This is a genomic window from Lentzea sp. NPDC051213, from assembly GCF_044455585.1.
GTDB lineage: Bacteria > Actinomycetota > Actinomycetes > Mycobacteriales > Pseudonocardiaceae > Lentzea.
The window spans coordinates 734,209-788,393 of sequence record NZ_JBITEX010000001.1 but is presented as its reverse complement, the minus strand read 5'-3'; the positions used below and the strand labels follow the sequence as shown (position 1 = coordinate 788,393).

At 69.6% G+C, this 54,185-nt stretch carries 61 protein-coding genes and 1 riboswitch (2 of these 62 only partly in view); of the genes, 22 read left to right on the top strand and 39 right to left on the bottom strand.

Features of this window, described 5'->3' with window-relative positions; genetic code table 11:
* Positions 1–826 carry the 3' portion of a LysR family transcriptional regulator gene (locus tag ACIA8G_RS03575; protein WP_396416667.1) on the top strand. Its footprint begins 23 nt before the window's first position, so only the last 826 of its 849 coding nucleotides appear in the window; its start codon lies beyond the left edge, outside the window; its stop codon occupies positions 824–826.
* Here ACIA8G_RS03575 and ACIA8G_RS03570 read toward each other — a convergent pair.
* On the bottom strand, positions 795–1,703 hold the full coding sequence (locus ACIA8G_RS03570) for a LysR family transcriptional regulator (protein ID WP_396416666.1): 909 nt from the start codon (positions 1,701–1,703) through the stop codon (positions 795–797). The two genes, ACIA8G_RS03575 and ACIA8G_RS03570, sit on opposite strands and share 32 nt — an antisense overlap.
* An 83-nt stretch (positions 1,704–1,786) precedes the next feature.
* On the opposite strand from ACIA8G_RS03570, the gene ACIA8G_RS03565 reads away from it, so the two are divergent.
* On the top strand, positions 1,787–3,013 hold the full coding sequence (locus ACIA8G_RS03565; protein ID WP_396416665.1) for an MFS transporter: 1,227 nt from the start codon (positions 1,787–1,789) through the stop codon (positions 3,011–3,013).
* On the opposite strand, the gene ACIA8G_RS03560 is transcribed toward ACIA8G_RS03565, so the two are convergent.
* From ACIA8G_RS03560 to ACIA8G_RS03540, 5 genes are all read right to left on the bottom strand, one after another.
* Positions 2,964–3,803, bottom strand: a complete 840-nt coding sequence (locus ACIA8G_RS03560) for a phosphotransferase (RefSeq protein ID WP_396416664.1) — start codon at positions 3,801–3,803, stop codon at positions 2,964–2,966. The two genes, ACIA8G_RS03565 and ACIA8G_RS03560, sit on opposite strands and share 50 nt — an antisense overlap.
* Positions 3,803–4,528 (bottom strand): hypothetical protein, encoded by a 726-nt coding sequence (locus ACIA8G_RS03555; protein ID WP_396416663.1) that lies wholly within the window; start codon positions 4,526–4,528, stop codon positions 3,803–3,805. Before ACIA8G_RS03555 ends, ACIA8G_RS03560 begins: the two co-directional genes overlap by 1 nt.
* Complete coding sequence (locus tag ACIA8G_RS03550) at positions 4,528–5,277, bottom strand: hypothetical protein (RefSeq protein ID WP_396417308.1); 750 nt, start codon at positions 5,275–5,277, stop codon at positions 4,528–4,530. The genes ACIA8G_RS03555 and ACIA8G_RS03550 overlap by 1 nt, the downstream gene beginning before the upstream one ends.
* 60 nt (positions 5,278–5,337) lie before the next feature.
* On the bottom strand, positions 5,338–6,783 hold the full coding sequence (gene argG / locus ACIA8G_RS03545) for an argininosuccinate synthase (RefSeq protein ID WP_396416662.1): 1,446 nt from the start codon (positions 6,781–6,783) through the stop codon (positions 5,338–5,340).
* Between the two features lie 121 nt (positions 6,784–6,904).
* Positions 6,905–7,384 carry a hypothetical protein gene (locus ACIA8G_RS03540; protein WP_396416661.1) on the bottom strand — a complete coding sequence of 160 codons (480 nt, stop codon included), beginning with the start codon at positions 7,382–7,384 and terminating at the stop codon, positions 6,905–6,907.
* A gap of 78 nt (positions 7,385–7,462) precedes the next feature.
* Here ACIA8G_RS03540 and ACIA8G_RS03535 point away from each other — a divergent pair, with 78 nt between their 5' ends.
* Positions 7,463–8,284: a siderophore-interacting protein gene (locus tag ACIA8G_RS03535; RefSeq protein ID WP_396416660.1), complete on the top strand. Its 822-nt coding sequence runs from the start codon at positions 7,463–7,465 to the stop codon at positions 8,282–8,284.
* A 68-nt stretch (positions 8,285–8,352) separates the two neighbouring features.
* Complete coding sequence (locus ACIA8G_RS03530; RefSeq protein ID WP_396416659.1) at positions 8,353–9,315, top strand: trypsin-like serine peptidase; 963 nt, start codon at positions 8,353–8,355, stop codon at positions 9,313–9,315.
* On the opposite strand, the gene ACIA8G_RS03525 is transcribed toward ACIA8G_RS03530, so the two are convergent.
* From ACIA8G_RS03525 to ACIA8G_RS03505, 5 genes are read right to left on the bottom strand one after another with little or no spacing between them, the layout of a single operon-like run.
* Complete coding sequence (locus ACIA8G_RS03525; protein WP_396416658.1) at positions 9,312–9,905, bottom strand: hypothetical protein; 594 nt, start codon at positions 9,903–9,905, stop codon at positions 9,312–9,314. The two genes, ACIA8G_RS03530 and ACIA8G_RS03525, sit on opposite strands and share 4 nt — an antisense overlap.
* On the bottom strand, positions 9,902–11,464 hold the full coding sequence (locus ACIA8G_RS03520; RefSeq protein WP_396416657.1) for an amidohydrolase: 1,563 nt from the start codon (positions 11,462–11,464) through the stop codon (positions 9,902–9,904). Before ACIA8G_RS03520 ends, ACIA8G_RS03525 begins: the two co-directional genes overlap by 4 nt.
* On the bottom strand, positions 11,461–11,850 hold the full coding sequence (locus tag ACIA8G_RS03515; protein ID WP_396416656.1) for an acyl-CoA thioesterase: 390 nt from the start codon (positions 11,848–11,850) through the stop codon (positions 11,461–11,463). The genes ACIA8G_RS03520 and ACIA8G_RS03515 overlap by 4 nt, the downstream gene beginning before the upstream one ends.
* Positions 11,847–13,223 carry an AMP-binding protein gene (locus ACIA8G_RS03510; protein ID WP_396416655.1) on the bottom strand — a complete coding sequence of 459 codons (1,377 nt, stop codon included), beginning with the start codon at positions 13,221–13,223 and terminating at the stop codon, positions 11,847–11,849. Before ACIA8G_RS03510 ends, ACIA8G_RS03515 begins: the two co-directional genes overlap by 4 nt.
* Positions 13,216–13,956: an enoyl-CoA hydratase/isomerase family protein gene (locus ACIA8G_RS03505; protein WP_396416654.1), complete on the bottom strand. Its 741-nt coding sequence runs from the start codon at positions 13,954–13,956 to the stop codon at positions 13,216–13,218. The genes ACIA8G_RS03510 and ACIA8G_RS03505 overlap by 8 nt, the downstream gene beginning before the upstream one ends.
* 79 nt (positions 13,957–14,035) lie before the next feature.
* On the opposite strand from ACIA8G_RS03505, the gene ACIA8G_RS03500 reads away from it, so the two are divergent.
* From ACIA8G_RS03500 to ACIA8G_RS03490, 3 genes are all read left to right on the top strand, one after another.
* Complete coding sequence (locus ACIA8G_RS03500; protein WP_396416653.1) at positions 14,036–14,596, top strand: TetR/AcrR family transcriptional regulator; 561 nt, start codon at positions 14,036–14,038, stop codon at positions 14,594–14,596.
* Positions 14,595–14,796, top strand: a riboswitch (cobalamin riboswitch). Its footprint overlaps the gene before it by 2 nt.
* Before the next feature lie 107 nt (positions 14,797–14,903).
* Positions 14,904–17,129, top strand: coding sequence for a 5-methyltetrahydropteroyltriglutamate--homocysteine S-methyltransferase (gene metE / locus ACIA8G_RS03495; RefSeq protein WP_396416652.1), 2,226 nt, complete (start codon positions 14,904–14,906; stop codon positions 17,127–17,129).
* A 159-nt stretch (positions 17,130–17,288) separates the two neighbouring features.
* On the top strand, positions 17,289–18,035 hold the full coding sequence (locus ACIA8G_RS03490) for an NPP1 family protein (RefSeq protein WP_396416651.1): 747 nt from the start codon (positions 17,289–17,291) through the stop codon (positions 18,033–18,035).
* On the opposite strand, the gene ACIA8G_RS03485 is transcribed toward ACIA8G_RS03490, so the two are convergent.
* Positions 18,036–18,707: a TetR/AcrR family transcriptional regulator gene (locus ACIA8G_RS03485; protein ID WP_396416650.1), complete on the bottom strand. Its 672-nt coding sequence runs from the start codon at positions 18,705–18,707 to the stop codon at positions 18,036–18,038. It abuts the gene before it with no gap.
* A 94-nt stretch (positions 18,708–18,801) separates the two neighbouring features.
* On the opposite strand from ACIA8G_RS03485, the gene ACIA8G_RS03480 reads away from it, so the two are divergent.
* Both ACIA8G_RS03480 and ACIA8G_RS03475 read left to right on the top strand, forming a co-directional pair.
* On the top strand, positions 18,802–19,527 hold the full coding sequence (locus tag ACIA8G_RS03480; RefSeq protein ID WP_396416649.1) for an SDR family oxidoreductase: 726 nt from the start codon (positions 18,802–18,804) through the stop codon (positions 19,525–19,527).
* Positions 19,527–20,399 carry an SDR family oxidoreductase gene (locus ACIA8G_RS03475; RefSeq protein ID WP_396416648.1) on the top strand — a complete coding sequence of 291 codons (873 nt, stop codon included), beginning with the start codon at positions 19,527–19,529 and terminating at the stop codon, positions 20,397–20,399. The genes ACIA8G_RS03480 and ACIA8G_RS03475 overlap by 1 nt, the downstream gene beginning before the upstream one ends.
* A gap of 1 nt (position 20,400) precedes the next feature.
* On the opposite strand, the gene ACIA8G_RS03470 is transcribed toward ACIA8G_RS03475, so the two are convergent.
* From ACIA8G_RS03470 to ACIA8G_RS03450, 5 genes are read right to left on the bottom strand one after another with little or no spacing between them, the layout of a single operon-like run.
* Positions 20,401–21,120 carry a polysaccharide deacetylase family protein gene (locus ACIA8G_RS03470; protein ID WP_396416647.1) on the bottom strand — a complete coding sequence of 240 codons (720 nt, stop codon included), beginning with the start codon at positions 21,118–21,120 and terminating at the stop codon, positions 20,401–20,403.
* A 51-nt stretch (positions 21,121–21,171) separates the two neighbouring features.
* On the bottom strand, positions 21,172–21,669 hold the full coding sequence (msrA, locus tag ACIA8G_RS03465) for a peptide-methionine (S)-S-oxide reductase MsrA (RefSeq protein ID WP_396416646.1): 498 nt from the start codon (positions 21,667–21,669) through the stop codon (positions 21,172–21,174).
* 23 nt (positions 21,670–21,692) lie between these two features.
* The gene (locus ACIA8G_RS03460) at positions 21,693–22,844 is read right to left on the bottom strand and encodes an AI-2E family transporter (protein ID WP_396416645.1); all 1,152 of its coding nucleotides are present in this window, start codon (positions 22,842–22,844) and stop codon (positions 21,693–21,695) included.
* 51 nt (positions 22,845–22,895) lie between these two features.
* Positions 22,896–25,826, bottom strand: coding sequence for a DUF4062 domain-containing protein (locus ACIA8G_RS03455; protein ID WP_396416644.1), 2,931 nt, complete (start codon positions 25,824–25,826; stop codon positions 22,896–22,898).
* Positions 25,827–25,854: 28 nt separating this feature from the next.
* Positions 25,855–26,250, bottom strand: coding sequence for a nuclear transport factor 2 family protein (locus tag ACIA8G_RS03450; protein ID WP_396416643.1), 396 nt, complete (start codon positions 26,248–26,250; stop codon positions 25,855–25,857).
* A gap of 83 nt (positions 26,251–26,333) precedes the next feature.
* On the opposite strand from ACIA8G_RS03450, the gene ACIA8G_RS03445 reads away from it, so the two are divergent.
* Positions 26,334–26,705, top strand: coding sequence for a winged helix-turn-helix transcriptional regulator (locus ACIA8G_RS03445; RefSeq protein ID WP_396416642.1), 372 nt, complete (start codon positions 26,334–26,336; stop codon positions 26,703–26,705).
* On the opposite strand, the gene ACIA8G_RS03440 is transcribed toward ACIA8G_RS03445, so the two are convergent.
* The gene (locus tag ACIA8G_RS03440) at positions 26,702–27,637 is read right to left on the bottom strand and encodes an NAD-dependent epimerase/dehydratase family protein (RefSeq protein WP_396416641.1); all 936 of its coding nucleotides are present in this window, start codon (positions 27,635–27,637) and stop codon (positions 26,702–26,704) included. The two genes, ACIA8G_RS03445 and ACIA8G_RS03440, sit on opposite strands and share 4 nt — an antisense overlap.
* Before the next feature lie 59 nt (positions 27,638–27,696).
* Here ACIA8G_RS03440 and ACIA8G_RS03435 point away from each other — a divergent pair, with 59 nt between their 5' ends.
* Positions 27,697–28,242, top strand: a complete 546-nt coding sequence (locus ACIA8G_RS03435; RefSeq protein WP_396416640.1) for a TetR/AcrR family transcriptional regulator — start codon at positions 27,697–27,699, stop codon at positions 28,240–28,242.
* On the opposite strand, the gene ACIA8G_RS03430 is transcribed toward ACIA8G_RS03435, so the two are convergent.
* Positions 28,208–29,386: an FAD-dependent oxidoreductase gene (locus ACIA8G_RS03430; protein ID WP_396416639.1), complete on the bottom strand. Its 1,179-nt coding sequence runs from the start codon at positions 29,384–29,386 to the stop codon at positions 28,208–28,210. The two genes, ACIA8G_RS03435 and ACIA8G_RS03430, sit on opposite strands and share 35 nt — an antisense overlap.
* A 12-nt stretch (positions 29,387–29,398) precedes the next feature.
* Positions 29,399–30,154 (bottom strand): DUF4142 domain-containing protein, encoded by a 756-nt coding sequence (locus tag ACIA8G_RS03425; protein ID WP_396416638.1) that lies wholly within the window; start codon positions 30,152–30,154, stop codon positions 29,399–29,401.
* Positions 30,155–30,270: 116 nt separating this feature from the next.
* Here ACIA8G_RS03425 and ACIA8G_RS03420 point away from each other — a divergent pair, with 116 nt between their 5' ends.
* Positions 30,271–30,759, top strand: coding sequence for a MarR family winged helix-turn-helix transcriptional regulator (locus ACIA8G_RS03420; RefSeq protein ID WP_396416637.1), 489 nt, complete (start codon positions 30,271–30,273; stop codon positions 30,757–30,759).
* On the opposite strand, the gene ACIA8G_RS03415 is transcribed toward ACIA8G_RS03420, so the two are convergent.
* The 6 genes from ACIA8G_RS03415 to ACIA8G_RS03390 form a co-directional block, all read right to left on the bottom strand.
* Positions 30,706–31,263 carry a TetR/AcrR family transcriptional regulator gene (locus tag ACIA8G_RS03415; RefSeq protein WP_396416636.1) on the bottom strand — a complete coding sequence of 186 codons (558 nt, stop codon included), beginning with the start codon at positions 31,261–31,263 and terminating at the stop codon, positions 30,706–30,708. The genes ACIA8G_RS03420 and ACIA8G_RS03415 overlap by 54 nt on opposite strands.
* Before the next feature lie 9 nt (positions 31,264–31,272).
* Positions 31,273–31,701: an SRPBCC domain-containing protein gene (locus ACIA8G_RS03410; protein WP_396416635.1), complete on the bottom strand. Its 429-nt coding sequence runs from the start codon at positions 31,699–31,701 to the stop codon at positions 31,273–31,275.
* A 78-nt stretch (positions 31,702–31,779) separates the two neighbouring features.
* On the bottom strand, positions 31,780–32,802 hold the full coding sequence (locus ACIA8G_RS03405) for a CU044_5270 family protein (protein WP_396416634.1): 1,023 nt from the start codon (positions 32,800–32,802) through the stop codon (positions 31,780–31,782).
* Positions 32,795–32,998 carry a hypothetical protein gene (locus tag ACIA8G_RS03400; protein WP_396416633.1) on the bottom strand — a complete coding sequence of 68 codons (204 nt, stop codon included), beginning with the start codon at positions 32,996–32,998 and terminating at the stop codon, positions 32,795–32,797. Before ACIA8G_RS03400 ends, ACIA8G_RS03405 begins: the two co-directional genes overlap by 8 nt.
* Positions 32,991–33,590, bottom strand: coding sequence for an RNA polymerase sigma factor (locus ACIA8G_RS03395; RefSeq protein ID WP_396416632.1), 600 nt, complete (start codon positions 33,588–33,590; stop codon positions 32,991–32,993). Before ACIA8G_RS03395 ends, ACIA8G_RS03400 begins: the two co-directional genes overlap by 8 nt.
* 70 nt (positions 33,591–33,660) lie before the next feature.
* The gene (locus ACIA8G_RS03390) at positions 33,661–34,227 is read right to left on the bottom strand and encodes a GNAT family N-acetyltransferase (protein WP_396416631.1); all 567 of its coding nucleotides are present in this window, start codon (positions 34,225–34,227) and stop codon (positions 33,661–33,663) included.
* Positions 34,228–34,285: 58 nt separating this feature from the next.
* On the opposite strand from ACIA8G_RS03390, the gene lexA reads away from it, so the two are divergent.
* Positions 34,286–34,945: a transcriptional repressor LexA gene (gene lexA / locus ACIA8G_RS03385; protein WP_396416630.1), complete on the top strand. Its 660-nt coding sequence runs from the start codon at positions 34,286–34,288 to the stop codon at positions 34,943–34,945.
* On the opposite strand, the gene ACIA8G_RS03380 is transcribed toward lexA, so the two are convergent.
* Entirely contained in the window at positions 34,942–35,721 is a 780-nt protein-coding gene (locus ACIA8G_RS03380) for a hypothetical protein (protein ID WP_396416629.1), read from the bottom strand. The two genes, lexA and ACIA8G_RS03380, sit on opposite strands and share 4 nt — an antisense overlap.
* A 132-nt stretch (positions 35,722–35,853) precedes the next feature.
* On the opposite strand from ACIA8G_RS03380, the gene ACIA8G_RS03375 reads away from it, so the two are divergent.
* Together ACIA8G_RS03375 and ACIA8G_RS03370 are read left to right on the top strand one after the other, a co-directional pair.
* Entirely contained in the window at positions 35,854–36,531 is a 678-nt protein-coding gene (locus ACIA8G_RS03375; RefSeq protein WP_396416628.1) for a response regulator transcription factor, read from the top strand.
* A complete protein-coding gene (locus tag ACIA8G_RS03370; protein WP_396416627.1) occupies positions 36,528–38,072 on the top strand; it encodes a sensor histidine kinase in 1,545 nt (514 codons plus the stop codon). The genes ACIA8G_RS03375 and ACIA8G_RS03370 overlap by 4 nt, the downstream gene beginning before the upstream one ends.
* Here the strand turns inward: ACIA8G_RS03370 and ACIA8G_RS03365 are convergent.
* On the bottom strand, positions 38,049–38,930 hold the full coding sequence (locus tag ACIA8G_RS03365; RefSeq protein ID WP_396416626.1) for a LysR family transcriptional regulator: 882 nt from the start codon (positions 38,928–38,930) through the stop codon (positions 38,049–38,051). The genes ACIA8G_RS03370 and ACIA8G_RS03365 overlap by 24 nt on opposite strands.
* 117 nt (positions 38,931–39,047) lie before the next feature.
* Between ACIA8G_RS03365 and ACIA8G_RS03360 the strand changes: the two genes are divergently transcribed.
* Positions 39,048–39,707: a type 1 glutamine amidotransferase domain-containing protein gene (locus ACIA8G_RS03360; RefSeq protein WP_396416625.1), complete on the top strand. Its 660-nt coding sequence runs from the start codon at positions 39,048–39,050 to the stop codon at positions 39,705–39,707.
* On the opposite strand, the gene ACIA8G_RS03355 is transcribed toward ACIA8G_RS03360, so the two are convergent.
* Genes ACIA8G_RS03355 through ACIA8G_RS03345 form a run of 3 tightly spaced genes read right to left on the bottom strand, consistent with a single transcriptional unit; the run spans position 39,704 to position 43,157 of the window.
* A complete protein-coding gene (locus ACIA8G_RS03355; RefSeq protein ID WP_396416624.1) occupies positions 39,704–41,221 on the bottom strand; it encodes a nucleotidyl transferase AbiEii/AbiGii toxin family protein in 1,518 nt (505 codons plus the stop codon). The two genes, ACIA8G_RS03360 and ACIA8G_RS03355, sit on opposite strands and share 4 nt — an antisense overlap.
* A gap of 11 nt (positions 41,222–41,232) precedes the next feature.
* Complete coding sequence (locus ACIA8G_RS03350) at positions 41,233–42,546, bottom strand: DUF6297 family protein (RefSeq protein WP_396417307.1); 1,314 nt, start codon at positions 42,544–42,546, stop codon at positions 41,233–41,235.
* Entirely contained in the window at positions 42,546–43,157 is a 612-nt protein-coding gene (locus ACIA8G_RS03345; protein ID WP_396416623.1) for an ATP-binding cassette domain-containing protein, read from the bottom strand. The genes ACIA8G_RS03350 and ACIA8G_RS03345 overlap by 1 nt, the downstream gene beginning before the upstream one ends.
* Before the next feature lie 89 nt (positions 43,158–43,246).
* Here ACIA8G_RS03345 and ACIA8G_RS03340 point away from each other — a divergent pair, with 89 nt between their 5' ends.
* From ACIA8G_RS03340 to ACIA8G_RS03330, 3 genes are read left to right on the top strand one after another with little or no spacing between them, the layout of a single operon-like run.
* Positions 43,247–44,401: an LLM class flavin-dependent oxidoreductase gene (locus ACIA8G_RS03340; protein ID WP_396416622.1), complete on the top strand. Its 1,155-nt coding sequence runs from the start codon at positions 43,247–43,249 to the stop codon at positions 44,399–44,401.
* The gene (locus tag ACIA8G_RS03335; RefSeq protein ID WP_396416621.1) at positions 44,401–44,826 is read left to right on the top strand and encodes a MarR family winged helix-turn-helix transcriptional regulator; all 426 of its coding nucleotides are present in this window, start codon (positions 44,401–44,403) and stop codon (positions 44,824–44,826) included. The genes ACIA8G_RS03340 and ACIA8G_RS03335 overlap by 1 nt, the downstream gene beginning before the upstream one ends.
* Positions 44,823–45,488 (top strand): CE1759 family FMN reductase, encoded by a 666-nt coding sequence (locus tag ACIA8G_RS03330; RefSeq protein WP_396416620.1) that lies wholly within the window; start codon positions 44,823–44,825, stop codon positions 45,486–45,488. The genes ACIA8G_RS03335 and ACIA8G_RS03330 overlap by 4 nt, the downstream gene beginning before the upstream one ends.
* Here ACIA8G_RS03330 and ACIA8G_RS03325 read toward each other — a convergent pair.
* The 4 genes from ACIA8G_RS03325 to ACIA8G_RS03310 all read right to left on the bottom strand — a co-directional run bounded on the left by ACIA8G_RS03325 (position 45,479) and on the right by ACIA8G_RS03310 (position 48,528).
* Complete coding sequence (locus ACIA8G_RS03325; RefSeq protein ID WP_396416619.1) at positions 45,479–46,210, bottom strand: ABC transporter permease; 732 nt, start codon at positions 46,208–46,210, stop codon at positions 45,479–45,481. The two genes, ACIA8G_RS03330 and ACIA8G_RS03325, sit on opposite strands and share 10 nt — an antisense overlap.
* Positions 46,207–46,935 carry an ABC transporter ATP-binding protein gene (locus tag ACIA8G_RS03320; RefSeq protein WP_396416618.1) on the bottom strand — a complete coding sequence of 243 codons (729 nt, stop codon included), beginning with the start codon at positions 46,933–46,935 and terminating at the stop codon, positions 46,207–46,209. The genes ACIA8G_RS03325 and ACIA8G_RS03320 overlap by 4 nt, the downstream gene beginning before the upstream one ends.
* Complete coding sequence (locus ACIA8G_RS03315) at positions 46,932–47,927, bottom strand: ABC transporter substrate-binding protein (protein WP_396416617.1); 996 nt, start codon at positions 47,925–47,927, stop codon at positions 46,932–46,934. Before ACIA8G_RS03315 ends, ACIA8G_RS03320 begins: the two co-directional genes overlap by 4 nt.
* Positions 47,928–48,054: 127 nt before the next feature.
* Complete coding sequence (locus tag ACIA8G_RS03310) at positions 48,055–48,528, bottom strand: hypothetical protein (protein ID WP_396416616.1); 474 nt, start codon at positions 48,526–48,528, stop codon at positions 48,055–48,057.
* A 110-nt stretch (positions 48,529–48,638) separates the two neighbouring features.
* On the opposite strand from ACIA8G_RS03310, the gene ACIA8G_RS03305 reads away from it, so the two are divergent.
* On the top strand, positions 48,639–49,169 hold the full coding sequence (locus ACIA8G_RS03305; protein WP_396416615.1) for a hypothetical protein: 531 nt from the start codon (positions 48,639–48,641) through the stop codon (positions 49,167–49,169).
* On the opposite strand, the gene ACIA8G_RS03300 is transcribed toward ACIA8G_RS03305, so the two are convergent.
* Positions 49,154–49,528, bottom strand: coding sequence for a YciI family protein (locus tag ACIA8G_RS03300; protein ID WP_396416614.1), 375 nt, complete (start codon positions 49,526–49,528; stop codon positions 49,154–49,156). The two genes, ACIA8G_RS03305 and ACIA8G_RS03300, sit on opposite strands and share 16 nt — an antisense overlap.
* Positions 49,529–49,613: 85 nt before the next feature.
* Here ACIA8G_RS03300 and ACIA8G_RS03295 point away from each other — a divergent pair, with 85 nt between their 5' ends.
* Positions 49,614–50,069 (top strand): hypothetical protein, encoded by a 456-nt coding sequence (locus tag ACIA8G_RS03295; protein ID WP_396416613.1) that lies wholly within the window; start codon positions 49,614–49,616, stop codon positions 50,067–50,069.
* Here the strand turns inward: ACIA8G_RS03295 and ACIA8G_RS03290 are convergent.
* From ACIA8G_RS03290 to ACIA8G_RS03280, 3 genes are read right to left on the bottom strand one after another with little or no spacing between them, the layout of a single operon-like run.
* Positions 50,035–51,720 (bottom strand): GMC family oxidoreductase, encoded by a 1,686-nt coding sequence (locus ACIA8G_RS03290; RefSeq protein WP_396416612.1) that lies wholly within the window; start codon positions 51,718–51,720, stop codon positions 50,035–50,037. The genes ACIA8G_RS03295 and ACIA8G_RS03290 overlap by 35 nt on opposite strands.
* Complete coding sequence (locus ACIA8G_RS03285) at positions 51,717–51,995, bottom strand: hypothetical protein (RefSeq protein ID WP_396416611.1); 279 nt, start codon at positions 51,993–51,995, stop codon at positions 51,717–51,719. Before ACIA8G_RS03285 ends, ACIA8G_RS03290 begins: the two co-directional genes overlap by 4 nt.
* Before the next feature lie 41 nt (positions 51,996–52,036).
* Complete coding sequence (locus tag ACIA8G_RS03280; protein WP_396417306.1) at positions 52,037–52,369, bottom strand: putative quinol monooxygenase; 333 nt, start codon at positions 52,367–52,369, stop codon at positions 52,037–52,039.
* 256 nt (positions 52,370–52,625) lie between these two features.
* Between ACIA8G_RS03280 and ACIA8G_RS03275 the strand changes: the two genes are divergently transcribed.
* Positions 52,626–54,185, top strand: the 5' portion of a protein-coding gene (locus tag ACIA8G_RS03275) for an MDR family MFS transporter (protein WP_396417305.1). The gene runs 354 nt beyond the window's last position; only the first 1,560 of its 1,914 coding nucleotides appear in the window; it begins with the start codon at positions 52,626–52,628; the stop codon falls past the right edge of the window.

The following is a 54,185-nucleotide window of genomic DNA, read 5'->3' as shown; positions in this document are numbered from 1 at the left end:
GTTCGTCGCGGTGGTGGACGCGGGCACGTTCACCGACGCGGCAAGGGAACTCGACCTCACCCAGGCGTCGGTGTCCCGCGCGATCGCCGCGCTGGAGGCATCACTGGGCGTGCGGTTGCTGCAACGCTCGACCCGCCACGTCGCCCTCACCTCGGTGGGTTCCCAGGTGCTGACCGGTGCGCGGCGGGTCCTGGACGAGGTCGCGCACCTGCACCGGATCGCCGCACAGTCGCAGACCGAACTGCGCATCGGCTACGCCTGGTCCGCGCTGGGCAAGCACACCCGGCGGGTGCAGAAGGCCTGGGCGGCAAAGCATCCCGGCCTGCCACTGGTCTTCGTGCAGTCGAACTCGCTGACCGCGGGCCTGGCCGAGGGCGCGGCGGACGTCGCGGTCGTGCGCAGGGCCATCGACGATCAGCGGTTCGAGACGGCGCTGCTCGGCACCGAACGCCGGTACGGCGTGGTGGCGACGGACAACCCGTTGGCGCGCAAGCGGTCCCTTCGCCTGGCCGACCTGGCCCGGTACGGCATCGCCGTCGACGACCGCACCGGCACGACCACGCTGGACCTGTGGCAGCCGGGCAAGGCACCCGCGGTCGTGCGGAACACGCACAGCGTCGACGAGTGGCTGACGCTGATCGCGGCAGGCCAGGCCGTCGGCATGACCTCGGAGGCCACCGCGAGCCTGAACCCACGGCCAGGCGTGGCCTATCGGGCCGTGGTCGACGCACCGCCGATCCCGGTGTGGCTGGCGTGGTGGAAGGACCAGCCGCCACAACACCTAACCGACCTGGTCACGCTGGCATGCGACGCGTATCGCGCCTGAACACGTCCTGCACCACCGCGATCAACGCCCTGGCCGCCGCGCTCGGCGTGCGCCCGGCCGGCCGGGCCAGCCCGAGCGGCCAGCGCAGGTCCGCGCCGGTCACCTTCAGGGTCTTCACGTCGTGTGCATCGCCGAGGATGTACTCGGGCAGCAACGCAACGCCGAGGCCGTGTCGCACGTAGTCGACGCCGGTGTAGATGTCGGACATCTCGAGCGTCACCCGGCGAGGTACGGAGGCGGCCGCGAACGCCCTGTCGGCCACGGCCCGGTTGCCGTAGCCCAGCGGTGAGTCGATGAAGTCCAGCCCGGCCAGGTCGGCGATCGGCACCTCCGTGCAGGTGGCCAGCGGATGATCGGCGGGCACGACCAGGTCCATCACCGAATGCGCGAGCTCGTCGAGGAGGATCCCGCCCGGCACCTCGCCCGGCAGCGACGCGAACGCGAGGTCGAGCCGGCGGTCCAGCAACTGCTCGATCAGCCCCTGCGACCCCGAGGTCGCCGCACTCGTGCGCACCAGCACGCCGGGATGGCGCCGGTGGAACTCGCCGAGCAGCGCGGGCAGGTCGATCAGGGACATCGAAGTGAGCGTGCCGAGCCGGACCGTGCCGGTGAGCCCGCCCTGGACCTCGGCGACGGCGTCTCTTGCCGCCGTGGCGGCGTCGAGCACGGCTTGGGCTTTGGGCAGGAGTGCCTCGCCGGCGTCGGTCAGCAGGACCCGCTTGGAGTTGCGGTCGAGGAGGGTGGCGCCCAGTTCGCGTTCCAGGGTTTTGATGGCGGCAGAGACTGCGGACTGCACGACGTGCAGCCTGGCGCCCGCGCGGGTGAAGGTGCCTTCCTCGGCTACCGCGACGAAGTATTCGAGCTGGCGGAGGTCCACAGCTGGGAGTATCTCAGAAAGTGATGATCGCGAGCTTCAACTTTCGTTGGACGTGATGCATCCAGGCCGCGCAGGGTTGTCCCATGTCGCTCCACCTTTCCCTGCCACCCGCCGCAGTCACGCCGATCACGGCTACTGCCGCGCCACCCACCACGAGCAGGCCCCACGGCCGAGCCTTCTGGACCGTCGCCGCCACCTTCCTGATCGCCATGGCTTACTCGACCGTCCCATCCCCGCTCTTCCCCCTCTACTCAGCTCAGGAAGGCTTCTCAACGTTCGCCATCACCATCGTGTTCGCCGCCTTCGCGGTAGGCGTGGTGATCAGCCTCCTGCTGGCGGGCCACATCTCGGACTGGGTAGGCCGCAAGACCATCCTCATCCCCGCCCTGGGCCTGGAGGTCGTCTCCGCACTGCTGTTCCTGAGCAGCACCGCGTTGCCCGTGCTGATCCTCGCCCGCGTGATCAACGGCCTGGGCGTCGGCATGATCGCCGCCACCGCCACGGCCTACCTGGCCGACCTGCACGCCAAACACCGGCCGGCCGCCTCTTCGCAGCGCTTCGAGATCGTCTCGACCGCCGCGAACATCGGCGGTCTCGGCGTAGGCGCGCTGGTCGCCGGTGTGCTCGCGCAGTACTCGGCGGCACCGCTGAGCACCCCGTACGTCGTGCTCGCGGTGCTGCTCACGGCCGGCATCGTCGCCGTTGCCCTCGCCCCGGAAACCGTTACCAGGAAACAGGTTCCCTACCGTCCACAAAGGATCAACGGCCATCTCGCCGCCGGGGCCGGGGCGTTCTCGGCCTTCGCCGTGTTCGGGGTGTTCACGTCCGTCTCGCCGGGTTTCGTGGCGGGCGAGCTGCACCACCCGTCGCGCACGCTCGCCGGGCTGGTCGTCTTCATCGTGTTTGGTGGAGCCGCTTTGGCCCAGACCGTGACCGGACGCCTGTCGCTTCACGCCAGGCGCACGCTCGGCCTTGGCGCACAAGCGATCGGCGTCCTGCTGGTCGTGGCGGGCATGTACGCGACGAGCTTCCCGCTGTTCCTGCTCGGCGGGGCGATCGCGGGGATGGGCGCGGGCGTGCAGTTCAAGGCGGCGGTCGGGGCGGTCTCGGCCTTGGCGGCACCGGCCGGGCGCGGCGAGGCGCTGGCTGGCCTGTTCTTCGTCGCCTACCTCGGGCTGAGCGTGCCGTCGCTGTCGATCGGGCTCGCGACGCGGTTCCTGGACCCGACGACGGTCATGACCTGGTTCGCCGGGGTCCTGCTCATCCTGCTGACGGGGATAGCCGCGCTAGCTTCTCCAGAGCGGCCTTGACGTACCGGTCCTGGCGCGAGTCGATGCCGTAGAGCCCGGAGTCGACCGGGGCCATCCGGATGCGTTCCTCGATGTGGCGCCGCATCCCCGGCCAGGTGACGCCGCCGTGCCGTTCGTAGGCGCTGAGCAGGGAGTCGAGGCGGCCGAAGCGGGACACGAGGCGGCGGAAGTCCGCGCCGGGATCGCCCACCAGCGAGTCGGTCCAGTCGATCACGCCGCTCAGCTTGCCGTCGCACACGAGTGTGTTGGCGGGCTTGATGTCGGCGTGCACCAGCAACGAGCGCGGCGGCCACGGCTCGTCGTCGGCGAGCCATCGCTGCCAGTGGTGCCACAGCGCGTCGGAGAGCCCCAACTCGGCCCTGGCACGGTGGATCTTGCGGGCGATGGTCTCGCGGATGGCGCCGGGGCCGCGCACCTCGATGCCCGTGCGCGCGGCCTGCTCGACGGGCACCGCGTGCAGCGCGGCGAGGAACCGGGCCACGTCGTCGAAGTACCGCTCCGGCGGGGCGTCGTGGATCGTGCCGGGGAGCTTGCGGTAGACCGCGATGTCCTCGACGTCCGGCCGCCAGCGGGGTACCGCGATGGGCACCCGGTCGGCGACCAGGTCGAGCAACGCGCGCTCGGGCGCCATGCGCTTCAACGCCCACTCACGGCGTGGGGCCCGCAGGATCCAGCCGTCGCCGGCGCTGTCCTCGGCGTGCAGCACCAGGAAGTCCGCACCGGTCGTCACGAGCTCGCCCGGCCGCAGCCCCATCCCACCGGCGACCTCGCGCAGGTCCACGTCGACCATCAGTCGATGTGCAGCCGAATCGGGTGCTGGACGTCCTTCTGGCACGCGAGGATGTTCAGGTTCCCGTCGCGCCCGAACGACCACTCGACGTCCTCACCGGACGGCTCGCGCGTCGCCAGAGCCAGCATCTGCTGCTGGACCGAGCCGCACTCCGGGCACCGGAACTCGATCGGGCCGGACTGCCACCAGCACGTCCACCCGCCGATCTTCGATCCGCTCGACGTCTCCGGCCAGTCCGCGTCCCGCAGGTCGGCGGGCCGGTCGAACGAGTGCGCGTACTCGGTGAACCTGATCGGTTCGAGGGCGTTGACCGTGGGCGTGTAGATCTCCTCCTGGAACGGCGGCTCCGGCTCCTCCTCGATCAGCTCGACCACGGTCGCGGAGTCGCGCCACACCAGCCGCACGTCCGGGCCGTAGCAGTCGTCGAGGTCGTGCTCCAGCGTGCACAGGAACACCTGGAGCAGGTCCGTGCCGTCCGGGAACGGCAGCTCCGGGAAATCGCGCCGGTACAGCTGCACTGCGCCGACGAACGGCATGCCCACCCCGGCGATCTCCGCCCCCGGCACGCCCGGCGACTGCGGGTCGTGCTCCGACCCGTCGCACCACGGCCAGGGCTCGTCGATCGGCCACAGCATCGGGCCGCCGATGTGGCTGTCGGCGTCGGTCGGGTCGCCTGCCAGCGGGTTCAGCAGCACCGCCGGCCGGGCCCACTCCTCGCGGCCCATCAGTCGACGTGCAGCTTGATCGGGTGCCGCACGTCCTCAGTACACGCGAACACGTTCAACGCGCCCTCCCGGCCGAACTCCCAGCCGACGACAGCGCGTTCGGCCACCTCACAGGAACAGAGCTCCTTCTCGGGCTCCTCGTGGGTGTATAGAGCTAGCAGAAGCCTCCGGTCGGTGCCGCACTCGGGGCACTCCAGCCCGTACGGCGAGGTCTGCCACCAGAACGCCCAGCCGCCGATCTTGCTGCCGTTCGCGACCGGTGGCCAGTCGCCGGCGCCGACGGGCTGTTCGTCGCCCATCGGGTACTCGACGATGCGGCACGGGTGCAGCACGCACGGCCGGGTGCGGTACTGCGGCTCGAACACCGCGGGCTCTGGAGGTGTGCCGAAAACGTCCGTGACGCCGGCGGAAGAGCGCCACACCAGGCGCACGCACGGTCCAAAGTGGTCGGTCTCCTCGTCCGTGTGCTCCAGCGGGCACAACAGGACCTGGAGGAGGTCGGTGCCGTCCGGGAACGGCAGCTCGGGGAAGTCACGGGCGTAGAGCTGGGCGGCGGATGTCAAGGCCACTCGGACGCCCACGCTGTCGGTGGCGAGGATGGTGAGGCCTTCGTCGTGCTTGCTGCCGTCGCAGTGCGGCCATTCCTCGTCTGCGGGCCAGAGCAACGGACCGCCGAGGTGGCTGTCCATCACCCCCGGCGCGCCGCTGACCGGATGCAGACGAACAGCGGGCCGGGCCCACTCCCCCATGATCGACACGACTGTCGAGGCTAGCTTCCGGCCCCGGTTCCGGGGCCGGAAGCGGGGAAATCAGTCCGTTCCCGACTCGATCGCCGCGGCGTCGAGCAGCGCGTCCGCCGCGGAGACCTCACCGCGGGAGGCGATGGCCTCGGCGCCACCGTCGGGCACGTCGCCGATCAGCTGCGTCGACTCGGGCTGTGCGGAGATGAGCGCCGACTGGCGGGTGCCGACCATGCCGAGACCCGCGAAGAGCTCCAGCTTGGCGCGCGAGTCCGCGATGTCGAGGTTGCGCATGGTCAACTGGCCGATGCGGTCGACCGGGCCGAACGCCGAGTCCTCGGTGCGCTCCATCGACAGCTTGTCCGGGTGGTAGCTGAACGCCGGGCCGGCCGTGTCGAGGATCGAGTAGTCGTCGCCCCTGCGCAGCCGCAGCGTGACCTCGCCGGTGATCGCGGACCCGATCCAGCGCTGCAGCGACTCGCGGATCATCAGCGACTGCGGGTCGAGCCAGCGGCCCTCGTACAGCAGCCGGCCGAGCTTGCGGCCCTCGTTGTGGTACTGCGCGACGGTGTCCTCGTTGTGGATCGCGTTCACGAGGCGGTCGTAGGCGATGTAGAGCAACGCCATGCCGGGCGCCTCGTAGATGCCGCGGCTCTTGGCCTCGATGATGCGGTTCTCGATCTGGTCGGACATGCCGAGGCCGTGGCGGCCGCCGATGGCGTTGGCCTCCAGCACCAGGTCGACGGAGTCGCCGAACTCCTTGCCGTTGATGGTGACCGGGCGGCCCTGGTCGAAGCCGATGGTCACGTCCTCGGTCGCGATCTCGACCGACGGGTCCCAGAACTTGACGCCCATGATCGGCTCGACGATCTCGATGCCCTCGTTGAGCAGCTCCAGCGACTTGGCCTCGTGCGTCGCGCCCCAGATGTTCGCGTCCGTCGAGTACGCCTTCTCGACGCTCGACCGGTAGGGCAGGTCACGCTCGAGCAGCCACTCGGACATCTCCTTGCGGCCGCCGAGCTCAGCGACGAACTGCGCGTCGAGCCACGGCTTGTAGATCCGCAGCGACGGGTTCGCGAGCAGGCCGTAGCGGTAGAACCGCTCGATGTCGTTGCCCTTGTAGGTGGAGCCGTCGCCCCAGATCTGCACGTCGTCGTCGAGCATGGCGCGGACGAGCATGGTGCCCGTGACCGCCCGCCCGAGCGGGGTGGTGTTGAAGTACGCCCGGCCACCGGAGCGGATGTGGAACGCGCCGCAAGCCAGTGCCGCGAGCCCCTCCTCGACGAGCGCCGAGCGGCAGTCCACCAGGCGCGCGATCTCGGCGCCGTACGTGCCGGCGCGGCCGGGGACCGTGTGGATCTCGGGCTCGTCGTACTGACCGATGTCCGCGGTGTACGTGCAGGGCACAGCGCCCTTTTCACGCATCCACGCGACCGCGACGGAGGTGTCGAGACCACCGGAGAAGGCGATGCCGACGCGTTCGCCGGCCGGAAGTGAAGTGAGCACCTTGGACACGTTGAGAATTATGCACGACGATGTATGAGCATGCACGTCGGGGTGCCTGTTAGTTGCGCCTCAGCGATGTTTCCGCTGGTGGTGAGCCGCAAATCGGTCTGGGCCGCGAGACGGCCAGGCGCTAGCGCGGGTCCAGTTCGTCGGCCTTCTCCCGCATCCGCTCGATGCTGCCCTCGTGCTCGTCGGCACGCATCGCCGTGATGGCCGCGAACAGGTGCACTCCTGTGTACGGGTCCTGTTCCTTCTGCTCGTAGATCTCGCCGAGCGTGGCGTTGTACATGGCGTGCGACATCGCCGCGAGCAGCGCGCGCGTTCGTGGCGCCACGCCCTTCGGTGCGGCGGCGTCGATGATCGGCGTGACGCGTTCCCACACCTCGTCCGGCGGGCCGGGCGGGTAGATCTGGTTCAGCGTGAGCAGGCCGTCCTCGAGCGCGCCCATGACCAGGCCGATCTCGTCCTCGCCGGCCGGCATGAGCCGCTCGACGCCTTCGAGGTCCTTCTCGTGATACGCGATGGCGAGCCGCAGACCGATCGCCTGGCAACGGTCCTTCACCCCCGGCTCGGCGCACCACCACCGTTCCCGCGCGGTCCTGGGAATCATGCCCGCAGTGTCCCGCCCCCGGCCCGATTCCGCGCGAAGACTTAGGCAAGCCTAACCAAAGGTGTTAGGTTCGACGGCATGCCGCGCTACTCCGCCCTCGACAGGTTCACCCTGAAGGCCGCCACCAAGGCGGCCGAGCTCCTGATGGCCCCCGCGAACCGCCGGGAGGTCTTCGACCAGTTCGTCATGACCGTCACGGCGGTGACCGAGCTCAGCGAGCACATGCGCCGCATCACCTTCCACGCGCCGGAGTTCGCCTCGTTCGCGGTGACGGGCCCCGACGAGTACTTCGGCCTGCTGATGGCGACCGACCGCGAGCTGGTCATGCCGGCCGACGACCGCATCAACGTCCGCAGCTCGTTGCGCGCGATGCCCGAGGACGTGCGCCCTGACCTGCGCTGGTACACGGTCCGCGCGCACCGTGCGGACGTGGCGGAGATCGACGTCGACTTCGTGGTGCACGGCGACGCGGGCCCCGGCACCCGCTGGGCCCGGCGCGCCGAGGCGGGCCAGAAGGCGGGCTTCCGCGCGGGCGGCTCCGCGTACCGGCCGCCCACGTCCGGCGCCGTGCTGCTCGCGGCCGACGAGACGGCACTGCCCGCCCTCGCCGCGATCCTGTCGACGGAAACGCGGCCGCTGCACGTGTTCGTCGAGGTGCCCGACCCGTCGTTCCAGCTCGACCTGGACGCGACCTGGGTGTTCCGCGGCTCGGACGAGCCGGGATCCGCTGTGGTGAAGGCGATCCAGGACGCCACCTTGTCCACTGTGGACTACGCGTGGGCGTGCGGCGAGTCCGGCCTCGCCACCGGCGTGCGCCGCCACCTCGTGAAGGATCGCGACGTGGATCGCAAGGCGATCATGTTCAGCGGTTACTGGAAGGTCGGCTCCGCCCGGATGTAGGTGTATTTCCGTCGCACTCCCCCGCATCGACGTCCTGACCTGACATCACGACTTCTGAGGGGGAGTCGATGCGTTTACCCGCAATCGTCGCAACCGTCCTGCTGGCCACGGGTCTCGTGGCCGGTGTGGCGTCCGCGGCACCCCGTGTACCCGACGCGGCCCGCGTCCAGTCGTCCAGCTCGGAGATCAGCGCCGCGGCGGAGTTCTGGACACCGGAACGGATGGCGGCGGCCAAGCCGGTGGACCGCGGCGTGTCCGTGGCCCAGCTGCGGCAGGCCGCGCAGACGTCCGTCCTGGGCAGGCTGTCCGTCCCCGGCACCGCGCCCAAGGTGGCGCCGGAGGAGAAACTCAGCACCATGGCGGGCCAATGGGGCTCGTCGTGGCCGCGCCGTCACGACTGGGTGTCGATGACCAACGGCAAGGTGTTCTTCGAGAACAACGGCTTCTGGGAGTGCTCCGGCGTCGTCGTCAACAGCGCGGCCCGCAACACCGTCTTCACCGCGGGCCACTGCGTGCACGGCGGCCGCGGCGGCGCCTGGGCCCGCAACTGGACCTTCGTGCCCGACTACTACTTCAACGACCGCCCTGCCGGCACCTGGTCCGCGCGGCAACTGTTCTCGCTCAACGGCTGGATCAACGACAGCAACAACTCCTACGACATCGGCGCCGCCGTCATGCACCCGCTGAACGGCCGCAAACTCGCCGACGTCACCGGCAGCCAGGGCATCCGCTTCAACGGCCCGGGCACCCCGTACGTGTGGCACTTCGGCTTCCCGGCCAACCCCGGCTTCAACGGCCAGGACCTGATCAACTGCGACGGATGGGTGTCCCGTCCCGGTGATCTGCGGCTGCCGTGCAACATGCACGAGGGCGCGAGCGGTGGGGCGTGGCTCGCGGACTTCAACCAGAGCTGGGGGTACACGGTCAGCGTCAACTCGTATCACGTGGGCAACGACCGCACCCAGATCTACGGCCCGTACTTCGGTGACGGCGCCAAGAACCTCTACGACACGGTGAAGAACCTGGCCTAACAGCCGCTCAACCGCAAAGTCCGTTCCACCACAGGATCTGTGGCCGCCATCCCGTACCGGTGCTCGTACACGGCCAGCGTGATGCGTTCCAGATCCTCGGCCGCCGACGGCGTGGACTCCACGTAGTCGGCGGCCATCAGCAACATCGGGTACCCGGCCGACCCCTGCGGCGGCAGGTACCCGTTGACCGCCAGCAGGGTCGCGCCGAGCCGCCGGTAGAACGCGATGCGCCGCCGCCGGATCGACTCCTCCGCCGGGTCGATGCCATGCTGAGCCGGGTCCTCGACGTCGTAGACGATGCGCGTGTAACCGGCGCCGGTCATCGCCACCCGCAGGTGCGTCCACAACTGTTCGCCGAGACCGCGGCCCTTCTCCCCCACGGTGAAGTAACGCAGGTAGACCCAGCCGGTGTCGCCGAGCGGCCGCAGCACCGCGAGGCCCAGCGGCCTGGAGTCCATCAGCACGAGTGCCGTGTCGGCGAGCAGGTTGCCGAACGACGCGCGCAGGTGCGGTTCGAAGCCGTCGAAGTAGATCTGCTGCACCTGGGTGAGTTCACCCGAGGTCAACGACGAAGCGGGCACGAGCTTCACCGGAACTGTCCCCCCACCATGGTTCGGAGCACCTCGATGTCCTTGATGCGCTCTGGCGCGACTGTGGCCGGGTTGCCGGACAGCACGACGAGGTCGGCCAGCTTCCCCGGGCTCAAGGTGCCTTTGAGGTGTTCCTGTTTGCAGGCATAGGCCGAGCCGTAGGTGAAGGCGCGCAAGGCTTCCAGCCCGCTCACCGCTTCTGCCGGGTTGAACGGCGCGCCGGACGACGTCCGCTGGTTGACCATGTCGTGCATGCCCAGCAGCGGGGCTCCGGTGACCACCGGGCGGTCCGAGCTGCCGGGGACGATCATGCCCGCGTCGAGCAGGGAACGCTGGCGGTAGGCCCACTTCGTGCGGTCCGGGCCCAGGGCGCGGAGCATGCCGTCGCCGATCTCGTTGACGAAACGGCCCTGGGGCACGGCGATCACGCCCAGTTCCACGGCTCGCGTCACCTGGTCCGGGCGGGCCACGCCGAAGTGTTCGACGCGGTGCCGCACGTCCGGGCGCGGGTCCAGGCGCTGGGCCTCGGCGTAGGCGTCCAGGACGAGGTCGATGGCGGCGTCACCGATGGCGTGCGTGGCCACGCGCCAGCCGCCGCGGTGGGCGGCGATGATCGTGTCGCGCAGGTCGGCCGCCTCGCCCTGGAGGTAGCCGTGGTTGCCCGGGGTGTCGGCGAAGTCGTGGCACATCGCGGCCGTGTGGCCGATCAGGGAGCCGTCGGAGAAGATCTTGGTCGGGCCGATGCGGAGCCAGTCGTCACCGAAGCCGGTGCGCACGCCGAGATCCAGGCCCAGTCCCAGTTCCGTTACCGGGTGCAGGGCGTCGGCGGCGATCATCAGTTCGACGCGGACGTGCAGTTTGCCCTGGTCTCGGGCTCGATGATAGGCCTCCAGCTCGACCGGGGACTTGCCGATCCAGCCGCCGCCGATGCCCGCCTCGACGCAGCTCGTGACGCCCTCGGCCAGGTACACCCGGCCGGCGCGGTCGATCGCGTCGACCAGCGTGTCCACCGGGTACGGGAGCACGAGCGGGTTCACCAGCTGCTGGGCCTGTTCCTGGAGCAGGCCGGTCGGGCGGCCGGCCGCGTCCGTGACGACCAGGCCGCCGGAGACTTCGACCGCCTTCTCCGAGATCCCCAACGCCTCCAGCACGGGCGAGTTGACCACGCACATGTGGCCGGACGTGTGCTTGATCCACACCTTGCGGCCGCGGGCGACGCGGTCCAAGCCCTCACGGGTCGGGTGGCCGCCGCACTTGTTCTGGTCGTAGCCGAAACCGACGACCCACTCGCCTTCCGGGGCGGCTTCGACCGCCGCGTACAGCTCGTCCAGGCCGGAGACCCGGCAGTCCACTTCGGACAGCGTGAGGCCGAACCACGCCATGTGGTTGTGGGCGTCGTGGAATCCCGGGGTGACGACCGCGCCGCCCAGGTCGACGACCTCGCGGGCCGGAACCTCTTCCAGCGCCACGATTCGGTCGCCCAGCACGGCCAGCGCGGAGGCCGGGCCGTCGAGGGTCACGAACTCCGCGTTCGTCAGCAGCAGATCCGCCTTGATCATGCGAGCTCCTCGAACGCCTTGCGGTACCAGTCGCTCCACGGCGCCGGACGGCCGTCGGCGTCGACCTTCACGATCACCCGGTAGCCCGAGGCGTAGTGGCCGCACCGGAAGCCGTACCGCGCGCTGGTGGTGCCGAGGTGGTCGGCGGTGATCTCCACCGGCAGCGGGCCGGGTGCGGTGAACGCGGCGTGGAACTCCACGTGCAGTTCGCGCACCACGTAGTTCAGGTCGGGGTCGCGGTCGGCGTACGACGACCACCCGAGGCCCAGGTCCTCGAACAACGCCGACTGCGCGCGCTCAACGTGCACGGCGAAGCGTGAGTTGTGCAGGGTGCCGTTGAGATCGAGTTCGTCGAAGAAGACCGGGCTGTCCCAGCGGAAGCTCACCGCAGTTGCTCCTTCGCGACGCGCTCGGACGGGGTGCGCGGCAGGTCGTCCCGGAACTCCCAGAACCGCGGCACCTTGAACGACGCCAGCCGTTCCGCGCAGAAGGAGGCCAGCTCGTCCGGCGACACGGAGCCCACGACGAACGCCTTGACCTCCTCGCCGCGGATCTCGTCCGGCACGCCGACCACGGCCGCGAGCCGCACCTCGGGATGGCTCATCAGCACTTCCTCGACCTCGTGCGCGGCCACGTTCTCGCCGCTGCGCCGGATCATGTCCTTGATCCGGCCCAGGTGGTAGACCCGGCCGTCCTCGATCCGCGCCAGGTCGCCGGTGCGGAACCAGCCGTCCAGAAAAGGCGAAGGCTGCCCGAGGTAGCCGTCCATCATGCCGGGGCCGCGCAGCCACAACTCGCCGTCGACGATCTTCGCCTCGCGATGTGCCGCGGGACGCCCAAGGCACCCGGTGCCGACGAACCGGTCGTGGTCGTCCGCGGTGATCCGCAGGTCAGCGCCGGTCTCGGTCATGCCGTACGCCTCGAACCAGCCCACGCCCCAGCGTTCTTCCAGTTCAGCGTGCAGTGCAGGCGGGATCGCGGAGGCCTGCACGACCCGCACCTGGTGCGAGCGATCCAGCGGGTCGGGTGGCATCCGCAGCAACAACGTCGGCATCGCGCCGAGGCAGTAGAAGTAGGTGACGCGGTGCTCGCGGACCTTCTCCCAGAACGTCGACGGGTGAAAGCCGTCCAGCACAACGAGATGTGCACCGGCGAGCAGCGCCGCGACGACGTTCCACTGTGGATCGATGTAGTAGAACGGTTGCGCGGTCAGCATCACGTCGTCGGAGCTCAGCCGGGGAAACTCCTCGACGAGGCTGCCGCCGAGCGTCATCCAGTAGGAGTGCGACAGCACGCACGCCTTGGGCTTGCCCGTGGTGCCCGAGGTGAACTGCAGGTTCACCGGCGCGGACACCGGTTCCTGCACGAACCCGTCGACCGGCTTGAGATCCTCGACGTGGTGCACGACCCGGCCGTCGAGCAACGGCCCGAACTCCTCCGTGCTCACCACGGCGACCGCTTCGGAGGTCGACAGCACGTGCTCGGCGTCGACCGAGCGGTACTTGACGTTGACCGGCACGGTCGTGGCGCCGAGCTTGATCAGCGCGAACCAGACCAGCGGGAACTCCGGCACGTTCCGCAGCATCAGACCGACCCGGTCGCCCGCCCGGATCCCCTTGTCCCGCAACGCCTGCGCGTACCCGTCGGACAGCGCATCGATCTCGGCGAACGTGAACGAGCCGCCCGGATCGAACGTCCAGGCGAGCCGCTTCGGCCAGCGCGCGGCAGCGGATTTCAGCGCGGTGATCAGGTCAGCCACGGCCGAACCCCTCTCGCGGCGCGTCACCCTCACCGGACAGGCTGGTCAGGATCGCGTGGTCGACCTCGGTCTCCAGGGCAGCCTCGAGCGACGAGTCCGCACCGAGATCCAGCACCCGTTTGGCCAGCGACACCGCGACCGGCGGCTGCGCGGCGATGTACCCGGCCAGTTCCAGCGCGGTCTTTTCGTGGTCGGAGCTGACCCGGTTGACCAGTCCCAACTCGCAGGCGCGGGCAGCGGGAATCCGCTCGCCCAGCAGGAGCAGTTCCTTGGCGCGCGGCAACCCGACCATCCGCGGCAGCAGGCCCGAGATCCCGCCGGTGACGCTCAGCCCGACGCTGACCTCGGGGAACCCGAAGCGCGCGTCCTCGTGCGCCACCACCAGATCGCACCCGAGCGCGAACTCGCAGCCCGCACCGAGCGCGTACCCGTGCACCGCGGCGATCACCACACCGGGAAACGCGCGGATCGCGCGCGTGACGTCCTGGATGCGGTCCAGCCTGGCCCGTGTCTGCGTGACCGTCTCGGCCGGCACCGGCTCCTTCAGGTCGTGCCCGGCGCAGAACGCCCTGCCGCGTCCCGCCAGCACCACCACCCGCGCCTCGTCGAGCCGGGCGGCGGCGAACGCACCCAGCAGGTCCTCCACCAGCGCCGGTACCACGGCGTTCAGCCGTTCCGGGCGGTTCAGGTGCACCTGCGCGATGCCCTCGGCACACGAGTAGTCGACGGTCATCTCTCCCCTTCGATCGATCGATCGATTGAGTCCGACGGTAAGGTCGCGCTACCGTGCCGGTCAAGGGAGAGGGCGAGTGATGTCGACTGAGGAACGGGTCCGCGAGGCGGCGGTGGCGTTGTTCGCCGAGCGCGGGTTCCACGGCACCGGCATCCGCGACCTCGCCCAGGCCGCCGGCCTCTCGTCGGCGACGCTCTACCACTACATGGGCACCAAGGAAGACCTGCTCGCCGCGATCATGCGCGCCAGCCTCACCGCGTTGATCGCCGCGGCCGAGCAGATCACCGGCGATCCACGTGAGCGACTGATCGCGCTGGTGCGGATGCACGTCCAGGCGCACGCCGAGAAGCCGCGCGAAACCCTCGTCGTGGACGGTGAGATGCGTGCCCTGACCGGGGAACGCCGCGCGGAGATCGTCGCCTTGCGCGACCGGTACGAGCAGTTCTGGCAGGACGCGATCAGCGAGGGGATCAAGGCGCGACAGCTGACGGTCGCGGAACCGAACGTCGCCCGCCTGGCCCTGCTGGAGATGTGCAGCGGCGTATCGCGCTGGTATTCGCCTGCAGGGCCGGTCAAGTTGAGTGATCTCACCATGCAATACGCGGGCATGGCGCTGGGCATGCTCGGTGCGGCCCGCTAGTCTCGGTCCTGCCAGCGGTTCACCGGTTCGTCCGGTGGAGCAAAAGGGAACCCGGTGCGAATCCGGGACTGCCCCGCAGCGGTGAGTGGGAACGAAAGCCGTCATACGCACTGGGTCTGCCAGATCTGGGAAGCGACGGCCGGTAGGGACAAGATCTGCGCCCACGAGTCCGAAGACCTGCCGCCGGTCCGCGCGCCACCAGGTGCGCGGTGCTCCGGAGCCTCTCGGGCGGGCCAACGGGCGCAGCTTCTGTGCTGCCCTGCGCGCGTGTCTCCGGTGCTTCCGCACGCTCGCGAGGAGAGAGCCTGTGACCATTGGCAGCACTGTTTTCGGTTATCCCCGCATCGGCCCGAAGCGCGAGCTGAAACGCGCGGTCGAGCAGTACTGGGCCGGCAAGATCGACGAAGCCGCCCTGCGGCGGACCGCGCGGCGACTCCGCGCCGACACCTGGACCGAGCTGTCCGAACTGGACTCGGTGCCGGGCAACACGTTCTCGTTCTACGACCAGGTGCTCGACACGGCGTTCCTGTTCGACGCCATCCCGCAACGGTTCCGCGACCTTGGACTGTCCGAACTGGACACCTACTTCGCCGCCGCGCGGGGCCGTGACGGCGCCACCGCGCTCGAGCTGACCAAGTGGTTCGACACGAACTACCACTACCTGGTGCCGGAACTGGGACCGGACACGGAGTTCCGGCTGGCCGGCGACAAGCCGATCGCGGAGTACCGCGAGGCCCGCGAGCTCGGCGTCACGACCCGGCCGGTGCTGCTCGGCCCGGTGACGTTCCTGCTGCTGGCCAAGCCGGCCCAGGCCGGTTTCGAACCGCTGGCGCTGCTGGACCGGCTGCTGGAGGCCTACACCGAGCTCCTCGGCCGGCTGCGTGCCGAGGGCGTGGAGTGGGTGCAGCTCGACGAACCGGCGTTCGCCGCCGACCGCACACCGGCCGAGCTCAACGCGTTGCGCCGCACGTATCGCACGTTGAGCGGCCTGCCCGGCCGGCCGAAGCTGCTGGTGACCGGCTACTACGGCGATCTGGGCCCGGCGCTGCCGATCCTGGCCGAGTCGCAGGTCGAGGCGATCGGCATCGACCTGGTCAGCGCGCCGGACACCTCGGTCGCCGTGCCCGCGTTGCGCGACAAGACGTTGGTGGCCGGTCTCGTCGACGGTCGCAACGTCTGGCGCACCGACCTGCACGCGGCACTGGCGAAGGCCGCGTCCCTGCTGGGTTCCGCGCGCGAGGTCGTCGTGTCGACCTCGTCCACGCTGCTGCACGTGCCGTACGACCTGGACGCCGAGAATCTCGAGCCGGACGTGCAGGCACGACTGGCCTTCGCACGGCAGAAGGTCCGCGAGGTCGTGCTGCTCGGTAAGGCGCTGCGCAACGGCGCGGACGGCGCGTGGGCCGATGAGGCCAAACGAACCGTGCCGTCGCCACGGCGTGATGACCACGTGCGGGCGCGCATCGAGTCGTTGCGGCCGGAGCACCGTTCCCGTGCGCCGTACGAGGACCGTGCCGCCGCCCAGCAGGCCCGGCTCGGCCTGCCGCCGCTCGCGACCACGACGATCGGCTCGTTCCCGCAGACCGGCGACATCCGCAAGGCGCGCGCGGCCGTGCGCAGCGGGGAGATCACCGAGGACGAGTACGTGCAGCGGATGCGGGACGAGATCGCTCGCGTGATCGATCTGCAGGAGGACATCGGCCTGGACGTGCTGGTGCACGGCGAGCCCGAGCGCAACGACATGGTCCAGTACTTCGCCGAACACCTGGACGGCTTCGCCAGCACGCAGTTCGGCTGGGTGCAGTCCTACGGCTCGCGGTGCGTGCGGCCGCCGATCATCCACGGTGACGTGTCACGGCCGAAGCCGATGACGGTGCCGTGGAGCACCTACGCGCAGTCGCTGACGGCCAAGCCGGTCAAGGGCATGCTGACAGGCCCGGTGACGATCCTGGCGTGGTCGTTCGTCCGCGACGACCAGCCGCTGGCCGACACCGCGGCCCAGGTCGCGCTGGCGCTGCGGGACGAGATCCGCGACCTCGAAGCCGCCGGTATCCGGGTGATCCAGGTGGACGAACCGGCGCTGCGCGAGCTCCTTCCGTTGCGCCAGAAGGACCAACCGGCCTACATCGAGTGGTCCGTCGGCGCGTTCCGGCTCGCCACCGCGGGTGCCACGCCGGCCACGCAGATCCACACGCACCTGTGCTACTCGGAGTTCGGCGAGGTGATCGGCGCGATCTCCGACCTCGACGCCGACGTGACGACCATCGAGGCCGCACGGTCCAAGATGGAGATTCTGGAGGGCCTCGACTTCCCGCGCGGCATCGGTCCCGGCGTCTACGACATCCACTCGCCGCTGGTCCCGAACGAGGACGACATCGTTTCGCTGCTCACCGAAGCAGTGCGCGCGGTGCCAGGTGAACGTTTGTGGGTGAACCCGGACTGCGGCCTCAAAACCCGCGGTTACGCCGAGGTGGAGCCGGCATTGCGAAACCTGGTCGCGGCGACGCTGCGCATGCGTGCCGACCTGGGCTGATGAGAGCGCGACCCCGGGACGTGATCGATTCCGTCTCGGGGTTGTGAATTTCCCGGTCTGGCAAAGATTTGGCGAACCACCTAGACGCGAACGTGGTTCATGTACCACCTTCTGCCTCGCACGCCTCTCCGCTCCCTGCTCCCGGAATCGAGGCCTCTGTTGAGGAAACTCCTACCCGCGCTGGCCGGCGCGCTCCTGATCACCGCGCTGTTCCCCGGAATCGCACTCGCCGATCCACCGCAGGCCATCCCCGCCAACTACGCGGCGGAGGACGGCAAGTGGCAGCCGGCGTTCGACTACGACGGTGACGGCTGCTACCCCACCCCGGCGATCTCGCCGTCCGGACAGGTGGCGCCGGGCCTGAAGAACTCGGGCGCGCTCAACGGCAACTGCCACGACCAGTCCGATCTGGACAACACCAACTCCTACAGCCGCAGCAAGTGCAACAACGGCTGGTGCGCCTACCTGTACGACCTGTACTTCGAGAAGGACCAGGCCGTGCCGGGCTGGGACTGCTGCGGTCACCGCCACGACATCGAGCACGTGGTCGTGTGGGTGCAGAACGACGTGGCTCAGTACGTCTCGACGTCCGAGCACGGCAAGTACAAGACCCACCCGCGCGGCAACGTGCAGTGGGAAGGCACCCACCCGAAGATCATTTACCACAAGGACGGCGCCAGCACGCACTGCTTCCGGCTCGCGAATTACAACGAGCAGGCGGAGAACCACTACGGGGTGTACCAGTACCCCGACCTGGTCAGCTGGGACCGCTTCCCGGCCGGGGTGCGCGACACCCTGGTGAACGCGAACTTCGGCAGCGCGTCGCTGGCGATCAAGGACAGCGCGTTCAACTACAACCTCGGCCAGGCCAAGCCGGCCGGGATCGCGTTCGACCCGAACGCGTGATCATTTAGCGACGCGATCGAGCCACTCGGCCAGGAGGACCCGTTCCGCTGGAGACAGCATCAGGGGCGGGTCCTCTTCGAGTGCGACCCTGAGCGCGATCGCACGACTGGGGATGTCGGTCGGCCCGTCCGGTGACGTGTCCGACGTGATCGCCCTGATCACCTGCTCGCGCGAGAACGTGATCAGCTCCAGGTCCCGTTCCGCCTCCGGCGTCGCGATCAACGACAGCACCACGCCCATCCCCGCCGCGTGCACGAACTGCGCAGCCTGCTCGACCGGGACCGTCAACCGGCCCGCCGAGGCGATGCGGCTGATGATCTCGCGGAGCATCGCGTCCGCCTCCAGCCGCGCCTGACGCTTGCGCGGCTCGCCGTACATGAGCAGGTAGAACGCGGGCCGCGCGAGGCCGAACCCGATGTGCAGCTCCCAGCCACGGCGCAGGTCGTCGACCGGGTTGTCGCTGGCACCCATCGCGTGCTTGGACGCGAGGTAGTCGGCGAAGCCGTGGGCCGCGACGGCGTCGAGCAGTCCGTCCTTGTCCCCGAACAGCCGGTACAGCGTCGGCGCCTGCACACCCGCCGCCGACGCGACCGCGCGCGTGGAGACCGCCTCCTTGCCGCCCTCGATCAGAAGATCGGCCGCAGCCTTCACCAACCGCTCTCGCGTGTCCATGTAACGACGGTAACACATCAGGGGTAGCGCTGATTCGATATCAGTGCTACGTTGATTGTGTTAGCGACGGAAACACCAGCTAGGGAGCACAGACATGACACGCGTTGCGATCGTCACCGGCGGGTCGAGGGGCATCGGGCGGGCAGCCGCCGAGCGCCTCGCCGCCGACGGGACCGCCGTCGTGATCGTCTACGCCGGCAACAAGGCGGAGGCTGACACCGCGGTCGAGGAGATCAAGGCAGCCGGTGGCCAGGCCATCGCCGCCCAGGCCGACGTGGCCGACGAGAACGCCGTCGCCGCCGCGTTCGACCTCGCGGAGCAGACCTTCGGCGGCGTCGACGTGGTCGTGAACTCGGCGGGCATCATGCCGCTGGGCACGGTCGCCGACATGGACCTCGAAGTGTTCGACCGCATCCAGCGCACCAACGGGCGCGGCACGTTCGTCGTGGCCCAGCAGGCCGCACGTCGGCTGCGCACCGGCGGCGCGCTCATCAACGTCTCGTCCTCGGTCGTGGGCCTGCGCTTCCCCCAGTACGGCGCCTACGCCATGTCGAAGGGCGGCGTCGAGGCGCTGACGCTGATCCTGGCGCGCGAACTGCGCGGCCGCGACATCACCGTGAACGTCGTCGCCCCCGGCCCCACCGCCACGGCCCTGTTCCTGGAGGGCAAGGACGAGGCGACGATCGACAACCTCGCGAAGCAGGCGCCGCTCGAGCGCATCGGCTCGCCCGACGACATCGCCGAGGTCATCTCCTTCCTGGCGGGCCCCGCCCGCTGGATCAACGGTCAGGTCGTTCGTGCGAACGGAGGCATCATCTGATGGGCAAGGTCATCGTCGTCACCGGAGCGTCCAGCGGTTTCGGAGCGCTCGCCGTCCGATCACTGGCTCTCGCCGGGCACACCGTCTACGCCGGCATGCGTGAGACCACCGGCCGCAACGCGACCGCGGTCGCCGACCTCGGCACCTTCGGAGCCGATAACGACGTTTCCGTCCACGCGGTCGAACTCGACGTGCAGTCCCAGGAGTCCGCGGACGCCGCGATCGCGTTCATCGTCGCGGAGCAGGGCCGCCTGGACGTGATCGTGCACAACGCCGGCCACATGGTCACCGGCCCGGCCGAGGCGTTCACGCCGGAGCAGTACGCCGCCCTGTACGACGTCAACGTGCTCGGCACCCAGCGGGTCAACCGCGCCGCCCTGCCGTTGCTGAGGGCTCAGCACTCCGGGCACGTCGTGTGGGTGGGCTCGAGCTCCACGCGTGGCGGCACTCCCCCGTACCTGGCGCCGTACTTCGCGGCCAAGGCGGCGATGGACGCGGTCGCGGTCTCGTACCGCGCCGAGCTGCTGCGGTTCGGCATCGACACCACGATCGTCGTGCCGGGCGCGTTCACCCACGGCACCAACCACTTCGCGCACAGCGGCACGCCCTCGGACGGCGATGTGGCCAAGGCGTACGAGGAGTTCTACCCCGGCCTCATGGAGCAGGTGGGTGCTCGTCTCGCCGAACTGGAGCCGCCGTGGGCCTCTGTTTCAGCCGTCGCTGAAGCTATCGTGGACGTTGTCGGTTCCGACGAGCCGCCGTTCCGGGTGCACATCGATCCGTCCAACGACGGTGCCGAGGTCGTGAACGCCGTCGCCGACCGCGTACGCAGCGAGTTCCTGCGCCGGGTCGGGCTCGAAGACCTGGTGTGAGTCAGGCTTGGCCGAGGAGCGCGGAGACGGTCACGAACCGGAAGCCGCGCTCCTTCAGCCCTGTGATGATCGGTTCGAGCGCCTGCCTGGTGGGTTCGCGCGTCGAGTACATCGGGTGGAGCAGGATGATCGAGCCGGGCCTGGTCTCGTTCAGGGTGCCGGTCAGGATCTGCTCTTTGGTGGGCGTGCCGTTCGAGTCCGGTTCCACGTCCCACATCACCGTCGTCCTGTTGTGCTTGCTCAGGTAGTGCGGCAACGCGAAGAGCTTCTTGCCGTTGGGTGGCCGGAAGTGGATGTCCTTGCTGTAACCGGTCGCGCGGATCTTCTGGTCGGTGTCCTCGATCTCCCTGGCCACCGTCGCCGGCGTCACCCCGACCATCCGCTCGTGGTTGTAGGTGTGGTTGCCGATCTCGTGGCCCGCCTCCGCGATCTTCCTGCCGAGTTCGGGGTGCTTGTCGAGGTCGCGGCCCATGAGGAAGAACGTGGCGGTGACTTCCTGCCGGGCCAGGGTGTCGAGGACCTGCTGGGCGCCGGCCGGGTCCGGGCCGTCGTCGAAGGTCAGGGCCACCACCTTGTCGGTGGTCTCCACCCGGTGGACGAGCTCACCGAAGAACTGGAACGTGCGTGAGCTGCTGACGTTCCACAGCACCACGGCCGCCGTCAGCGCGACGACGAGGATGCTTGCGGTGATGATCGTTGGCTTGCGAGACAACCACTTCATGCGCCAACTATGGCAGAGGGCCGTCCACACGGGACGGCCCTCCTGGGTCGATCAACGCTCGCCGAGCTGCCATTCCGGCCGCACGTAGTGGCACGTGTACCCGTTCGGATACCGCTCCAGGTAGTCCTGGTGCTCCGGCTCGGCCTCCCAGAAGTCCGTTGCCTGGGCGACCTCGGTGACGACCTTGCCCGGCCACTTCCCCGACGCGTCGACATCGGCGATGGTCGCCTCGGCGACCTGCTTCTGCGCGTCGTCGGTGTAGAAGATCGCCGAACGGTAGCCGGCGCCGATGTCGTTGCCCTGGCGGTTGCGGGTCGACGGGTCGTGGATCTGGAAGAAGAACTCCAGGATCTGCCGGTAGCTCAGCCGCGCCGGGTCGAACACGATCTCGATCGCCTCGGCGTGGTTGCCGTGCCGGCGGTACGTGGCGTTGGGCGTGCTGGGGTCGCCGGTGTAACCGACGCGCGTGGAGACGACGCCGGGGTGGCGGCGGAACAGGTCCTGCATGCCCCAGAAACAGCCGCCCGCGAGAACAGCCTTCTCCGTCACAGTGATACTCCTCTGCTCGGTGTTCACTCAGGAGAACGTTCGGGCTTGGCGGGTTCATCCCCGTCGAGTTGTGACGTATCCATTACGGGCGCCCCCACCGACCTGGCCTCGATGACCTCGCCCAGGTAGCGCATGACGACGGCCACCGCGGCCGCGACCGGCACGGAGAAGAACGCGCCCGCGATGCCGTAGAGGCTGGTACCGGCGGTCACGACGAGCAGCACCACGGCCGCGTGCAGGCGCAGGCTGCGCGACTGCAGCATGGGCTGCAGCACGTTGCCCTCGACCTGCTGCACCACGATGACGATGATCAGCATGATGATCGCCGTGGTCAGGCCGTTGCTGACCAGCGCGACCAGCACCGCCAGCGCACCGGCGATGAACGCACCGATGATCGGGATGAAACCGCCGAGGAACGTCAGCGCGGCCAGCGGGATCGCCAGCGGCACGCCCAGGATCAGCAGGCCGAGGCCGATGAACACCGCGTCGATCAGGCTGACGATCGCCTGGCTGCGGATGAAGCTGCCGAGCGTGACCCAGACCCGCTCCAGCACGTTCGTCACGTGCGAGCCGGCGCGCTCACCGATCAGGCCGCGCACCCACGGCGTGAAGCGCATGCCGTCCTTGACGAAGAAGAACGCCAGCAGCAACGCCACCAGGCCCGTCACGACGCCGGACGTCACCGCGCCCGCACCCGAGAGCAGCCCGCCCGCGATCGACCCGATGCTCGACTTGATCTGCTCCACACCCTGGGCGATCAGCTTGTCGAGGTCGGTGTCGCGCAGGTTGAGCGGCGGCCCCGCCACCCAGTCCTGCAGCTGCGACATGGCCTTCTGCGCGCTCTTCGCGATCTCCGGCACGCCGGACGCGATCGACGTCGAGATCGCCGCGATGACCCCGCCCAGCACACCCAGGCCGACGACCAGCACGATCGTCGCCGACAGCGCCGAGTTCAGCCCCTTCGACATCAGCCACCTGGCCGGCGGCCACAGCACCGTGGTGATCAGCAGCCCGAGCAGCACGGGCATGACGACCACCCACAGCGTGCCGATCAGCCACAGCACCATCCAGAAGCCGAGCGCGGCCAGCGCCACCCGCAGACTCCACCGCGCGAGCCAGCTCACGCCGTGCCCGATGGCCTCACCCTTGTCGTTCCACCTGCGATCCCGTTCCACGCTCTACAGTCTGTCGTGATCTAGCCCGAACGGGTGGCAGACATGCCGCTTTCATGGCCGCCTGCTCTTCTGCAGCGCCGCGATGGCCTCCTCAACACGCAGCTCGCAGGGCAGCGGCGGGTCAGCAGCGGGGTCGTACGGCGGAAGCACCGGCACCTCGGCGCCCAGCTCCCGCAGCATCCGCTCAGCCTTGTCCAGGTCGTGCCGGCGGACGTAGGGCTCACCGTCCGCCCACGCGAACTCGTACTCGCTGAGGGCGTGGCTGGTCGCGCGATCGCGGTCGCCGAGCTCGCGCCACAACTCGGCCAGCAGGTCGTCGCCTGGCCAGAGGTTCTCGATCTCGGCACGCGCGTCCGGCAACTGCCCGAGCCGCAGACGTGCCAGCATCAGCCAGCCTTCGTCCCTGTCACTGGGAATCCCGGTCTGTCGCGCCATGCTGACCGCGCCCTCGAACTCGTTGGCAGCCGAGGCCCACTCCTCGCGCGACATGTGCAGGCGGCCACGCAGGTTGTGCACCGTCCTCATCACGAACCGCGTCCCGCGGCTGCGCGCCAGCGCATCGATGTCGTCCAGCTCCTGGTGGGTGAGCAGGCCCCGGGGCAACCGGGAGTCCGCATACATGATCTCGGCCACCCCCGCCTTCGTGCCGTCCACGTCCCACACCCGGGTCAGGTCGAGCGTCGCCCAGACGGCCTCCAGCTCAGCCGTTCTCCCCAGCACCGCGAACGACTCCAGCAGCTTCGACTGGAGGTTGAACCGCACGTTGGCACTCTCGGTCAGCTCGGCGAGCCGCAAAGCGGTTTCGGTGGCGAAATGCCCACGCGCCAGGCGGTTCACGCCGATGAGCACCATCGCGGCGTTCCCCAGGCAGATGGCGGCACCGCCCCATTCCGCGTCGTCCAGATGCTCTGCCACGGCGACCTCGAACAACTCGAGCGCTTGATCCCACCAACCCAGCTGGTAGTACGCGCCGCCGACGTCGTTCAACAACCAGGCGATCTGATCGCGCGCCAGCTGCCGCGCACTCGGCGCGCTGACCTCCCACCCCGCGCTGAAGAACGGCCGCAGCAACGACAGCACTTCGGGAGCTGCTTCGAGCTTGTAGAGCAAGGCATCGCTCAGCCCGCTCGTGTACGAGTTGTAGGCGGCACGCCATTTGCCCATCTGCAACAGCGTCCGGACGACCGTGACGTGGCCGCGCAACTCCTCCAGGCCACCGACGTACAGGTAGGTCTGGTCCACGCGGGCCGAGAAGTGGTCGACCACCCGCTGGCCCAGGACATGCCGATCTTCGTCCCGCAGACCACCCGAAGCGACCGCGCGCACGACCGGGTGCAGGTCGTAGTGCCTGGACGACCAGTCGTACTGGAGCAGGCCGCGTTGCTCCAGTTCCGCCACGGCCCTGCCGAGGTCTCTCGACGACAGCCGGCTCACCGCCTGGAGAGTGGAGTACTCGACCGCCTCCGACAGGATCGCCAGCGTGGAGAGCAGCTGACGACCCGGCTCCCCCAGCGCGGCCAACGCCGCGCGCAGGATGTGATTGCGTTTCTGGACCAGGTCGAGCTCGCCGAGGTCGAGGTGGCCGTCTGCGGACCACGCGTCGAAGTCACCGCGGGCGGGCAGGTAGTCGTTGACGAGACCGGCCACGATGCCGGTGACCAGCGGGTGGCAGTCGCAGTGCCGTTGCAGATAGGCCCGCATCGCCGCCCCGTCACCGGTCACCCCGCAGCCGCGCAACAGGGCCTCCGCGTCGGCCGGGCGGAGACCGGGCAGACGTTGGTGCAGGACACCGGGAATCGCCTGGGAGGCCTGGTTCAGCAGCACCCGCGGCACCAGCCGCGAGCTGATGAGGATCTTGGACGGGGCCGCGGCAGCCAGCCTGCGCAGGAGGTCCTCGTCCTCCGGGCGGATCGTCGCGCAGGGGTGCCGGTCGCTGATCTCGTCGGCGGAACCGGCGTCCTCGTCGAGCAGCTGCGCGGCGTTGTAGCGGTGGTAGGCGACGAGCACGCGTTCCAGGCCATCCAGCACCAGCAGCCAGGGCTTGGATTCCAGCTGGCGCAACAGGAGTTCGCCGAGCTCGGCCTGACCCTTGCCGGCGAACGCGGAGAGCGGCTGGCCGGTCATGTAGGACAGGGCGTGGCGGCAGAAGTCGGCCATCACCGCGCCCGCGTCGTAGAACGAGTACCAGAACCGGCCCGCCCAGTCCCGCACGCCCGGCGCGTAGTGGTTGATCCACTCCCACGTGAGGATGCTCTTGCCGGTACCGCCGATGGCCTCGAACAGCAGCACGGTGCGCGACTCCGCGGTGCCTGCCCATTCGCTCAACGTCGTGAGCTGCTCCTGCCTGCCCACGAACGGATGCGAGCCCAGGTAGCGAGGGCGCGCGTACAGGGCGGGTGCCACCGGAGTGCCCTCCGGTGGTGCCGGAACCTCCTGCGCGGGTTCGGTTTCCAGCAATGCGCGCAGTTCGGCGACGGACTGGGTGGCCTTGGCGGTGAAGTCGCCGAGGCTCGTGAAAACGCAGTAGACGCGCTGCAGTTGGCCGTCCGCGAGCTTGACCTCCTCGCGGAACGCGTCGAGCCTCGCCTGCTTCACCGGATCGGGCTCGACGTCCGCCCGCGTGATCGGGTGATCGTCGCCCATGATGAAGATCAGGATCGGTCTGCCGAGCCGGATCGCCTCGCGATATTCCAGGTGGGTCAGCGAAAGCCCGTCGGGATTGGCGGCGCAGACCGGCACCTGGCCGTAGCGGTGGCTGATGATCCCGACGTACCCCGAAGCTTCCCGCACCTTGCGCAGCGACGAGTCCAGCACGGTGCCCGCCGGCAGCGCCGAGTCGGATTCCATTGCCACGGCGTGCAGTTGCAGGCCCTGGATGGCGCTCATCAACGCTGCCCGGTGTTCCCGGAGGTCAGCGAACGTGGACGACACCATCACACCGGGGTACTGCCGTGGCGCGGACACGTGAAGTTGTCGCGCCACGGCCGAACGTTGTTACGACCCGAACGGGTTATCCAAGACCCCAGAACGCGTCTTCCTCGGCCGGGTCGGCGGTGAACAGCCAGACCTCGGCGACCTTGCCGTCGGCGACGCGCATCAGGTCGACGCCGACGCCGTCCATCTCGGCGCCCGCGCGCTTGGCGGTCCAGTGCACCGGCGCGGCCACGATGTCGCCGTTGACCATCAGCGGGGCGTTGCGCGCCAACGTGAAGGTGCCCTCGGACACGGTCATCATGCCGCCGATCAGCTCGCCGACGGCGGCGCTGCCGTGGTGCACGCCGGAGAACCGGTTGGCACCCGGCTGGTGCCACACGATGTCGTCGGCGAACGTGGCCGAGACGGTGGCGAAGTCACCGGACTCGAGGGCGTCGAAGTAGGTGGTGATGACGGTGAGCGGGGCGGTCATGACTTCTCCTTTTCCGTGGTGGTGCCCTATGCTCTCCAAAAGTAACCAATTACCTCAACGTAACTAATGGACGGATGTGCCCCATGTCACAGGTCATGCCGGACTGGAGCGTGCTCGCGGCGACCTGCCCGTCCCGCACATCGCTGGCGCGCATCGCGAACAAGTGGACGGCGATGGCGGTGTCCGTGCTCGGCAACAACGGCCGCATGCGGTTCGGCGACCTCAGGACCCAGCTCGACGGGATCAGCGGCAAGGTCCTCACGGAGACCCTGCGCGACCTCGAACGGGACGGCCTGGTGACGCGGCACGTGCACGCCGAGGTGCCGCCACGGGTCGAGTACGAGCTGACCGAACTCGGCTTCACCCTGCACGTGCCGCTGCTCGCGCTGTGCCGGTGGGCCGAGGAGCACATCGCCGAGGTGCTGGTGAACCGCGAGAGCTACGACGCCCGTTAGAGCAGGCTTTCCGCGCAGTCCACGATCGCGGTGACGGCCGGACGCGGCTGCCAGCCGAGCACGCGCGACGCTTTCTCGTGCGAGAGCGTGTACTGGCGGCCGAGCATCGGCACCAACGGCCTGATCTCCTTGACCACCAACGACAACGCCTTGAGCAGGAAGTCCGGCAACGTCCTGCGCGGCACCCGCGAGGCCCGTTCGCCGAAGTGCTGGCGCAACGTCCGGGCGACGTCGGCCATCCACATGAACTCGCTCACCGCGATGAACCGCTCCCCCGCCGCCTCCGGTGCGGTCATCGCCCGGATGTGCAGGTCGGCGACGTCGCGGACGTCCACGATGTTCAGCCCCACCCGCGGCGTGCCGGGCATGCCGTCGAGCAACCGGCCGACGACCCGCACCGATCCCAGGTTCTCCTGGGACAGGGTGGGCCCCAGCACCGCGCCGGGAAGCACCGTCACCAGCGCCGTGTCCTTGTCCCGCATGAACTCCCAGGCGGCGCGCTCGGCCAGCACCTTCGACCGGCGGTACTCGTCGAACGGCTGCACCTCCAGGTCCGTCCACAGCGTCTCGTCGAACACGCCGGTCGAGCCCGGCGCGGGCGTGGCGGCCGCCGCGGAGGACGTCAGGACGACCCGTTCCACGCCCGCGTCCACGGCTGCGCGGAGCACTCGCAGCGTGCCGTCACGCGCGGGTCCGACCAGGTCGCCGTCGCCACTGAGCGGCGACGCGACGTGCAGCACGTACCGGACGCCGGCCATCGCCTCCGCCCAGCCCTCGTCGGACGTCAGGTCCGCCTTGACCACCTCGTAGTCGCCGGGCACGTCCGGGCGCCGGCTGCGGATGGTCGTGCGCACGTCATGGCCCTGGCGCAGCAGCTCGGCGATGGTCCAGCCGGCCACGAACCCGGTGCCACCGGTCACCAGAACGGTCACGACACACCTCCAGATTCATTAGCCGTGCGGCTAATGAAATCGACTGTAGCATCACCGGCATGACCCGGGCAGCCCAGGCCGAACGCACCCGTGCGGCGATCCTCACGACCGCCCGCACGCTGTTCGCCACGCACGGGTACGACGCGACGTCGTTGCAGACCATCGCGGACGAGATGGACGTGACGAAGGCGAACGTCTACTACTACTTCCGCACCAAGTCCGCGATCCTGGAAGCGTTGCTGGACAACACGATCGTCTTCTTCGAGGCATTGCTGCGGGAGACCGCGAAGATCAGGGGCAAGCGCGCCCGCGCCGAGCACATGGTCGCGGGGTTCGTCGACCAGGTCGTGGCGAACAGGGCGTTGTCGCCGCTCGGCCGGACCGATCCGAGCGTGCGCCGCAACGAGCGGATCAACGCCGAGCTGGCCCGGCTCGCCGCCGAGGCGATGCGACTGCTCTACGGCGACGACCCGACCGACGACCAGCGGGCCGCGTGGTACCTCGCGAGCGACGTCGGCCCGGTGATCGCGGGGCTGCGCCACCTGACCGACGACGAGCTGCGCGAGGTGCTCAAGCGGCTGTGCCTGCGGGTGTTGCGGGGGTGAGCACGCCGTCCACGTCCGGCATGACCGAGCCGCGGATCAGGTTCCGCACGACCGGCAGTCCGGACAGCCGCAACGCCAGGTCCCGCACCGAGATCCGCCACCGCGAACCCGGTGCCATCCAGCCGATGAACCGCCGGCCGAACTCCTGGGTGTGCTCGACCGCCGGCTTCATCCGCGCCTGGTAGCGCTCGAAGGCGCCGTCCGGATCGGCGGTCAGTTCCTCCACCAACACGTGCGCGCCGGTGAGGGCGAGCGACGCGCCGTGGCCGGCGAACAGCGACACCGCACCGCACGCGTCACCGACCAGCACGACCTTGCCCCGATGCCACGACGGCATGTCCACCTGGGACACCTCGTCGTAGTAGACGTCCTGCGGCACCACGGAAAGCAGCTCCGACGCGACCCAGCCCAGGTCGCCGAACCGGTCCCGCAACGCCGCCACTGGGTCTGCGGGCACCGCCTGCGACGAAGAGCGGTAAAGCATCAGCGCGGCCATCGAGCCGTCACGCACGGCATAGCAGCCGATCATCCGATGCGGCGCCGTCAGCATCTGGTAGCGGTACCCGATCCGCGCGCTCAGCTCCGGGTCGCGGAACGAGAACGCCGCCGTGTGGTGCCCGAGGTACCGCACGAACTCCGCCGACGGCCCGAACACCAGCTCCCTGACCGTCGAGTGCACGCCGTCCGCGCCGACCACCAGATCGAACACCGCGGCCGAACCGTCCGAGAACGTCACCCGGCCGTCGTCGATCGAGCAGACCGACAGGCCGTAGCGCACCGATGTCCGCACGTCGGCGCGGATCACGTCCGCCAGATCGCCGCGCAGCAGGCTGATCACCCCGTCGGCCACCGCCTCGTAGGCCTCCGTGGAGATCTCACCGCGCCGCCGCCCCCGTTCGTCGACGCTGGTCACCGAGGAGATCGGCGCCCGGCGCCGTTCCAGCGCGGGCAGCAGGCCCATCCGCCGCGCCACCTCGTGGCCCGGCCCGAAGAAATCGATCATGTAGCCGCCCGCGCGGAACGACGGCGCCCTCTCCACGATCAGGACGTCCCAGCCAGCGCGCTCCAGCCACCACGCCGTCGCCAGACCGGCGATCCCGGCTCCGACGATCAACGCTCTCTGTTGGTCATTCGCCTTGGGCATTTGCCCAATCTACTACGGGTGCGACTTGCCGCTGCTTCGCCCGCCTGTCCAGAGGTAGAGGCAGATGGCGACTGCAGCGAGCACACCCAGCCCGAGAAGGCCATCGGGGATGCCGCCGGATTCCTGCGGCTGCGCGACGGTCTGCGGCTGACGAGGAGGCGCGACAGGAGGCGTCGACGAGGCGGGCGCCGCGACCAGGGCGATCGGGATCGCCTTCGTGTCGCTGAAGTCGACCGCGCCGGTGGCTTCGAGCACCGTCATGTGGTCGAGCACCGTGTCCATGCAGACCTTGGCGTAGTCGCGGATCGCGGTGTTGCGCGTGCCGGTGCGGACCGAGGCGAGGAACTTGTAGACGCCACCGTGGGCCGCGCGCAGGCGGTTCGCGAAGATCCGGTCGAACTCGGGGCTGCGCGCGGGTGCCGCCGTCATCTCGTCGAGCCAGCCCTGCTGGTCGGCGTTGGGCTGCGTCGGCAACGGCACGTTCAGGGTGCGGGCGAGCTCGACGGTCCTCCTGTCCAGGTCGGCGTGCCCCTCGATGAGGTGCCGACCGGCCTCCTGCACCTTCGGGCTGGCCGACTTCTCGAGCCCCATCCGCCCGGCGGGGCCTTCCCACAACCCGGCGAGCGCCACCTTCACCAGCAGGTCGCGCCCGGCCGGCCCCATCGGCCCGAACTGGGTCGGCGTGAACTCGGGGCCCAGGTCGGGCTGGGCGAACGCGGGCGGGGCGCCCAGCAGTAACACCAAGATCGTTGCGAGTAGTGTTCGCACGAGTGCTCTCCCTTCGCTGCTGCCGGGAGGTACGGGCGAATCGGGCACCGCCGACCGTTGCACAGTGCAATGTTTATCTTTTCGTTATCTTCGCCGAGCCCTGTAGAACTAAGCGGGTGAGCGACATCGACGACCTGACCGACGCGGTCCTGACCGCGTCCCGCCTGCTGATCGCCGTGTCGGCACGATCGCTCGCGGCCGTCGAGGAGACGCTCACGCTGCCGCAGCTGCGCATGCTGGTGCTGCTCGACAGCCGCGGCCCGATCAAGCTCACCGCGCTCGCCGACCTGCTCGAGGTCAACCCCTCCACCGCGAAGCGCATGATCGACCGGCTGATCACCTCCGGCGTCGTGGAGCGCGAGCCCAACCCCGTCACCAGGCGCGAGGTCGTGGTCGTCGCGAGCGACGAGGGCCGCCGGGTCGTGGGCGAGGTGATGACCCGCAGGCGGGCCGAGATCAGCAGGATCGTGGCGCGCATGCCGGAGCACCTGCGGCACGGCCTGGTCGAGGCCCTGACCGCGTTCACCGAGGCCGGCGGCGAACCGCGCTGGTCAGCCCGCGACGAGACGCCGGAGCGGCCCCGCGACCACGCGGAAGTCGACTGACTCGTCCAACGCCCGGTGCAGCACCAGCCCGTCGATGGCCGCCCCCAGCAACAACGCGATCGCCTCGGCGTCCTTCACCCCGGCGCCGCTCAGCCAGTCGGCGACGCGTCCCCGGAAGTCCGCGACCAACGCGGCCAGGGCACCTCGCAGCTCCGGCAGCCGGTGCGCGGCGAGGAACGCCTCGGCCAGCAGCAACAACTCCGGATCGGTGCCGGTGTAGCGGGAGAGGTCGTCGAGCATGCGGTCGATGCCCGCGGCCGGTTCCGCCGACCGCAGCACGTCCGCGGCCTCGGTCAGGATCCGCTCGGCGAACCGCAGCGCGGCCGCCGACAGCAGGTCCGGCACCGATGAGAAGTGGTAGTGCACCAACGCCGCGTTGACTCCGGCGCGTTCGGCGACCAGCCGGGTGGTCACCGCACCCCAGCCGACCTCGCCCACGAGTTGGGCGGCGGCATCGAGCAGTTGTTCACGGGTGCGGCGACCACGGTCGACTGACTTGGGCACCTGACTAACTTAGCTTTCGGCCTTCTTTGTGAACGATTCGAGCACCTCAGCCCAACCACCCGAGTTGTCCTCGTGCGCCTTCGCGCGCAGCTCAGGCGTAGTGGCCAGAGCCGCGAACCCGCTCTCCACCACCCGCAGCTTCGTCCCAGAACCCTCGGGCGTGAGGGTGAACTCGACCAGCGTCGTGTTGTCCGCGCGCAACTCCTCGCCGCCGAACGCACTCGCCCACCGGTACGACACGTAGGTCTGCGGCGTCACGGTCACGACCCGCACCGGGAAGTCGCCGTACTGCTCGTTGCGGCACAGGGTGGTCTCACCCTCGACCGCCGTGCCCGAGGGCTCCGAGGCCACCCAGAACCCCGGCTCGGTCACCAGTCGCCAGACCCGCTCCAGCGGGGCCTCGATCAGGGTCTCGCGTTCGATCCGATCCACGGTCACGACAGCTCCTCCGTCCGGCACCAATTTGCAACCCCAGAGTTGCACATCCCCTGTGGACGTGCAACCCCAGGGTTGCAATTAGGGACGGGACCCAATCGAGTCGACGACCGCCGTGCCGACCGAGTAGACCGAGCGCACCGTGCCCTTCGGCAGCGTGCCGTCCTGCGCCACCGTCTCCCGGATGCCGATGAACTCGCCGTTGTACGGGTTGATGATCAGCTCCGAGAAGTGGTCGTAGTACTTGATCCCGAGAGCCACGCCCACCACACCGTCGAGGTTCACGCGCTTCTCGGTGACCACGAGTCCTGGCAGCAGAGCCAGCGCGCGGAACACGTTCGCCCGCACCTCCGCCGGCAACCGGCCGGACAGCAACCCGTTGGCCGCCACGATCAACGCCCCGGACGGATCGGTGCCGCCGTCCCGCACCATGCGCTCGTACAGGGCGCGCGGGTCGGTCGGGAGCGCCGAGACGAACTCCGGCAGCGGGTTGTTCCAGCTCCCGATCGTGCATCGGTCCGGATAGTCGGCGGCGTAGTAAGTGAACTTGCCGCAGGGCGCGCGGAACTCCTCGTCCTTGCCGCCCTGGTCCGGCCTGCCCTCGCCTTCGTGGCCCGGCACCCACTGCGGCACGACCTCGCGGGTCTGGCGTTCCAGCCACTCCTGCCGGTAGTCGGCCGGGATCCACACCTCGGTGCGCGAGCCCATCGTCCACGCCTCGTTCGTGCCGCTCCCCTCGCCGATGGACCGGTGCCGGCGGCTGACGTAGCGGTACTGGCCGGGGCCAACGGGCGCCTCCGTGACGTGTTCGGCGAGGTCGGCGGCGCGGACCAGCTGCTCGGCGGCGGTCGCGGACGGACTGCCGACGTCGACGGTCGACGCGACCAGGCCACCCACGGTCAGGACGGCGACGGCCGCCGCCGCGGCGAGCCACGGGACGCGGCGGTGCTTCACCGGCGCTGGCGCTTCGGCTCGCTCCCGCAGGGCTTGCTGCAGGGCGAGCTTGCCGGCGGCGACGTCGAACTTGGCCGGTTCCCCGAGGGCACGGGTCAGGGTCGCGTCGAGGACGCGGTCGAGGGTCTCGGGACTGTTCTTGTCAGACATGGCTGTCCCCGGTGAGGTCGCGATCTGGGGCGTGGGCGGCGGGCTCAGGCACGGCCGCCTCCGCAAAGTGGTCGAAGGCGTGGGCGGCGGGCTCAGGCACGGCCGCCTCCGCAAAGTGGTCGAAGGCGTGGGCGTCGGGCTCAGGCACGGCCGCCTCCGCAAAGTGGTCGAAGGCGTGGGCGTCGGGCTCAGGCATGGCCGCCCTCCGCGAAGTTGCTGAAGGCGTGGCCGGTGGCGGCAAGCCGCGTGCGAAGACGTGCGCGGGCGCGATGCAGCCTGGTGCGCACGGTCGCCACCGGGACGTCGAGCGCGACCCCGATCTCGGTCGGCGTCAGCTCCGCCCACGCGGTGAGCAGCAGCACCTCGCGTTCCTCCAGCCGCAGGTCGGCGAGCCACCCGGTGAGCGGCCCGGAGAGCAGGTCCGCGTCGGCCGCCGCGCTCGCCCGTTCCCCGATGTCGTCCTCGGTGGTGCGGGCCGCGTGCACCCTGTTCCAGGCACGCAGCTTGCGCTCCTCGGCACGCACGTGGTGGCGCAGGAGGTTCGTCGCGACGCCGTAGAGCCAGGCGCGCACGGCATCGGCCTCGTAGACCTGCCCGGCGCGCTTGTCCCACAGCACCAGGAACGCCTCGGACACCACGTCCTGCGCGGCGTCGGGACCGACCCGCCCGGCCACGTAGCGGTGCAACCGCTCGGCCGTCGTCTCGTACAGGTCCAGCAGCGCCGGCTCGTCCAGCACGCCGGGCGCCTGATCCGGTGTCAGCGCCACGGGCGCCACGTCGCTTCGCACAGGCCTACCTGCCCGATGGCCGGGCCGGCGTTCCCGGCGTGTGCTCACCGCCACATGGTGGGGTGCCTGATCAGATCTCGCTCGGGTACGGGTGCCGCGCGGCGAACTCCGGCGCCGTCACTCCGAAGAGAACGACGTCGTGGTGCCGTCCGGCGAAGTACTCGTGGTCGCGCAGGCGGCCCTCCTCGCGGAAGCCGAGTTTGCGGTGCAACGCGAGTGAAGGTTCGTTGAACGCCCAGACGCTCGCCTCGCACTTGTGGAACCTGCGCTCGCCGAACATGAAGTTCAGCAGCAGCGGCACCGCGTCCGAGGCGTAGCCACGTCCTTTGTGGTCGCTGCCGATCGCGACGCCGTACATGAACCGGCCGGCGCGGTGGTCCAGTTCGCTGGTGGACAGCATGCCGACGAGCACACCGTCGGCGAGCGACTCGATCGCGTACATGAACCTGTCCTGGTCGGGGTCCTTGAGCGCGGCCTGCTCCGCCCACTGGCGTTGCCGCGCGGCCGAGCGGGGCGGGTGGATCCTGTCCCCCCGCCGCATGTCGACGGAGTTCTCGTCGAACCGGTGGAAGGCCTCCCAGTCCTCCGGTTCGACGCCACGCAGCCGGACCCGTTCGCCTACCCATGCCGAGCTCATGACCTGATCAAACGACCACCCGATCGTGTTCGGCAACCCGATTACTACTATCTGGCCGGTGACCACCTACGACGATCTTGAGCACCTCGACACGTCGGTGCTGCCGGAGCGCCAGCAGAAGATCCTGGGCGCCATCCGCGACTGGGTGGTCGAGCACGGCTACTCCCCCAGCACCCGCGAGATCGGCGAGGCGGTCGGCCTGAAGTCGCCGTCGAGCGTCTCCAAGCACCTGTCCGCGTTGGAGGACAGGGGTTTCCTGCGGCGCGGCGCCTCGGTGACGCGGCCGATGGACGTGCGGATCTTCCTGCACGAGACGCCGTCGGCGGCGCCGGTCCCGGACGACTCGATCTCGGTACCCGTCGTCGGCGACATCGCCGCCGGTACGCCGATCTCCGCCGTGGAGCACGTGGACGACGTGCTGAACCTGCCGCGTGGCCTGGTCGGGCGGGGCAGCAACGTGTTCGCGCTGCGCGTGCGCGGTGACTCGATGATCGAGGCCGCGATCTGCGACGGCGACATGGTCGTCGTGCGGCAGACGCACGAGGCGTACAGCGGGCAGATCGTCGCCGCGATGATCGAGGAAGAGGCGACGGTGAAGGTCTACCAGCGCCGCAACGGCCACGTGTACCTGGAGCCGCGGAACCCGGACTATCCCGTCATCGACGGCGACAACGCTGTGATCCTCGGCATCGTCGTTTCGGTGCTCCGCAGCGTTTAGGCCGTCTTGAACAGCTGGTCGGCGACGGTCGCGCAGACCTCGGCGCCGTAGCGGTGGCCACCCGGCCTGTCCTTGAACCGCACCAGGACCGCGAGCGACCACCCGTCCCAGACCGCCAGGCACGTCACCGTCCACGTGTCGGTGTGCAGGGTCCAGCCGTTCTTGATCGCGAGCGGCTTGCCCTGCAGGGCGGGTGCCTCCGGGATGCCGAACCTGCCGTCCGAGGCGATGTCGCGCATCATCGCGACGAGTTTGTCCCTCCACTCCGGACTGATGCCCGGCCCGTCCACCAGGCACTCGCCGAGCCTGGCCGCGTCCATCGCGGAGACCGTGGTCTTCGACCACCAGCCGGGCGTGATCCGGGTGTCGGCCAGCCGGCAGGTGCCGATCAGGCGCCGGACGCTCGCGTCCCCGCCGAGCTGGAGGTAGAACCGCTGCGCGATCTGGTCGTCGCTGTCGCGGATCATCTTCGCCAGCGCGCTCTCGTCGGCCGGTGACACCACCGATCTCCGGGAGGCGACGAAGTCCAGCGCGATCCACACCTTGATCATCGATTCGGTGTTCGTGCGGGCGGTGCCTCCGCTCAGATCGGTTCCGTTGCCGCGCAACGCCCAGGCGTACTCGCCGTCGACCTGGACGTCCACCGCGGCCGCGTTGGGCTGCCAGGACTGCTCGGCCACTTTGGACGGCGGCGGGGCCGGGTCCGGCGGGCGGACCGGTGGCGGGGGTTGCTGGCAGGCGCTGAGCAGCAGCGCGAGAACGATCAACCTCTTCATGCCGGCGATGCAAACCCCGCCGCGATGAAGAAATGACGAACCACCGGTCCCGCCGACGTTCGATCGGGCGAATTGACGGCGTCAGCATCGCGTCTTCATCGATGCTTCACGGCCGTGCCGCAAGCTTGGCTGGTGAGCGCACGCATCCTGGTGGCCGACGACGACCCGAAGCAGTCACACCTGATCAGGGCGTACCTGGAACACGAGGGTCACAGCGTGCTGGTGGCCAGGGACGGCCGGACCGCGCTGGACCTCGCGCGGTCGCGCACACCGGACCTGGTGGTGCTCGACGTGATGATGCCCGAGGTGGACGGCCTCGACGTGTGCCGCGTGCTGCGCGCCGAGTCGCCCGTGCCGATCCTGATGCTGACCGCGCGGGCGACCGAGGCGGATCTGCTGCTGGGGCTCGATCTCGGTGCGGACGACTACGTGGCGAAGCCGTACAGCCCGCGCGAACTGGTGGCGCGCGTGCGGGCGTTGCTGCGGCGATCCGGGGTCCCGGACGCGGCCGGCCCGATCCGAGCGCTCGACGTGGAGGTCGACCCGGAGCGGTTCGAGGCGCGGGTCGGCGGGGAACTGGTGGTGCTGACCGCGAAGGAGTTCGAGCTGCTGCGCGTACTCGCGGCCGCGCCGGGCCGGGCGTTCACGCGGGCGCAGTTGTTGCAGGAGATGTTCGGGTTCGACCACAACGTGCAGGAGCGCACGATCGACGCGCACGTGATGAACCTGCGGCGCAAGATCGAACCGGACCCGGCGGTCCCCCGGTACGTGCTGACCGTGCCCGGTCGCGGCTACAAGTTCGCCGGATGAGCCGGTTCGCGCTCAAGGTCGCCGCGCTGGTCGTGGTGACGGTCGTGACCGCGGTGGCGGCCACCACGTGGCTCACGCTGCGCGAGACGACCCGTCAGGTGGAGAAGTCCGCCGAGATCGCCTGGCAGGAACTGGACGCCGTGGTGCAGGAGGTGACGATCTACGGGCTGCTCCGCGGTTCGTGGGACGGCGTGGGCGAGATCCTGCCGCCGCTGGCCGCGCGACTGGGTGAGCGGGTCAGGGTGGTCACCCAGGACGGCGTGGTGCTGGCCGACACCCAGCCAGGCCCCGCGCCGCGGCAGAGCGTGCCGGTGCAGACCCGTGCGGAGCAGAGGGTCACGACCGAGTCCAATGCCCTCTGGGCACTCCACAGCTACCAGTCGGAGCTCGACACCGCCCGGTGCGTGCAGAAGCAGGGCGTGGGGCTGAGGATCGTCACGCGCTCCGGCGGCGGGATCGGGTTCGAGCCCGTGCAGCCGATGCAGGATTGCTCGGTCGGCAAGGCGCAGCTGTCCACCGAAGTGGACCGGCTGGGGTGCGGGGAGGACGTCGCCTGTGTGCGGCGGGAGTTCGCCGCCCGGCTCGCCGCGATCACGCCACCGCCGGTGCTCGTGCAGGCCGGCGTGGCGGACCAGCCGCAGCAGGCGCGGATCGCGGTGCTGCCGATCCTCGGCGGTGCCGGGCTGGTCACCGTGCTGGCGCTGGTCGCGTCACTGCTGATCACCCGGCGGGCGTTGCGGCCGATCAGTGCGCTGGCGGCCTCCTCGCGCCGGCTCGGTTCCGGCGACCTGACCCAGCGGGTGCCGGAGAAGGGCAGCGGTGACCTGGCCGAGCTGACCCGCGCGTTCAACGGGATGGCCGACTCCCTGCAACGCAGCCGGGAGCAGCAGCACCACATGATCGCCGACATCGCGCACGAGCTGCGGACCCCGCTCGCGAACATCCGGGGATACGTCGAGGGTGTGCGTGACGGCGTGCTGACCGCCGACGACGAGCTGTACCGGTCGCTGCACGAGGAAGCCCTGTTGCAGCAACGCCTGGTCGACGACCTGCAGGAGCTGGCGCTGGCCGAGGCGGGGTCGCTGGTCTACCACCGGTCCGCCGTGGACCTGGCCGAGCTGCTGGCCGCGGTGCGCCTGCCGGCCGGCACGGTCCCGCTGGTGCTCGACGCGCCGGAACCCGTTGTGGTGCAGGCGGATCAGGACAGGCTGCGCCAGGTCGTCGGCAACCTGGTCACCAACGCGGCGCGGGCGGCCCCGAGCGTCATCACGTTGCGCTGCCGGGCCGACGGGGCCTGGGCGGTGATCGAGGTCGTCGACGACGGCACCGGGATCGCCGCCGAGCACCTGCCGCACGTGTTCGACCGGTTCTGGCGGGCGGACACAGCTCGCGGGCGGGACACGGGTGGCCGCGGGCTCGGGCTGGCGATCGCGCGGGAGATCATCACCGCGCACGGCGGCTCGATCTCCGTGGCGAGCGTTCTGGGTACCGGCACGACGTTCACGGTGCGCCTGCCGCTAGAGAACGCCCCACTCCCGTGACTTCAGGTGCTCCACGACCGTCTCGACCACCGGCGTCAACGGGCCGCGGGTGACCAGGTAGAGGGTGTTCAGAGGGGAGATCTCCGCGTGGTGCAGGAGTTCCACCGATCCGGCGGCCAGAGCGGGTTCGGCCAGGTAGCGCGGCAACGCGGACACGCCCGCGCCGGCGATGACCGCGGCCAGCACCGCCCGCAGGTCCGGCACGACGACGGCGGTCGCGTTCTTCGGCCGCGTGCCGAACTCGCTGCGCCAGTACCGGCGGATGATCGGCAACTCCGGCGAGTAGGCGACGAGCGGCAGGTGCTCCAGCGCGCGTGCCGGGTCCTCGCCGAGCAGCGCCTGGTCGACGGTCCTTGCCAGCACCGGCGGCCCGACCAGCAGGAACTCCTCGTCGGCGAACGGGGTGGCCGCGAAGCCCGCGCCCGGCCGGACCGACGACAACACGATGTCGATCTGGGCGGCCTTGAGGGCGTTGAGGAGGTCGTTCGCCAGGCCGAGCGTGACCTCGATCCGGACACCGCGCTGGGTCAGCGGGGCGAGCGCGGGCAGCCCGCGGGCCGTCATGAACTCGGCCGCTCCCCCGATCCGCACCGTGCCCGCGGCCGCCGCGACCGGGTCGAGCGCGGACCTGAGCTGGTCGACGTGCACCCCGACGCGGCGGGCCAGGTCGTCGGCGCGGGGTGTGGGCGTGACGCCGCGGCTGCCGCGGACGAACAGCGGCTCGCCCAGGTCCTTCTCCAGCCGGGCGAGCTGACCGCTCACCGCGGGCTGGGTCAGGCCCCGCCGAGCAGCCGCGACGGTGATCGAGCCGCCCCGGTAGATCTCCAGGAACGTCGCCAGCAGGTCCAGGTCGGTCACGTCAACTCCCCGGAGGTGTCCCAGCCATAAGCCAGCTTATACCTCTGCCGTCTCGTATGGATGATCCGTGATGGGATCGCTGTTGTGCCGAGCAAGCATTCATTGAGAGAGGAACGCATGATGAAGAAGGTCCTGATGGTCGTGTCCGGCGCCGACGCGCTGACGATGGCGGACGGCACGAGCCACCCCACGGGGTTCTGGGCCGAGGAAGTGGTCGAGTCGGTGCGCGTGCTGCGCGAGGCCGGTCTCGAGGTCACCATCGCGACGCCCGGCGGTGTCGTGCCGACCGTCGACAAGGCGAGCCTCGACGGCACGTTCGACGAAGCCGTTGCGTCGCTGGAGGATCTGCGCGCACCGGCGACCCTGGCCGCGATGAACGCCGCGGACTTCGACGCCATCTACCTGCCGGGCGGCCACGGCCCGATGGCGGACCTGGCGTTCGACCAGACGCTCGGCGCGTTGCTGGCCGACTTCCACGACAGCGGCAAGCTCGTCGCCGCCCTGTGCCACGGCCCGGCCGGCCTGCTGAGCGCGGTCCGCGCGGACGGCACGTTCGTCTTCGCCGGCAAGGAAATGGCCGTCTTCAGCGACGAGGAGGAGCGCCAGGGTGGCCTGAACGTCCCCTACTCGGTCGCCGGCCGGCTGGCGGAGCTGGGCGGGCGCCTGGCGTCGGGTGCACCGTGGTCGAGCACGGTGGTCGTGGACGGCAGGTTCGTCACCGGCCAGAACCCGCAGTCCACCGTGGCCACCGCGACCCAGGTCGCCGCACTGATCTAACGGAGCGCGGCGGTGATCCGCAGGATCAGGGCCTTCTCGTCGGCCCTGGTCGCCGGGAGCTCGCTCGGCGCGTTGTCCCAGTCGACGTCGCCCAGGTCCAGCGCGCCGCCCACGGCGAACCAGTTCTCCATCTCGTTCGCCGTGGGCCGCATCAGCTGGTGCACGAGATCGAACCGCACCGTGGTGTGCTGAGCGAGCAATGCCGCGTCGTAGAGGTCCTTGGCCTGCGGCCACTTGTCGCTCAGGAGCCACTGGATCTTCCACGCGAGCGACAGCTCCTGGTTCGCGGCGAGCAGGGTCGTGCCGGCGATCTCCAGGAGCTCCGGCTCGACCGGCAGCTCCTCGTTGAACACCAGGTCGATCTGGATCGCGCCGCTCGGCAGCCCCTCGACGTCGAACGGGAACACCAGCCTCAGGCCGGGCACCCGGTCGTAGGTCCAGATGTCCTCGGTGGCGGCCTCCTCCGGCCTCAGTCCGGGGCCGGGGTCGTCGTACACCAGCCCCACGAGGCCGCCGATCAGCCGCCCGGCCTCCCTGCCGTCGACCGTGATGCCGGGCGGCGTGACCACGAAGTCGAGGTCACCGGGCTCGCGCGCGGCGGCGCCGAACCACTCCCGCATCACGGCGCTGCCGCGCAGCACCAGGTTGTCGCGCCACTCCGAGCCGCCGATGAGGCCCAGGAGATGTGCCATGGCCTTCCGCCGCGCGTCGAGCCACCTCGCACCCTGCTCCTGGTCGCCGAACTTCGGCTCGCCACCGCGGAAAGCGTGGTCGAAGTGCTTGAGCGCCGGATCGAACACAGCGCGCTGCTTGATGTCGTGGCTCGGCTTGATCACGAGCGGCTGGTAGGTGCGCGGAAAGCCGTCCACCCCCGGCGGTGCCTGCCGCAGCCGCTCGTCACTGGTGCTGAAGTCGTACCTGCCTTCGAACCAGCCCTTGTCGACGTGCAGCGCGTCGTCGTCGACGACGTACTCCTCCTCGATCTCCAGCACCTCGAACTGCTGCAGATCGTCGAGCAGCGCCTGGAGTTGTGCTTTCGCCGTGGCACGACCCACGCCGAAGCACCGCTGGGTGACGAACCGCTCCTCCGCGTAGTCCTCCCGGCGACGACGAGCGTTGCGGGAGATGTGCGCGTTGTGAGACTCGACGGTCACCAGGACGTCTCGGTGCCACTGTCCCCTCAGCAGCAGCTTCACGTGGTGCTCGAAGTACAGCGCGGGATCGGCGTCCTCATCGGACTGCGGCACCCCCTCGTTCCACGGCGCCGCCTCGATCTTGATCCGCACCACGTACAACTCGGCCGCGAGCATGCGCGCACGCCAGCCGTCCGCGACGGCCCGCACCTCGTCGAGCGTGCCCTTGACGCCGATCGTCAGCATCGGCTGCGATGGCATCTCGCCGCGGTGCAGCTCGATGTGGCTGAACTTGACGCCGTGCTCCCCGGCGAACGCCGCCAGCTCGTCGACCTGCCACTCCGACCCGGTCAGGTGCAGCTCGAACTCACCCGAATACATGGCGGCAGACCTTAGCCGAGCAGAACCTGCAACACACACAACAAATACAGCAGCACCGGACCCCGGCTCAGCTGCACGAGCAGGCCGAGCGGCACCGGCCCGAGCACCCCGAAGTCGATCGCGGCGACGCTGTAGTCGAGCGGTGGCCTGGTCGCGATCCGGTAGACCACGGCGACCGCCCCGGCCGCGGACACCGCCGCGTTGAGCCAGGAGACGTGCGGGGTGAACGTCGCTGTCGCCACGCACCACACCACCGCGCCGCAGGCGGGCACGACCAGGTGCGCGGCACGCAGCGACCGGTCCGGCACCCCCAGGGTCCGCCGCAGCGCCGGTGACCGGCAGACGGCTTTGAGACCGGCGGCCAGCCGGTCGGTGGCGAGGAACGCGGCGACGAGATGCACCGCGGGCACCCAGCCGACCTCGCCCCCGAGCGCCACCAACGCGGGAAACGGCAGCAATGCGGCCCAGACCAGCAGTGCGTTCGGCGCCCGTCGTGCGCGCAGCACGTCCGTCCACATCAGCACGGTCAGCCGTGATCCCCGCACTCGCGCCGACCTCACCCGGCCGAGCGCCTCCGCAGGTCGCTCCGCCAGGATCGCCCCCAGCAGGGCCAGGTCGAACCACGCCACCGACACCCGCACCACCGCCGCGAGCGAAGCACCAGCGGTCAGATCAGCACGGTGCAGGTGCCGCAACGACAAGACCGCGATCAGGCCCAGCACAACGGCGACCGGTGTCAGCCAGACCGCGACCGTGAGATCACCAGGCCCGGTGTAGGCGCCCAAGACGTTGGCGCACAACAACAGCACGACCAACCCGGCGACAACACTCAGCCAAGCCTGAGGGCGCACCCGCAAGCGTTGCAACACCACCGCACCCGCCACCACAACCAACCCGGCCGCCGCCGACCCCACGAACAGCACCGGTCCCAGCGGTGAGCTCGCCCCCACCACCCCGAACACAGCCGCAGGCCACACCGCCCCCACCGCCGCACCGAGCCCAAGCAGCCCGAACAACCGCGGCAACAGCAACGCGGCCCGGTCCACCGGCGTGCTCAGCACCCAGAACACCCGATCCCGCCCCGCGAACACCGGCCCGAACGCCAGCAGCACCTTGAGCAGCACGACCGCCGCCAGCACGGACAGCCACAGGGCGGTCCACCCGTCCGCCTGCCCGGTCTTGCCCAGCCCCTCGCCCGCGAGACCCCAGCCGACCGCTCCGACGATCGCCACGTTCACCAGCCGCTCGTACAGGCGGGCCAGCCGGAACCGCCACGGCAGAGGTGCGGGCTTCAGCCTGCGGCGGACATCGACAGCCGACGGCATCACAGGCTGACGGTCCGGTCGGCGACCGCCTCGACGAGGTCGTGGTCGTGCGACGCGAACACGACAGCCACCCCGGCCGCCTTCTCCGCCTTGAGCCGCTCGCGCAGCCACGTCCTGCCCTGCGCGTCGAGCCGCTGCTCGGGTTCGTCCAGCACCAGCAGTCCGCGCGGCCGCACGAAGCACGAGGCGAGGCCCAGCCGATGCCGCTGCCCGCTCGACAACGTGGGCGGCAGCTGGTCCCGCACCGCGGTCAGCCCCAGTTCCCCCACGACGTCGAGCACGTCCCGTTCGGCCTCCGGCGTGGCGTGCAACCACGCCAGCAGCCGCAGGTGCTCCACCACGGACAGGTCCGGGAAGTAGTCGGCGTCGTCGAGCAGCGAGGCGGTGAGTGCGCGGAACGACGCGGACGCCTCGTCCCGCGGCACGCCGTCGACCAGCACCTCGCCGCCGTCCTGGGTCTCGGCCCCGACCAGGCACTTGAGCAACGTCGACTTGCCGGAGCCGTTGCTGCCGACGACCGCCACGGCCTCCCCCGCCGCGACAACGAACCCGAGGCCGGCGAACACGGGGTCGTCGCCGTAGCTCTTGCGGAGTTCCCGCACCTCAAGCATGTGATCAGGGTAGTGGGAATAGGTCAGGGCCTCAGGCGTTAAGGTAGATGCAAACGCATAGAACTTGAGACCAGAAGGAGGCGGGTGCCGTGCAGTTCGGAATCTTCTCGGTGAGCGACATCACCAGGGACCCGGTGAGCGGCGAGACCCCCAGCGAGGCCGAGCGCATCGACGCGATCGTGCAGATCGCCGAGAAGGCCGAGGAGGTCGGGCTCGACGTGTTCGCGATCGGCGAGCACCACAACCCGCCGTTCTTCTCCTCCGCCCCGACCACGCTGCTGAGCCACATCGCGGCGAAGACCAAGAAGCTGATCGTCAGCACCGCGACGACGCTGATCACCACGAACGACCCGGTGCGCATCGCCGAGGAGTACGCGATGCTGCAGCACCTGTCGAAGGGCCGCATGGACCTCATGCTGGGCCGCGGCAACACCGCGCCGGTCTACCCGTGGTTCGGCGCGGACATCCGGCAGAGCCTGCCGATGGCGCTGGAGAACTACAACCTCCTGCACCGGTTGTGGCGCGAGGACGTGGTGGACTGGGAAGGGAAGTTCCGCACGCCGTTGCAGGGCTTCACCTCCACGCCGCGGCCGCTGGACGACGTGCCGCCGTTCGTGTGGCACGGGTCGATCCGCACGCCGGAGATCGCGGAGCAGGCCGCCTACTACGGCGACGGCTTCTTCGCGAACAACATCTTCTGGCCGAAAGAGCACTACATGCGGCTGATCAAGTTCTACCGCCAGCGGTACGCGCACTACGGCCACGGCACGGAGAAGCAGGCCGTCGTCGGTCTCGGCGGCCAGGCGTACATCGCGAAGCGCTCGCAGGACGCCAAGAACGAGTTCCGGCCGTACTTCAACGAGGCACCGGTCTACGGGCACGGGCCGACGATGGAGGACTTCATGGCGCAGACGCCGCTGTCGGTCGGCAGCCCGCAGGAGGTCATCGACAAGACGCTGACCTTCCGCGAGCACTTCGGCGACTACCAGCGGCAGATGTTCCTGATGGACCACGCCGGTCTGCCGCTCAAGATGGTGCTGAACCAGCTCGACCTGCTGGGCGAGGAGGTGGTTCCGGTGCTGCGCAAGGAGATCGAGTCCCGCCAGGACCCGGAGACCGCCAAGCCGCCGACGCACGCGTTGCGCGTCAAGGAGAAGTACGGCGACCAGCCGGCCCGCCAGCCGAAGCCGAACGCCAACCGGGGTGACAACGTCACCGGCGGCACGCCCTACCAGGACGCCTGATGACCCGCGCCAACGAGGCGTGGGAGTCCCTGATGAAGGCCTACGCCGTGCTGATGAAGCGGTTCAACGCGGAGGACGTCTGGGGTGAGCTGACCATGCGGGAGTACGACGTGCTCTACACGTTGTCCAAATGCGACGGTCCACTCCGGATGAGCGAGCTGAACCGCCACGTGCTGCTGAGCCAGCCCGCGCTGTCCCGCATGGTCGACCGCCTGACCGACCGCGGGCTGGTGGACCGCTGCCCCGACCCCGGTGACCGGCGGGGTGTGCGCCTGTCGCTCACCCCGGCCGGCCGCAAGACACAGCAGCAGATCGGCCGCCCGCACGCCAGGAGCGTCGCCCGCGCGTTGACCGTGCTGACACCGGAAGAACTCGACCAGCTGGCCGCGATCACCGCCAAACTGGTCCGGAGCGAGGAGTCATGACCGAACAGTTCCAGCTCGTGGTCGTCTCGGCCGGCACGAGCGACCCGTCGTCCACCCGCCTGCTCGCCGACCGCGTCGCGGGCCGCGTCACCCAGCTCGCGTCCGAGAAGCAGCGCAAGGTCGTCACGCAGGTCGTCGAGCTGCGCGAGCTGGCCGGCGAGATCGCGAACGCGCTGGTGTCCAACCACATCGGCGCGAAGCTGCAGAAGGCGATCACCGCGCTGCAGCACGCCGACGGCATCGTCGCGAGCACCCCTGTCTACAAGGCGGGCGCGAGCGGGCTGTTCACGTCGTTCTTCCAGATCCTGGACAACGACCTGCTGATCGCGAAGCCCGTCGTGCTCGCCGCGACCGCCGGCACCGCCCGGCACGCCCTCGTGGTGGACGACCAGATCCGCGGGCTCTTCGCCTACCTGCGCACCGTGGTGGTGCCGACGTCGCTGTTCGCCGCGACCGAGGACTGGACGGACCCGGCGCTGAACAAGCGCGTCGACCGCGCCGCGCTCGAACTGGTGGCGCTGATGGCCTCCGGGTTCGAGAAGCAGGTGCGCGACGAGTCGTGGGGCCGCTACCAGCACGAGTTCGGCAGCGCCGGCGGCACCGAGGTGTCGATCGACTTCGACTCCGACCTGATGCGCCTGGCCGCGGGCGGTCACGCGTAGGGCAGGAGCTTCTTCTCGGCGTAGGTCAGGCCGTAGAAGAGCGCGACGCTCATCACCGCGAGCAGGGCCATCGCCGCGAAGGCGAGCGAGGTGTCGGCGCTGGCGCCGGACTGGTTGATCACGTAGCCCAGTCCGGCGCTGCTGCCGACGAACTCGCCGATCACGGCCCCGATCACCGCCAGCGTGATCGACACCTTCAGCCCGACGAAGATCTGCGGCAGCGCGTGCCGCAGCCGCAGTTTGAAGAACTCGTGCGTGCGCGAGGCGTCCAGCGACCGGAACAGCTCGACCAGCTCGTGGGGCGTGGACTTCATACCGGACGCGGTCGAGATGACCACCGGGAAGATGCACACCAGCACGACCATGAGCACCTTCGACTCGATGCCGAACCCGAACCACACCACCACGATCGGCGCGATCGCGATCTTCGGCACGGCGTTCAGCGCGACCAGCAACGGGTAGAACATCCGCTCCAGGATCTTCGAGCCGACGATCAGCAGCGCGAGCGGCACACCGGCCACGATGGACAGCAGGAAGCCGAGAACGGTCTCCTGCAACGTGACCAGGCTCTGTTCCAGCAGATAGCCGGGAAACTCCAGGAACGACGACACGACGTCGGCCGGCGACGGCACGAGGAACGAGTCGATCGCGAAGACGATCGTCACCAGCCACCAGAGGCCGATGATCGCCAGCAGGCCGAGGACCGGCAGCACGATCTTCACGCCCGCACCTCCTCGAGCGCCCCGCGCAGCTCCCGGCTCACCTCGTCCAGCTCGGCCTGCCCGAACGCCCGCGGCCGGGGCAGGCCGACGTCGACGATCCGGTGGATGCGGCCGGGCCGCGGGCTCAGCACCACGATCCGGTCCGCGAGCAGCACGGCCTCCTCGATCGAGTGCGTCACGAACACGACCGACCGGGGCACCTCGAGCTGAACCCGTTGCAGCTCCAGGGAAAGCTCCTCCCGCGTCAGCGCGTCCAACGCGGAGAACGGCTCGTCCATCAGCATCACCCGCGGGCTCTGGATCAACGACCGGCACAGCGACACCCGTTGCTGCATCCCGCCGGACAACTCGTGCGGCAGCCGTTTCTCGAACCCTTTGAGTCCCACCAGCTCCAGCAGCTCGTGCGCCCGGTCCCGGTGATCTCCCAGGCCGAAGATCTCGATCGGCAACAGCACGTTGGACAGCACCGACCGCCACGGCAGCAACGCCGGCCGCTGGAACATCACCGAGACGTCGCGCCGCGGCCTGGTCACCGCGGTGCCCGCCACCTCGATCAATCCCCCGGCAGGCGTCAGCAGCCCGGCGATCAACCGCAGCAACGTCGACTTGCCACAACCGGACCGCCCGATCACCGCGACGAACTCGTGCTCGCCCACGTCGAGGTCGATCCCGGCCAGCGCCTCGACGGTCCCGAAGACGTGCGCGACCCGCTGAAGCGTGATCACTTCTTCGGCGCCAGCCCGAACGACGCGATGTCCGCGGGGCGCAACCCGTCCGGGATCGCCCCGGCCTCCACGAGCGTGCGGATGATCTTCTCGACCCGCGCCTCGGTCAGCTCACCGACCGGTCCGCTGAACCCGGCGGGTTTGACGTACGGCGCCATCAGCGTGACCTCGGCGCTGGCGACGGCCGCGTCCTGAGTCGGCTGGTACTTCTTGAGAATCTGGCCGAGCTCGTCCGGGTGCTCGACCGAGTAGGTCAGCCCCCTGAGCAACGCACCGGTGAACCGCTGCACCAGCTCGGGTTTCTGCGCGGCGGTGTCCTTCGAGGTCACCAGCGCGTTGCCGTACAGGTCCGGCACCAGATCGCCGTACGGCAGCACGACCACCTTCTTGCCCTTGGCCGCCGCCTCGATCAGCGGCTTGCCGACGACGAACTGCCCGATCCCGTCCACCTGCCCGGCCGCCAGCAGCTGCGGCAGCGCGGGCGGAGCCGACGGCACGAACTGGACCTGCGCGGGATCGAGGCCGGCCGCCTTGGCGTAGACCGGGAACATGACCTGGTTCGTCGAGCCCGGCTGGTCGCCGATCTTCTTGCCGGCCAGGTCGGCCGGTTTCGTGATGCCGCTGCCCTCCAGCGCGACGATCGCGGCGAGCGACCGTTGCTGGATGGCCGCGATCGTGGTGACGGGCAACTTCTCCTTCGCCGCGGTGATCGCGGTGGCGGTGAAGTCGGCGACGCCGAAGTCCGCCCGGCCGCCGGCGACGAGCTTGAGCACGTCGACGCTGCCGGTGCCCGGTGTGATCGTGACGTCGATGCCCGCCTCGGCGAAGAACCCCTTCTCCTGAGCCACGTACGCGTACGCGTCGCGGCCGAACGTGTTGAAGGACGTCAGGTAGCTGACCTTGTCCCGCTTCGCCTCGCTGGTCTGCGGTGAGCCACCGCACCCCGTGACGGCCAGCATGATCGCGAGCAGGACGACTGAAACCGGCTTCATGATGTTCCCCTCCCCCGAAGGCACCCTCTTCGGAGAACATAGACGGCGGGGAGGACTGATGACCATGACCGATCGGCGGCCGGGGCCGTCCTGGCGCGCGCCAGGACGGCCGACACCGGTGTCAGGCTCAGGTCATGCGGAGCGAGCGCGGCCGGTCGTTCCAGTCTCCAGCCGACCCGAAGCAGTTGTGCATGTTGGCGCAGACGTTGTACCCCAGAGGACTGTCCGTGCCCGAGTAGTTCAGGCCGTCCCAGAACCTCACGCGGCAGTAGTGCGGGACGAACGAGCTGATGTTCCGGTCACGGCTGATGACGCTGAGGTTGGGGATGACCATGTCGGTCTCGTTGTCGTAGGCCGCCGTGCACGGCCTGGTGGAGGTCACCCACGCCCTGTTGACGTGGTTGATGTCGACGGACAGTTCCACGAGGAGGTACTCGGCCGCGGACTTGCTCGCGCGAAGCTCCCCATCAGTGGCGAAACAGGTCTGCTTGCCGGTGTCGATGTTCAGATTGCAGAACTCACCCGGCGCCGCGGACGCCGTTCCTGCCATGCCCGCCAGGACGGACAAGGCCACGATGATCGTGGCCACAAGACGTTTCATCTGAAGTCCCCTCAACCTTGCGAAACGCGGTTGCAGGCGCCTTTCGCCCCCTTTGACGCCCCACCACAACACGCCCGCTCGACCACTTCGGTTGCCACACAGGAGGAGCAATGCGGGGCGACATCGTGATCTCGCCGTCCGGCGAGGAGATCGTGCTGGTCGACGTGGGTCAGCTCGTCCTCTACGACGATCCCGTGGTCCGCGTGTGGGAGGTGTCGCTCGAACCGGGCGAGACCCATCCCTGGCACCTGCACCACAACCCGTACGTCGTGCTGAGCATCGACGGCTCGGAAGGCCGGATGGACTGGCTGGACGGCAGCGAGCCCCGGTTCATCTCGGAGCACCGCGGCGGTTCGGTGTACCGGCCCGTATCGCCGGTCCACCGCCTCACCAACATAGGGACGTCGTTCTACCGCAACCGGCTCGTGGAGCTGAAAGACCTCGGCGAGAACGTCGGTGAGCCACTGGACATCTCGCCCGACGACGTCAGCGTCCGGACCGTCGCCGACGCGGCACTGGACCTGGAGGGGCCGCACGTGCTCGCTGCCCTCGACACCGAGGACGTGCGGCTCCACCCAGGCGGGCCGTGTCAGCTCGCCGGCGAGTGGTTCGTCGTGGAGCTGCGCTACTTGGCCAGGTAGGGCTCGAGGTCCTCGAACTCCGCGACCTGCCGCACCTCGACCGACATCTCCTCGACGCCGGCGAAGCAGGTGATGTACTCCTCGGCGACGGCCGTGGCCTCGGCGAGGTCCTTCGCGCTGATCAGCAGAAACCCGCCGACGACCTCCTTGGCCTCGGCGAACGGCCCGTCGGTCGACCTGATGGCGGTGCCGCGCCTGCGCACCGTCGCGCCCACCTTCTGCACGCCCTCGGCGCCGAGCATGACGCCCTCCGCGCTCAGCTTCTCGACGAAGGCGTTCATCCGCTCGACCAGCTCGGGGACCGGATCCCACGAGGCGTTGTCGTCCTCCGGGACCCGGTGCATCAGCAAGAACCGCATGTCATCTCCTCGGTGTCAGCAGGCAGCGCTGCGCCGCCCACACCTCCGTCGATCGACGTCGGGGCGCTTTCGACATCCTGACATCATGATTTCTTCCCGGCTGGTCGTCGGCCTGCTCAGCATGTGGCTGTTCGGCAACCTCTACGAGCAGATCGTGTGGAATCCGCAGCTGCTGGCGGATCCACGGCCTGGCACGCTCGTCGGCACGTTCGCGGCCGGCAGCCCCGTCTACTACTACCTGCCCTGGGCGCCGCTCGGCGTGGCGTTGGCGGTCGTCACGCGCGTGCGGCTCCCACGGACGGCACCCGGCCGTGTGCTGCGGGCCTGGAACGTCGCGCTCGGCTGCCTCGCGGTCGCGCTGGCCATGAAGATCCTGCTGATCACGCAGGTCAACCCGCTGTTCCGCGATCCGGCCGCCTCCCGCGAGCAGGTGCACGACCACGCGGTCCTGTGGGCGTTCGGCAACGGCATCACCGTCGTCACGGTGGCCGCCGCGCTCCTGCTGATCACCGGTCGTGCGCGAGGTGCGGCGCCGGACTGAGCTCGGCCCGTCGTGACACGAGGTGGCCCGCCGTCCGTAGAGCGAGCGCGGCCATCGTGATCGACGGGTTGGACGTGCCGAGCGACGGCATGCTGCCGCAGCCCACCGCGTAGAGGTTGGGGTGGTCCCAGCAGCGTTGCCACTGGTCGACGACCGAATTCTGGGGTGTCGCGCCCATCACGTGCGTGCCACCGATGTGCCCGGCACTCCAGTAGCGCAACGGCACCCCGTCGTGCTCGAAGTACCGCTCCCCGTCCGGCTTGTACTGCGTGTAGTCCTCGGCCTTCAGCATCTCGAAGAGCTGGTCCGACACCCGTTTCGCCGCCAGCAGGCCGTCCTGCACGTAGCCGGACAGTCCGTAGTGGACGGACGGGCGCGGGTTGCCGAGAGCGTCTCTGCGCGCGTGGTCGAGTGTGATCCGGTTGGTCGGATCAGCCTCCTGCTCGACCTCGATCTGCAGCGTGAACTGCCTGCCGACGCGGTCCGCGACCGCGTTGCGCAGCGCGGTCCCCCGCAACCCGGCCGCGACGAACTCCCTCGTGTCGCTGCCGGGACTGCCCGCAGACCAGCCCCAGCCCCAGTTGCCGATCTCGACCCGGAACGGCGCCCGCGTGCACCGCTGCGGCCCGCACCGGAAGGCCTCGATGCCCGTAGTCGACCCCGGCCCGCGGAACGGCCCGATCGGTTCGGGCATCAGCGCCCACGTGAGCAGCGTCGGGTGGTCCATCAGGTTGCGGCCTACCTGGTCGCTGCTGTTCGCGAGCCCGGACATCAGCAGCAGTTTCGCGTTCTCGATGGCGTGCGCGGCGAGCACCACGACGTCCGCCTCGACCTCGTGCCGCGTGTGCGTGCCAGACGTGTCGTCGTAGTACCGCTGATAACCGACCTTGGTGACGCGCCCGAACTCGTCGGCGTGGAGCCTGTTCACGACGCACCGTGTGCGCAGCTCGACGTTGTCCGACCAGCGTTTCTGGGTCCTGAGCGGCGTGTACTTCGCGCTCTCCGGGCAGACCGGCACACAGCTCGCGAAGCCGGAGCACAGGTTCCCGTCCGGCCGGTACCCCTTGACCGGCACACCGTTGCGCGCCTGCGGGGTGCCGGTGACCCGCAGCTCCTGCCCGTCGATCCGCCGACCGTCCACAACGGACGCGACCGCGTGGTCGAGATACGTGCGAGGCAAGGCGTGCATCGGATAGACGTACCCGTCCGGGATCGGCAGATGCCCGCGCTGCTCGTCGGCGTCGGCCGACACGCCGATCTCCCACTCCGCCGCCCGGTAGGAGGGCTCGAGATCGTCGTAGGAGATGGGCCAGTTGCGCCCGTGCCCCAGGTCGGCGGTGCGGAAGTCCTCGGGGTGCATCCGCGGCGTGATGCCGGTCCAGGCGGCCCCGGTGCCCCCGTTCATCCGCAGGTACGGACTCGCGTACTCGAACGGCCCGGTGTTGATCAGGTAGTCGCTCGACGGCGCGGCGACGGTCTGCCGGTACGGCGCGAGCGGTGTCTTGACCAGCGCGGTCTGGAAGGTGCGCACCGCGTCGTCGTGGCCCGTCTCCGTGCCCGCCTCCAGCACGAGCACGCGGAACCCGTTGTCCCCCAGCACCTTCGCGATCAACGATCCGGCGAACCCGGCGCCGACGACCACGGCTCTCACGAGAGGCTTCTTCGCGGTCTCTGCTCCCAGCTGCCGAAGCCGGGCGCTCGTGTCCCCGGCGGCGCACCCCCGAACGCCTTCCACGCCAGCCCCTCGGCGTAGGCGCGGGAACTCGGGACCACCCCGCGCCAGACGCCGGTGTACCAGAGCTCGATGATCTCCGCCGGCGACGCGTCCGCCGCCAGCCCCGCGTACTGCTCGACCAGTCCGGTCGACCTCAGCTCCTCCACCGAGAACCCGGTGAGCTCGGCGGACAACTCCACGAAGGCGTCCATCCCGCCATCCTCGACGGCGAAGCGCCGCCACGCCCGGCCGGTCACCCGCGTGGCGCAACCTCCATCTCGCCCAGCCGCGACCAGTCGTCCTGCTCCAGCACCGTGTTCACGATCTTCGGCGTCTCCGCGAGGTACTGCGGCAGCTCCTTCTGGGCGTTCTTGAAGTGCTCCGACTGCACGTGCGCGGCTCCGGCGTCACCGTCGCGGAATGCCTCGACCAGCACGTACTCGTTGGCATCGGCGATGCTGCGGGACCAGTCGAACCACAGGCAGCCTGGTTCTGCTCGGGTGGCCTCGGTGAAGCTCCTGGACAGCTCTGACCAGGTGTCGGCGTGCTCGGGCAGGACCTGGAACTTGGCGGTGATGAAGATCAAGACGACCTCCGAGTCGTGATCGGGCTCGTGACCGCCTCCGACCCTAGCCCGCGATCGGCCCGCGGGCTCCGCGCCCGTCACGCCCGACAACATCGCCACGTTAGCGAGTCCCACTCCTGGGTACACCTCGTCACCCGAGGTGCTGTCCTCGGCGAGATCGGCCGCGCGGTCCGGCGGAACCTGCGCGATCATCGGCGCCGTGCCCGAGATCGACACCCGCAGGCGGAACCTGGTCGTAGCGGCAGTCCTGCTGGCCATGCTGCTGGCCGCCCTCGACCAGACCATCGTGTCCACCGCGCTGCCCACCATGGTCGCCGAGCTGGGCGGCGGCGCGCACCTGTCGTGGGTGGTGACGTCGTACCTGCTCGCCGAGACGATCATGACGGTGCTGATCGGCAAGTTCGGCGACCTGTACGGGCGCAAGAAGACGTTCGTGATCAGCATCGTGCTGTTCCTGGTCGGGTCGTTCTTCGCGGGCTGGTCGGAGTCGATGGGCACGCTGATCGCCTTCCGCGCGGTCCAGGGGCTCGGCGCGGGCGGGTTGATGGTCACCGCGACGGCGATCATCGCGGACGTGGTGCCGTTGCGGGAGCGCGGCAAGTTCCAGGGGTTCGCGGGCGCGGTGTTCGGCGTCGCGACGGTGGCCGGGCCGCTGCTCGGCGGGCTGTTCGTCGACCACCTGAGCTGGCGGTGGGCGTTCTACGTGAACATCCCGCTCGGCATCGCCGTGGTGCTGGTGGCACTCGCCGCGCTGCCCACCATCAAGGCGGTGGGGCAGGCGAAGATCGACTACGCGGGCATCGCGCTGATCGCGCTGGCGGCCACCGGGTTGACGCTGGTCACGAGTTGGGGCGGTACCGAGTATCCGTGGACGTCGCCGACGATCCTGTGGATGGCGGCCGGCTCGATCGTGCTCCTCGTGGCGTTCGTGTTCGTCGAGCAACGCGCGGCCGAGCCGATGCTGCCGATGCGGTTGTTCCGCAGCCGGGTGTTCACGGTGTCGGGTGTGCTGAGCTTCGTCGTCGGGTTCGCGATGCTCGGCGGCATCACCTACCTGCCGATCTACCTGCAGTACGTGCGCGGCGAGTCGGCGACCGCGTCCGGGTTGTGGATGCTGCCGCTCATCGCCGGGCTGATGGCCACGGCGTTGCTCACCGGCAGCGTGATCAGCCGCACCGGTCAGTACCGGGTCTTCCCGATCATCGGATCCGTCGGCCTGGCACTAGGACTCCTGCTGCTGTCCTTTTTGGACGCTGACACGAGTTACTGGGTCATGGGCGCGTTCATGGTCGTGCTCGGCGCGGGCATCGGCCTGGTGATGCAGGTGCCGGTGATCGTCGTGCAGAGCACCGCGAACTACAGCGATCTCGGCGTCGCCACGTCCGGCATCAGCTTCCTGCGCACGATGGGCAGCTCGTTCGGTGTCGCGATCTTCGGCACGATCTACGCGAACCAGCTGCCGAAGCACCTCGTCGTGCCGCCCGGCGTCGATCCCGGCGCGATCGCGAGCCCGGCCGCCGTCCACGCCCTGCCGGCGGCGTTGAAGGCACCCGTGGTCGCCGGCTACGCCGAGACCGTGCAGACGATGTTCCTGATCGCCGCACCGATCGGCCTGATCGCCCTGGCGGTCGCGTTCTTCCTGCCGCAGGTCCAGTTGCGCGACACCAGCCGTGCCGCCGCCACCGGCAACAGCGGCGTGGGCGAGAGCTTCGCCGCGCCGGCGTCGAACTCCTTCGACGAACTGCGCAAGCTGGTCGCGACCGTCATCTCGAAGTCGAAGGTCCACCCCAGCGGCGAGGTGCTGCGGCGCTCCGGC

Bases quoted from the DNA above. Each gene is read 5' to 3' on its own strand.
- ACIA8G_RS03345 (WP_396416623.1), bottom strand. From the start codon at position 43,157: ATGCTTGAGGTGCGGGAACTCCGCAAGAGCTACGGCGACGACCCCGTG.
- ACIA8G_RS03370 (WP_396416627.1), top strand. From the start codon at position 36,528: ATGAGCCGGTTCGCGCTCAAGGTCGCCGCGCTGGTCGTGGTGACGGTC.
- ACIA8G_RS03305 (WP_396416615.1), top strand. From the start codon at position 48,639: ATGCGGGGCGACATCGTGATCTCGCCGTCCGGCGAGGAGATCGTGCTG.
- ACIA8G_RS03540 (WP_396416661.1), bottom strand. From the start codon at position 7,384: ATGATTCCCAGGACCGCGCGGGAACGGTGGTGGTGCGCCGAGCCGGGG.
- ACIA8G_RS03335 (WP_396416621.1), top strand. From the start codon at position 44,401: ATGACCCGCGCCAACGAGGCGTGGGAGTCCCTGATGAAGGCCTACGCC.
- ACIA8G_RS03565 (WP_396416665.1), top strand. From the start codon at position 1,787: ATGTCGCTCCACCTTTCCCTGCCACCCGCCGCAGTCACGCCGATCACG.
- ACIA8G_RS03520 (WP_396416657.1), bottom strand. From the start codon at position 11,464: ATGATCAAGGCGGATCTGCTGCTGACGAACGCGGAGTTCGTGACCCTC.
- ACIA8G_RS03390 (WP_396416631.1), bottom strand. From the start codon at position 34,227: ATGAGCTCGGCATGGGTAGGCGAACGGGTCCGGCTGCGTGGCGTCGAA.
- ACIA8G_RS03400 (WP_396416633.1), bottom strand. From the start codon at position 32,998: ATGCCTGAGCCCGACGCCCACGCCTTCGACCACTTTGCGGAGGCGGCC.
- ACIA8G_RS03285 (WP_396416611.1), bottom strand. From the start codon at position 51,995: ATGGACGCCTTCGTGGAGTTGTCCGCCGAGCTCACCGGGTTCTCGGTG.
- ACIA8G_RS03430 (WP_396416639.1), bottom strand. From the start codon at position 29,386: ATGCCCAAGGCGAATGACCAACAGAGAGCGTTGATCGTCGGAGCCGGG.
- ACIA8G_RS03315 (WP_396416617.1), bottom strand. From the start codon at position 47,927: ATGAAGCCGGTTTCAGTCGTCCTGCTCGCGATCATGCTGGCCGTCACG.
- ACIA8G_RS03485 (WP_396416650.1), bottom strand. From the start codon at position 18,707: ATGGACACGCGAGAGCGGTTGGTGAAGGCTGCGGCCGATCTTCTGATC.
- ACIA8G_RS03405 (WP_396416634.1), bottom strand. From the start codon at position 32,802: ATGTCTGACAAGAACAGTCCCGAGACCCTCGACCGCGTCCTCGACGCG.
- ACIA8G_RS03300 (WP_396416614.1), bottom strand. From the start codon at position 49,528: ATGCGGTTCTTGCTGATGCACCGGGTCCCGGAGGACGACAACGCCTCG.
- ACIA8G_RS03295 (WP_396416613.1), top strand. From the start codon at position 49,614: ATGATTTCTTCCCGGCTGGTCGTCGGCCTGCTCAGCATGTGGCTGTTC.
- ACIA8G_RS03550 (WP_396417308.1), bottom strand. From the start codon at position 5,277: ATGGGGGAGTGGGCCCGGCCCGCTGTTCGTCTGCATCCGGTCAGCGGC.
- ACIA8G_RS03380 (WP_396416629.1), bottom strand. From the start codon at position 35,721: ATGAAGAGGTTGATCGTTCTCGCGCTGCTGCTCAGCGCCTGCCAGCAA.
- ACIA8G_RS03310 (WP_396416616.1), bottom strand. From the start codon at position 48,528: ATGAAACGTCTTGTGGCCACGATCATCGTGGCCTTGTCCGTCCTGGCG.
- ACIA8G_RS03450 (WP_396416643.1), bottom strand. From the start codon at position 26,250: ATGACCGCCCCGCTCACCGTCATCACCACCTACTTCGACGCCCTCGAG.
- ACIA8G_RS03470 (WP_396416647.1), bottom strand. From the start codon at position 21,120: ATGAAGTGGTTGTCTCGCAAGCCAACGATCATCACCGCAAGCATCCTC.
- ACIA8G_RS03435 (WP_396416640.1), top strand. From the start codon at position 27,697: ATGACCCGGGCAGCCCAGGCCGAACGCACCCGTGCGGCGATCCTCACG.
- ACIA8G_RS03530 (WP_396416659.1), top strand. From the start codon at position 8,353: ATGCGTTTACCCGCAATCGTCGCAACCGTCCTGCTGGCCACGGGTCTC.
- ACIA8G_RS03360 (WP_396416625.1), top strand. From the start codon at position 39,048: ATGATGAAGAAGGTCCTGATGGTCGTGTCCGGCGCCGACGCGCTGACG.
- ACIA8G_RS03555 (WP_396416663.1), bottom strand. From the start codon at position 4,528: ATGGGCCGCGAGGAGTGGGCCCGGCCGGCGGTGCTGCTGAACCCGCTG.
- ACIA8G_RS03560 (WP_396416664.1), bottom strand. From the start codon at position 3,803: ATGGTCGACGTGGACCTGCGCGAGGTCGCCGGTGGGATGGGGCTGCGG.
- ACIA8G_RS03445 (WP_396416642.1), top strand. From the start codon at position 26,334: ATGTCACAGGTCATGCCGGACTGGAGCGTGCTCGCGGCGACCTGCCCG.
- ACIA8G_RS03330 (WP_396416620.1), top strand. From the start codon at position 44,823: ATGACCGAACAGTTCCAGCTCGTGGTCGTCTCGGCCGGCACGAGCGAC.
- ACIA8G_RS03480 (WP_396416649.1), top strand. From the start codon at position 18,802: ATGACACGCGTTGCGATCGTCACCGGCGGGTCGAGGGGCATCGGGCGG.
- ACIA8G_RS03355 (WP_396416624.1), bottom strand. From the start codon at position 41,221: ATGTATTCGGGTGAGTTCGAGCTGCACCTGACCGGGTCGGAGTGGCAG.
- ACIA8G_RS03475 (WP_396416648.1), top strand. From the start codon at position 19,527: ATGGGCAAGGTCATCGTCGTCACCGGAGCGTCCAGCGGTTTCGGAGCG.
- ACIA8G_RS03500 (WP_396416653.1), top strand. From the start codon at position 14,036: ATGTCGACTGAGGAACGGGTCCGCGAGGCGGCGGTGGCGTTGTTCGCC.
- ACIA8G_RS03505 (WP_396416654.1), bottom strand. From the start codon at position 13,956: ATGACCGTCGACTACTCGTGTGCCGAGGGCATCGCGCAGGTGCACCTG.
- ACIA8G_RS03535 (WP_396416660.1), top strand. From the start codon at position 7,463: ATGCCGCGCTACTCCGCCCTCGACAGGTTCACCCTGAAGGCCGCCACC.
- ACIA8G_RS03350 (WP_396417307.1), bottom strand. From the start codon at position 42,546: ATGCCGTCGGCTGTCGATGTCCGCCGCAGGCTGAAGCCCGCACCTCTG.